Here is a 57,671-nt window from a genome sequence, read left to right as displayed (position 1 = left end):
GACTTGAATCGGGCCAGACCGTTGAAGTTGTCACTTCAAAATCTGATAAAGCGGGTCCGTCGCGAGACTGGTTGGCCTTTGTTGCATCGCCACGAGCACGCTCAAAAATCAAGGGCTGGTTCTCGCGTGAGCGTAAGGAAGAGGCCGTCGAGGCGGGCAAGGAACACATTGCGCGTGCTATGCGTAAGCAGAACTTGCCTCTGCAACGTTTGATGAGTCATGACTCATTGCTCTCTGTTGCTACGTCTTTGGGATATCCCGATATTTCTGGACTCTATGCAGCGGTTGGCGACGGCCATATTTCCGCACAAAGCGTCGTCACGAAGCTCGTTGAAAACCTTGGTGGGGGAGACGGAACAGAGGAGACTCTCTCCGAGGCAATCACCCCCGGAAGCCATCGTTCGACAATTGGCGAGTACAGCGCGAAGGGACAGGGCGTCTCGGTCGCGGGCATGAATGCCAACGACGTTTGGGTCAAGCTTGCGAGGTGTTGCACGCCAGTACCGGGCGACGAGATTATCGGCTTCATCACCCGCGGCCAGGGCGTGTCAGTTCATCAGAGTTCATGCCCCAATGCGATCCGTCTCCAGGGGCTGCATCCGGAGCGCTTCGTGGAAGTGTCATGGAGCGGTGAACACTCACAAGCCCAGTATCTCGTTCAGATTCAGACGAAAGCCTTGGATAGGCCAGGACTCCTGGCTGATATGACGAAGGTCATGACCGATTATCGCGTGAACATTCTTTCGGCATCGACGGTGTCTACGCGAGATCAAGTTGCAACGGCGCGTTTCAGCTTTGAATTGGCAGAGATCAGTCACCTCAATGCCGTGCTATCTGCTTTGCGTCGGGTTGACGGGGTTTTCGAAGCGGTGCGAGTATCGACCTCGGCGGCACAGTAACTGCGTATCGCTTCGTGGAATCCTAGTGAAACGTCACACCTTTTTTTATGAGTTTGGCGGCTATTTCATTTAGGATGGATGCGTACCGTTGAAGGTATGCCTGTGTGGAGCCCCCACGCACCGCGTCGGATGGGAAACTGTCCCAACCTCTAAGGAATATCGTGACCACTTCGCCTGAACCGCAGGCCGTTGAGCCTGAAGTTGCCGCTGCACGTACTGTCGAACAACCAGGAGTCCCGGAAATGTCGACCGATTTTGGTCGGATTGACTCGCAGGGAAATGTGTGGGTTAAGGACGGCGAAGAAGAGCGCATGATTGGCTCTTTCCCCGAAGGCCTGCCTACAGATCCCTTTGCTCTGTATACGCGTCGTTATGCGGATCTTGAAGCTACGATCAAGCTTTTTGAAGATCGACTGGCTTCACTTGGTCCCAAGGAAATCGACCAGACTTTGGCGACCCTCAAGGAGGCTGTTGCCCTCCCTAACGCAATCGGTGATTTGCCTGCATTGCGCGCGCGCGTAAATGCTGTTGAAGAGCGCGCCCAGGCGCGTAAGGAAGAGGCGAAGGAAGAACGTCGCCTTGCAAAGGAACAGGCACTTGCCGAACGTACCTCGCTGGTCGAGCGCGCTGAAGCGATTTTGGCCAAGGAATCTTCGAAGATTCACTGGAAACAATCAGGTCAGCTGCTTCGTGATCTCCTCGAAGAATGGAAGCAGATGCAGCGCAGGGGTCCGCGCCTCGATAAGAGCACTGAGGACGAACTATGGAAGCGTTTCTCGGCAACCCGTACGCAGTTCGACCGCCGACGTCGTCAGTACTTCTCTGAACTTGATGAGCGTCAAGGTCAAGCCAAGCGCGTGAAGGAAGAGATTATTGCTCGTGCCGAGGCGCTAAAGGATTCCACCAACTGGGGTGAAACTTCTGCTGCCTTCCGTGATCTGATGGAACAGTGGAAGCGCGCTCCGCGAGCATCCCGCCGCGAGGACGATGCACTGTGGGCGCGATTCCGCTCCGCACAGCAGGCCTTCTTTGATGCTCGTCACCGTAATGACCTTGCGGTTGATTCCGAGTACCAGGCGAACTTGAGTGCAAAGGAAGAGCTCCTCAAGGAAGCTGAGGCGCTGCTTCCCATCACGAACCACGAGGAAGCCAAGTCCACGCTTCGTTCGATTCAGGATCGTTGGGCAGAGATCGGTCGTGTTCCTTCTGAGTACTTCCGAAAGATCGAGTCTCGACTGCGCGCCGTTGAAGATGCTTTGCGCCAGGCGGAAGAAGCTGAGTGGCGTCGAACGAACCCCGAAACTCGTGCGCGTGCAACGGGAATGCTTGGACAGCTTGAAGAACAACTTGAGCAGTTGCGTGAAGAACTCGAGGCCGCAAAGGCTGAAGGCGACGATGCTCGCGTTCGTGAGTTGACGCAGGCCTTGGAAACCAAGAAGGCATGGTTCGATCAGATTTCCTCGACGCTCTCGTGAGCCAGGGAATTCGGATCCATGTGATCCCGACGCCCTTCTATGGTGCGAATTGCTATGTCATTTCGCCCAGAAGCGAAGGTAACGAACCGGTTCAATCTCTTGTTGTCGACCCTTCTTTTGGTGCTCGCGAAAATATTCGAGAGGCGCTGGAAGAAGATAACGCCTACGTGGGTGCAGTACTGGCGACACACGGTCATGCTGACCATGTCTGGGATTGCGCAGAGATCGCCTCGTGGGCACCAGATGGTCCCGCTCCGGTGTGGATCCCGGGTCCTGACGTGTACCGTTTGGATGATCCGGCCTCGCATGTGAGCCTTCCGCTTCCTGAGGAAGTGAATGCGCCGTGGGTGAAGCCCGCGCTCGTTAAGGAATGTCCAGTCGATACTTTCGAGTACGTTCGCGGTGTTTACTTGCGTATGCTTCCCGCCCCTGGGCACACCGAAGGTTCGGCGCTCTTCTTGAGCGCATCGGAACTCACTGTGTTCTGGAACAGCACTCGTGCGCTCGATACCGAGGTTGTTGTTCCTTGGGCGCTCAGTGGTGACGTTATTTTCGCGGGCTCTGTTGGCAGAACCGATATGCCCGGCGGTGATGAGACCCAGATGCGTCACTCCTTGCGTACGCTCGCCAATGTGATCGATCCGCAGACAATCCTCTTCCCAGGGCACTCGGTTGCAACGACCATGGGAGATGAGCTGGAGACGAATACCTACATTAGGCGCGCTCGAAGCATCGGTTAGTTACTTGCGCCGACATGTGAGCCGGCGCGTGAAAGAATAGGACTCATGGCACGTACTTCACTTTCAGGTTTCCCGGAGTGGCTCCCGCAGGGGCGGATCGTTGAACAAGCGATTTTGGACCATATTCGCTCGGTTTTTGAGCTTCACGGATTTGCGGGAATCGAAACTCGCGCCGTTGAGACTCTTGAGCAGCTTCAATCCAAGGGTGAAACCTCGAAAGAAATCTACGTCCTGGACCGTCTTCAAGCGCTGAAAGAAGAAGGCGGACGTTCCTCAAAGGAACGCCAGATGGGCCTTCACTTTGACCTGACTGTTCCTTTCGCGCGTTACGTGATCGAGAACGCCAACGAGCTCGATTTTCCGTTTAAGCGGTATCAGATCCAAAAGGTCTGGCGCGGTGAACGCCCACAGGACGGTCGCTTCCGAGAGTTCACTCAGGCAGATATTGATGTTGTCGGCCTGGGGGAGCTGCCCTTCCACTATGAGGTGGATCTGCCCTTAGTGATGGCTGAGGCTTTGATGTCTTTGCCGATCCCTCCCGTTCATGTCTTGGTCAATAACCGCAAGGTTGTCCAGGGGATTTGTGAGGGGCTTGGCGTCGATGATGTTGAGTCTGCACTACGCGGCCTCGATAAACTTGACAAAATTGGGCCTGAAGGCGTGGCTGAAGAGCTTGCCGAGGCCGGGCTTGAACAGCCGCAAATCGACGTGCTCTTGCGCATGGCAAAGATCCGTACCGAGGATTCAAAGCATCTTCGCTCGGAGGTAGACGCACTTGGTGTATTGAGTGAAACACTGACCCAGGGCTTGGATGAACTGTGCGCATTGGTTGAGCAAGCCGGGGAGGCTATGCCCGGTGTTGTTCTGGCTGACCTGAAGATCGCTCGTGGACTGGATTACTACACGGGTTCCGTTTACGAAAGTGAAATCGTTGGTCACGAGGACTTGGGGTCGATCTGTTCGGGCGGACGTTACGATTCTCTTGCCAAGGACGGAAAACGAAGCTATCCCGGTGTTGGCCTCTCTATTGGTGTTTCTCGCCTGGTGTCACGGATCCTTTCACAGGACATAGTGACAGCTTCTCGTAAGGTGCCTACCTGCGTTGTTATTGCAGTCGCAGATGAGGAACAGCGCCAACACTGCAACGCTCTTGCGACGATCTTGCGTAAGCGCGGGATTCCCACCGATGTTGCCCCCAGCGCGGCGAAGTTTGGCAAACAGATTAAGTTTGCTGACAAGCGCGGGATTCCCTTCGTATGGTTCCCAGGAAGCGAAGGCGAAGCGGATACCGTCAAAGACATTCGTTCAGGTGAACAGGTGCAAGCTGATATCTACAGTTGGCAGCCTCCGGTAGAGGATCTTCATCCCTCGGTCGTTCCTACGCACGACTCGAACGACTAAGCTTCAGGTGCCTTCGGTGTGCGATCTCACCGAAGGCACTACTGTTTCTAGAGCATTGACCTGATAGCCTTGCTAGGCAACGAGGCGCTACCCAATGGTGGTCGGGCATAGCCTCGGCGGTGAAAACGGTGTGGGGTCGCGCTTCATCCGTGAAGTCGACTCTGAGCGACGCTTACTTGAAGGAAACTTGTGTCCACTGCACCCGAAAACCCCACTGAAACGACCTTTGCTGATCTCGGTCTTCCCGATGATCTTCTCGCAGCCATTACCCAGATGGGGTACGAAGTTCCCACTCCGATCCAAGCCGAGGCAATTCCTGCACTTCTTGAGCTTCACGATGTCGTTGGAATCGCTCAGACCGGGACCGGAAAGACGGCCGCATTCGGCTTACCTCTACTTGCCCTGATCGATTCGGATGAACGCCATGTGCAAGCACTTGTTCTCGCTCCCACGCGTGAACTGGCGATGCAATCCGCACAGGCAATCTCGGACTTTGCTTCTCGAAGCCGCGATATTGATGTTGTCCCGGTCTACGGTGGTTCCGCCTACGGACCGCAGATCGGCGCGCTCAAGCGCGGAGCCCAGGTTGTTGTGGGCACACCGGGGCGCGTCATTGATCTGATCGAAAAGGGCGCCTTAGATCTGAGCCACGTCTCAATGCTGGTCCTTGATGAAGCTGATGAAATGCTTCGTATGGGATTTGCGGAAGACGTTGAAACCATTACGTCTTCGGTTCCTTCCGATCGCCTCACAGCGCTTTTTTCTGCGACTATGCCTGCCGCAATCGAAAAGATCGCCCAGACGCATCTGAAAAATCCCCTCAAGATCGCAGTATCTGAAGAGTCATCGACTGTTGATACTATCCACCAGACCTATGCGGTGGTTCCCTACAAGCACAAGATCGGTGCTTTGTCACGCGTCTTGGCGACGCGTGCGCAGCACCAGAGCACAGAAGAATCCGATGCTGCGATCGTTTTTGTTCGCACGCGCCTCGATGTCGAAGAAATTTCACTCGAATTGAATTCTCGAGGCTTTAAAGCGGCGGGTATTTCCGGCGATGTTGCGCAAACCGAGCGCGAGCGGATGGTCGAGCGCTTGAAGAACGGTTCTTTGGACGTTTTGGTTGCGACCGACGTTGCTGCACGTGGCCTCGATGTTGAACGAATTGGTTTGGTCGTGAACTTCGATGTGCCTCGCGAAGCCGAAGCTTACGTTCATCGCATTGGACGAACGGGACGCGCGGGACGCCAAGGTCGATCGCTCACCTTCTTTACGCCTCGGGAACATGGCCGACTTCGCAAGATCGAGAAGCTTACCGGTACCCCCATGGAAGAAGTCGAGATCCCTTCTCCCGCTGCGGTTTCCCAGTTCCGAGCCAGCCGGATTCTCGATTCGATTGGCGAGCGAATCGAAAAGGGCCGTCTGGATTTATACCGCACGCTTCTTGACGAAATTCACGATACAACCTCGCTTGAGATTGAAGATATCGCCGCCGCACTCTTGGCTAATGCTGTTGGTGATGAGGGGCCGAATGCACGAATTGCTGACGACCGGCGAGGAAACGGCAAAATTCGCCGCGAAGAAGAACTCGATGAGTCCGGTGAATTTGCCAGGGCGAGCTTTGAGGGCGGCCGTGATCGTGAGCGTCCGCTTAAGGGGCGTAAGACTTCGACAACGCCTCGTCACGCGGTGGGAACCGGCACTCGCTACCGCATTGAGGTTGGTAAGAAGGACCGCGTCAAGCCTGGTGCCATCGTTGGTGCAATCACCGGTGAAGGCGGCATCTCGGGCGCAGATATCGGCCACATTGATATCTACCCGACTTTCTCTTTGGTTGAGATCCATACAGATCTCACTGCAGATTCTATGACGCGTATTTCCAAGGCTCATGTTTCTGGACGTGCCTTGCGAATCCGTGTCGATGAGGGGCCCGACGGTAAAGCACACGCGCCTAAGAAGAGTCCAATTGCACGTAAGGAATCCCGTGAGGGGAGCCACCGCCTCGACCGGGGACGCGGGCGTCATCTTCCTCACTCCGAAGAGCGTCGTTTTGATGATCGCCGAGGCGAGCGTCGCTTTGGAGATCGCGAGCGTTCGACGCGCGGTGGTCGCTTTGCGCAGCCGCAGCGTAAGTCGGCCTCGAAGAAGGTAGCTAAGCGTCGCTTCGGTCGCTGAGTCGCACGAGCAACTTACACGGACGCGCGGGGGAGGAGATCTTCCTCGCGCGTTCGCACTGCTGCGAAGACTCCCACGACAGCGATCGAAAGTGCGATGAAGGTTGCGGGGAGATAAGCAATGGGGCCCGTGAATCCGAGAGCACTCCAGAGAGCCAGCGCAAGAGAGACGAAGGCAAGCTCGACGGCTGCGCCGGCTGAATCGGCAACCTGAAGCCACGAGGATGCTCGTCCATGCATTGAGGGATCGGTTGAACCCAAGGTGAAGTCAGAGATGGTTGAGTGCGTGAAACCAACTCCGATACCGGACAACAGCCAGGCAATGAAGACAGGCCATTTCGGGAGGGACGGGTTGAGGAGCATTGACAGCGGAGCAAGACCGATCACGATCATGCAGGAACCAATTTTGGGAAGTAGAAGGCGCACGCGTCGATTCTTGAACTGCGACTGAATGAAAGCGCCGCTCGCCCACGAAAGCGTTGCGATAGTGACGGCAAGTGAAGCTCTATTCGCACTCCACCCGTGGATGCGCTGGAGTAGAAGAGGCATGACGACTTCCGCACCAGTCACTGCTCCCATCATGAGCAGACGCGTCATGACAAGAGCGGGGATTCCGCGCTTGAGTTTAAAGGTTCCCTTCGGAAGCAAGTGAGGCAGGGTGAAGATTGAGAGCACGAAGCCGAGGGCTCCAACCGCTGACATTGCCCACACCGAGTGAAAAGTTCCCGAGATCTGCAAGAGGAAGACACCCAAACCTGAACCCAATGCCAAGCGAAGGAAACGCGCAGAGGGCAGATGCCCGTGAGGCGTACTGACCAGTCCCTTGAGAACAGAGTGTAAGGGGATAGCTCCAAAAATTGCGAGGAAGGGTGCGACGCCGAAAACAATTCGCCATCCCCAATAAGTTGCGACGAATCCGGCAAGAGCGGGCCCGACGAGGGCAGGGAACACCCACGAGAGTGAGAATGCTGCAAAATAACGCGGACGGTGCAGGGGAGTGGCTATCGCACCGACAAGGACGTAAAGGGGGACGATGATAAATCCTCCTCCGAGGCCCTGGACGAGACGGCCAAGAACGAAGACCGCGATATGCGGCGCGAAGGCGCTGATGAGTAATCCGACGCAGAAAAGTATGAGTCCCCATGCAAACACTCTTTTGACGCCGATTGCGTCGGAGAGTCCACCGGCAAGAACGTTGGCGATGAGGTTCGTAATGAGTGCGGTTCCCGAAGCAACTGAAAACCAAGAGTCTGCATGGAAAGACGCAACGACGTTCGGCATGATCGTCGTTGTTGCAAGCGATTCAAAAGCGGAAAGCGTAATCAAAATGACTGCGGAGAGCATGAGCCCTTTTTCGGCACTCGACCACGCCTGAGAATCGGAGCGTGAACCCATAGCAACACACGTTACACACTTTCGAGAGTCACTTCTACAATGCTTGCCTGATCAACTACGTGTGGACGCAGGTATTTTCCCGGCTCAACGGCGTGAAAGGAGTATGATGTCCGTGCCGCCGCTCGTCTCGCGGATGGTACCAACGAAAGGAAAAACAGTGCTTCGCACTCACAATATTGGAACGCTTGGCCTTGACCTTGTCGGCCAAACCGTCACCCTGACCGGATGGGTCGATCGACGTCGTGACCACGGCGGTGTTGCATTCATCGATCTCCGTGATGCTTCGGGAATTGCGCAGGTGGTCGTTCGCGATGAACGCGTTGCCCACGAATTGCGCAGCGAGTTCGTTTTGAAAGTGACCGGAGAGGTCTGCGCTCGCCCCGAAGGCAATGAAAACCCGAATCTTGCAACGGGTGCTATTGAAGTCATGGGCGACGATATTGAGATTCTCAATACCTCGGCACCTCTTCCTTTCCAGGTTTCTTCCAACGCTGAAGATTCAGGCAACGTTGGTGAAGAAACTCGTCTGAAGTACCGCTACCTTGACCTCCGCCGCGAACCGGAACAATACGCGCTACGTTTGCGCTCGAAGGTTTCACGTGCGGCCCGCGATACTCTCTACGCTCACGATTTCGTCGAAATCGAAACGCCGACGTTGACACGTTCCACCCCTGAAGGTGCACGTGACTTCATTGTTCCTGCACGTCTCGCGCCCGGTTCGTGGTACGCACTTCCCCAGTCTCCTCAGCTTTTCAAGCAAATGCTGATGGTCGCTGGAATGGAGCGCTACTTCCAGATCGCGCGTTGCTACCGCGATGAGGACTTCCGTGCTGATCGCCAGCCAGAGTTCACTCAGCTCGACATCGAAATGAGCTTCGTTGACCAGGACGATGTCATCGCAGTTGCCGAAGAAATCATGAAGAACGTCTGGGCCCTGATCGGCTATGACCTTCAGACTCCGATTCCTCGCATGACCTTCAAGGACGCGATGGAGAAATATGGTTCGGATAAGCCGGACCTGCGTTTCGGCCTGCAGCTGGTCGAACTGACCGACTACTTCAAAGACACGACTTTCCGTGTTTTCCAGGCCCCCTACGTCGGTGCGGTTGTTATGCCCGGTGGTGGCTCGCAGCCTCGCCGTACCTTCGACAAGTGGCAGGAATGGGCCAAGGCGCGCGGCGCAAAGGGCCTGGCCTATGTCACGATCGACGATGAAGGAAACCTGGGCGGTCCCGTTGCAAAGAACATTACCGACGCCGAACGCGCTGGCCTCGCCGAGGCAACTGGCGCCAAGCCCGGTGACTGCATCTTCTTTGCTGCCGGTAAGCCTACCGCCTCGCGCGAGCTGCTTGGCGCCGCTCGTTTGGAAATCGGTAAGCGGTGCAACCTCATTGATCCCGATGCGTGGGCCTTCACCTGGGTTGTTGACGCGCCTCTGTTCAAGCCGACCGGAGATGCCGAGGCCGAAGGCGATGTTGCGCTTGGACACAGTGCGTGGACGGCAGTCCACCACGCCTTCACTTCGCCAAAGCCCGAATGGCTCGACACCTTTGACCAGGATCCTGGAAACGCACTGGCTTACGCTTACGACATTGTCTGCAACGGCAACGAGATTGGTGGCGGCTCGATCCGTATTCACCGTCGCGATATCCAAAACCGCGTCTTTAAGGTCATGGGAATTGGAGAGGAAGAAGCACAAACACAGTTTGGGTTCCTCCTCGATGCCTTCAAGTTTGGTGCTCCGCCGCACGGCGGCATCGCCTTTGGGTGGGACCGCATCGTGTCCCTGCTGACTAAATCCGAATCGATTCGTGACGTGATTGCCTTCCCGAAGTCGGGAGGCGGCTACGATCCGCTGACCGATGCTCCTGCGCCCATTACTCCTGCACAGCGCAAGGAAGCTGGCGTTGATGCTAAGCCAAAGAAACGAGGCGAAGAAGATACTCAGGCGTCCAGCGAAAAGTAGGACGTCTCAGGGATTTTTCTCTGTATGATTTTGGGGTGGATGATGCGCATCATCCACCCCAAAACTTAGATGAATGCGAATAGGCACAAGGGCTTAGAAGGGATTAGGCTAGTCCTTCAGCAGGACCCGATGCCGATTCCCAGGAGTGATACGAGATGGCTATTCTTCCCCCGCATCTTTTGCCTTCCGCTGTAGTAGCACCACCTTCTCAACAGGTGGTGAGCGGGACGTGCTGGAGAATTCAGGTCCTCTCAGACACAGTGATTCGCCTTGAATGGGATCCGCAGGGAAACTTTGTCGATGGGCCGACACAAATGATGGCTCAGCGAGAGTGCGTTACTCCGAAAGTACTGCGAATCGACCGTGACCCCTGCGGCTCGATCAGTATTGAAACTGCGCATATGCACTTTCACTATGACGGCGAGGCCCCCAGCTCTAATGGACTCTGGGCACAGGTACGCGAAGAAGACAGCTGGGGGGGAACCTGGCGATGGGGGACAGACCGGGAGTTTCCCTGGCTTCAAGGCCGGAACTTGCGAGGGACTTGCCGCACTCTTGACACGGTTGACGGCAGATGCGAACTCGACCGCGGGGTGGTCGATGGCCGCGGAATCGTCTCACTTATGGATGACACCTGCCCGGTAGGTGAAGACGGTAACTTCTTGCCTTCGCGGCCCGAACATACAGATATTTATATCTTTGCCGCAGGCGAAGACTTCCCTGAGGCGGTTCGTTCCTTCTATCGCCTGAGCGGGCCTCAAGCGATTCTTCCCCGCTTTGCCTTGGGTAATTGGTGGAGTCGCTATCACCGATACACCGAGGAAGAATATCTGCGGGTCATGGACGATTTTGCTTCCCGCGCGGTCCCTGTATCTGTCGCGGTGATCGACATGGATTGGCATATCACTGAGCCTCCGGAAGGAGCAGGATCTGGGTGGACTGGATACACCTGGGATCCGCAGCTCTTCCCAAATCCCGAGCGTTTCCTCTCCTCTCTTCATGCGCGTGGCCTTCACACTTCGCTCAACCTGCATCCAGCGGATGGAATCCGCTATTTCGAAGAAGGATACAAGCGTCTTGCGACTCGCATGGGAATTGATCCCGAGTCTGGTCAGACGGTGCTTTTTGATCCTGCAGACCCAGAGTTTATGCTCGCCTATTTTGAAGAGATCTTGCATCCTCTTGAGGATCAGGGAGTTGATTTTTGGTGGGTCGATTGGCAGCAGGGAGAACACAGTTCAACGCCTGGCCTCGATCCGTTGTGGGTACTGAACCACTACCACTATCTCGATAGCGCGCACCGCCGTGGACGAGGACTCACCCTTTCGCGCTACTGCGGTCCGGGTTCTCAGCGCTACCCGCTGGGCTTCTCCGGCGATACCTACATTACGTGGGACTCCTTGAACTTCCAGCCGGAGTTTACTGCGACCGCTTCGAATATTGGATACGGCTGGTGGAGCCACGATATTGGCGGCCATATGCTTGGGCGTCGTGATCCCGAATTGGAGACGCGTTGGGTGGAGAGCGGCGTCTTTAGCCCGATCATGAGGCTTCACTCATCGAATAATCCCTTCACTCGCAAAGAACCCTGGGTCTTCGATGAGCCGCACTGCGATATCCAAGAGGAATACCTGCGCTTGCGACACCGCTTGGTCGGGTACTTGCATTCCGAGCAGCTTAACGGACGTGAAGAACTGCTCCCGCTGATCCGCCCGATGTATTGGGAACATGATGGCCATGAGCAGTCATGGGAAGTTCCCAATTGCTTCCGTTTCGGTAGCCAGATGATTGTCGCCCCGGCGACGTCCCCCTCTTACGAGGCCACCGGTAAGAGCGTAAGCAACGCTTGGTTACCAGAGGGAACCTGGGTTGATTTGATGGCGAATCTCGCCTATGCGGGAGATCGAAAGATCGCGTGTTGGTCCGATCTGGGGCGCACTCCGCTTTTTGCTCGGGCGGGAAGTGTTATTCCCCTGTGCGGTCGCGCAGCGAAGCCTGAATCGGACGGCGTTCTTGGAGCCTTGGGACGCCAAGCATATGTCGGCGTTGAGAATCCTGATGCTCTTGAGATCTTGGTTGTAACAGGTGCCGATGGCGATTATGAATTGCTCGAGGACCGTGACAGTGATGAGAGCCTCGTTCGAACAAAGATTCACTGGAATGATGATGAGGGAATCTTGCGAGTCGAGGCAGCTGTGGGAGATTTGGGTTCTCTTCCCCAACAGCGAGAACTGTCGCTTCGTCTTCTTGGCCCGAACGTCCGCGCCGAACTCATAGAGTTGGGGACTTTCCTTCCGACGCAGGGCGCTCAATTCCTGGTGACCCGTGAGGCTATGAGCGAAAAAGACAAGCGTACGCGCGAAATCCATCGGATTTTGACACACGCCCGCTGTGAGGTTGAACTTTTGACCCGCTTGGACTCATGCTGGAACCAAGGGCTTGGCAGTTTCCTTGCAGCTCTTAATCATGAGGATATTCCGCACGATCTGCGCGATGCTTTGACTCAGATTGCCATTGCGTCAGACCTCGAGTGAATGAAGGAACATCATGTCTTTTGTTGAAATTCATCCCGAGAATCCGCAGACTCGCCTTGTTGATCGCGTCGTCGATGTGCTCAACTCCGGTGGGCTAGTTGCTATACCGACAGATTCGGGTTACGCGCTCGCGTGTGTACTGGGAAATAAATCTGGAATTGATCGTATCCGCGTCATTCGTCGCCTTGACGAGAAGCACAATTACTCACTTCTTTGTGATACTTTTGCGCGCCTTGGTGACTTGGTCATTATGGACAACTCGCAGTTTCGTGCGATGAAGGCCTCGACTCCGGGGCCTTATACCTTCATTCTCCCTGGAACTAAGGAAGTTCCCCGAATGACGCTTAACAAGAAGAAGCACACTATCGGTGTGCGTATTCCAGACCACCGCGTTGTTCAAGCAATTCTGTCTGCCCTCGGTCAGCCCTTGGTTGCCTCATCGCTGATTCTTCCGGGGCACAGCGAGGTCATGAGCGATGGCTTTGATGTTGATGACAAGATTGGCTCTCAAGTTGACCTAGTCGTTGTGGCACCGGTCGGCGGTGACGAGGCGACATCGGTTATTGATTACACCGATGGCAGCGCGCGTATCGCTCGGCGCGGAGCCGGAGACTTGAGTTTGTGGGAGTAAAAGCACATCTCTTCTGAGCGCATTATTGCCGGAATCGACAGTGAAAACAGATAGCATGAGGGGGTTATGAAAAAGCTATCCCTCAAACTGTCGGTCCTCTTAGGATTCGCGGTTGTTGCCCTTATCGCTCTTGGCGTGTCTGGGTGGTTCTACTCAGCACACGCACTTCCGCGTACGTCCATAGCGGGGCAATCGATCTCTTCTTTGTCTAAACAGCAGGTTGAAGATCAACTGCGTCAGAAGGTTGATTCTGCAAAAGTGACCTTGACTGTTGCAGAGCAGACGCGTGAAGCTTCTCTGTCAGACTTGGGAATCGCAGTCGATATTCCCGCAACGGTAGATGCTGCGTTTTCTGAGAACCGAAATCTGTTTTCGCGTTTTCGAGGAATCTTTCGATCGCGTTCGATTACTCCTGTCGTGAACTTTGATCAATCAAAGCTCAATGCTTTCGGTACTGCTTTGACCTCACAGGTGGGAACGCCAATGAGCGACGCTCATCTCAAGGTCAGCGATGACGGTACTACCTTCGAAGTCGTTCCCGCGCAAGAGGGAATTACCATCGAGAGCTCCGAACTGACGAAAGTTCAGCAAGAAGTTGCCACCGATCTTGGGGCACAAGGACGTTCGATTCCAGTTGAGGTTCGCAAACCTCAAGTGACGACTGAAAGGGCTGAGGAAGCAAAGTCACAGGCGATGGCTTTGATATCTCCCAGCGTGACGATCACGGATGGCATCGATGACTTCACTGCTTCGCAACAGGACAAGATGAAGTGGGTCAAGGTCAGTGTCGAAGGAGACAAAGCGGCGGTGCTGGATTCACAAGCTCTTTCAGCTTGGGTGAATGAGCTTGCGAAATCAACGAACGTTGAATCCGAAAAGGGAATCCAGGGCGTCAATAGCCGTGGGGATGTCGTGGGCGTACTCAAGGCGGGTACCGTCGGTTACCGAGCAAATAACACTGAATCGGTAATTTCCGGAATCGAAGATGCGCTGAAGAACGGAAAATCCTACTCGGGCGACTTTGACTATGACAAGGTCGAGCCCGAATATGATCGCCAGGATATTCCTGACGGCTACGGTGACGATGTGTACCAAGCTGCTGCTGGTGAAAAGTGGATCGACATTGATCTATCGAAGAACACTGTTTCCGCTTATGAAGGTCGCACCATCGTTCACGGTCCAACTCCGATGGTTCCCGGTGCTCCTAATACTCCAACCGTTACGGGCAAGTTCCACGTTTATCTCCAGTATCAATCTCAAACGATGGAGGGAGAGAACGCTGACGGCACTCCCTACAAAACCGAAGGCGTTCCGTGGGTGACTTATTTCTACGGGGGATATGCGATGCACGGAGCACCGTGGCGTTCCTCTTTCGGTTGGTCGGGCTACGGAGGCTCCCACGGTTGTGTCAACATGCCCGTTGACGGTGCCCATTGGATTTACGAGTGGGCAGATAACGGAACCGTTGTTATCAGTCACTACTAAACAGGGTGGGCAAAGATGGACCTCTTTGATTCACAGGGAATCGAAGAATTCGGGACTCCTGTGGTTGATGAGCACGCTCCACTGGCAGTTCGGATGCGTCCCCAAAGTGTTGACGAGATCGTTGGTCAGCAGCATCTGCTCAAACCTGGATCCCCTCTGCGCAGACTCCTCACCCCGAGCAGTGACTCTCCCGCAGGCTTGAGTTCCGTGATTCTTTGGGGGCCTCCTGGAACGGGAAAGACTACTCTTGCCTACCTTATTGCACGTGCATCAGGACGTAGATTCTGTGAGGTTTCCGCAGTCACCTCCGGAGTGAAAGACCTTCGTGACGTGATTTCGCAAGCGCGCCGAGGACTGACTTCAACGGGAGAAGAGACCATCCTCTTCGTTGACGAAGTCCATCGCTTTTCCAAATCGCAGCAAGATGCCCTTCTTCCGGCGGTCGAGAATCGCTGGGTCACTTTGGTTGCTGCGACAACCGAGAATCCTTCCTTCTCGGTGATTTCGCCTCTGCTTTCGCGCTCGCTTTTACTGACTTTGTATGCGCTCACCAGCGAAGATCTTTCTCTTTTGCTTGATCGTGCTCTTGCCAGTGATACGGGCTTGAAAGCGCTCTTTGACCTGTCTGATGACGCTCGTGCTGGCCTTTTGCGCTTGGCTGGGGCAGATGCACGCAAGGCATTGACCCTCCTCGAGGCGGCCGCGGCCTCGCGGGCGGAAAAGAACGAAGAATCCGAGGGAAGCGCGCAGGGGCCTTGGATGATCGACGCCGAGGACGTCGCAAATGCTGCAAATCAGGCTTTGGTTCGTTGGGATCAAGATCAGCACTACGATGTTGCCAGCGCTTTTATTAAGTCCATGCGCGGTTCAGACGTCAATGCCGCGTTGCACTATCTCGCGCGAATGCTTGAAGCGGGGGAGGACCCGCGGTTCATTGCCAGACGTGTCATGATCTGTGCCGCTGAAGATGTCGGTATGGCTGCTCCCGAGGTGCTGACAACTGCCGTTTCTGCAGCACAAGCGGTTCAAATGATTGGTATGCCTGAAGCGCGGATCATTCTCAGCGAAGCGGTAATTGCCGTGACAGTTGCGCCGAAATCAAATCGCGCTTATCTCGCAATTGATGCTGCGCTGGCCGATATTCGGCAAGGCAAGGGAGGGGCGGTCCCTCCGCATCTGCGCGATGCTCACTACAGCGGAGCTTCACGATTAGGGCATGGCGTTGACTATATCTACTCTCACGATGCCCCTCACCATGTTGCGGCGCAGCAATACCTTCCTGACGACCTTGTTGGTACTTCATACTACGAGCCGACGACGAACGGCAATGAGGCTATCCTCACTAAACGGCTTGCAGTGCTTCGTGAACTATTAAAAGTACGCTAGACTGATCCGGTTGCCCGTAGTGGCGACAGCTACCTGGGGTCTTAGCCGACGGCATTATGCCTGGAGTTGACCCCGCATCCGCACCGCGGGTGCGACATCAGAGACAGGAAAGGTCATTTAATGGCTCACAATCGTTCACGCAAGCAGGTGCGCGAATCCCGCGCCCTTGGCTTCGCACTCACCCCGAAGGCAGTTCGCTACTTCGAGAAGCGTCCTTACGGCCCCGGTGAACACGGCCGTAGCCGTCGCCGTCAAGAATCTGACTACGCGGTTCGTCTGAAGGAAAAGCAGCGTCTTCGTGCACAGTACGGCATCCGTGAAGCGCAGATGCGTCACGTCTTCGAAGAAGCACGCCGCAGCGCAGGTCTGACCGGTGAAAACCTGGTTGAGCTCCTGGAAATGCGTCTTGATGCCCTGGTTCTGCGCGCAGGATTTGCTCGCACCATCCAGCAGGCTCGTCAGTTCGTCGTTCACCGTCACATCATGGTTGATGGCAAGATCGTCGATCGTCCTTCCTTCCGCGTGAAGCCCGGACAGACCATTCAGGTCAAGCCCAAGTCTCAGACCACCGTCCCCTTCGAGATTGCAGCCGAGGGCATCCACCGCGATGCGCTTCCTGCAACCCCCGATTACCTGGACGTTGAGATCTCTCGCTTGAAGGCAACGCTCGTGCGTCGCCCGAAGCGTGCAGAGGTTCCCGTCACCTGCGATGTGCAGATGGTCGTCGAACACTACTCGCGCTGATTGCGTTTAAGTAAAGCCCCGAGGCGCTGCCTCGGGGCTTTACTTTATTTGGTACGCGCGAATGACCAATACACGATTCTGATTGTTGTCCACTACTATGGGGTACTATGCGCACTTCTGAAATTCGTCAACGTTGGCTTGACTACTTTGCATCCCAAGGCCATGAGATTCGCCCGTCGGTGTCTCTTGTTTCTCCTGAGCCATCGATTCTCTTCACGATCGCGGGAATGGTTCCTTTTATTCCCTATATCATCGGTGTTGAACCCGCACCCTGGCCCCGGGCAGCATCTGTTCAAAAGTGCATTCGTACCAATGACATCGATAACGTTGGACGAACCACTCGCCACGGTACCTTCTTCCAGATGAACGGTAACTTCTCCTTCGGTGATTACTTCAAGGAAGGCGCGATCAGTTTCGCATGGGATCTGCTCACGGGTGATCAGTCTGAAGGCAAGTATGGCCTCGATGGTGAACGCATGTGGGTGACCATCTGGGAAAAGGACGAGGAAGCTTTCAACGTCCTGACGAAGCAGATCGGTATGGATCCTCGCCATATTGTTCGTCTTCCTCGCGAAGAGAACTTCTGGGATACCGGTCAGCCCGGTCCCGCCGGCCCGTGCTGCGAATGGCACTACGATCGTGGTCCTTCCTATGGCCCCGAGGCCGTGGGTGGCAACGTTGATCCGGGTGGAGACCGCTACCTTGAGTTGTGGAACTTGGTCTTCGACCAGTACATGCGCGGCGAAGGCGCTGGCAAGGATTACCCGCTGCTCGGTGAACTTGATCAGAAAGCTATCGATACCGGTGCAGGTTTGGAACGTCTTGCATTCGTCATGCAGGACAAGCCGAATATGTACGAGATCGACGAAGTTTACCCGGTAATTGCGGCCGCTGAAGAAATGAGCGGTAAACGCTATGGACTCGGTGCAGCTGGGCCCGAAGCAGGAGCGGCATACGACGATGACGTGCGCCTGCGCGTGGTCGCCGACCATGTTCGTTCCTCTCTCATGCTCATTGGTGACGGTGTGCGCCCCGGTAATGATGGTCGCGGATATGTTCTACGTCGCCTGATCCGTCGCGCTGTGCGTTCCATGCGCCTGCTGGGTGTTGATACGGCAACTATGCCGATTTTGCTCACAGCATCCAAGGATGCAATGAAGGCCTCGTACCCCGAATTGGAAACAAACTGGAGCACGATTTCCGAGGTAGCCTACGCCGAAGAAGAAGCATTCCGTCGCACTCTGAGTGCTGGAACGACCATTTTGGACGTGGCTGTTGAAGAAGCGAAGTCCGCTCCTGGTACGCCGATGATCTCGGGTGCGTCCGCATTCTCGCTTCACGATACCTACGGTTTCCCCATCGATCTGACCCTTGAAATGGCAGCTGAGCAGGGAGTCCAGGTCGACGAGGCGGCCTTCCGTGCGCTGATGGAAGAGCAGAAGGAACGTGCTCGTGCCGATGCGCGCGCAAAGAAGACCGGCCACACTGACGTTCGTATCTTCCACGACATCGAAAAGGAGCTCGGTGGCGGCTCGACCTTCGTTGGTTACACGGAAAATGCAATTGATGCCCAGGTCGTCGGCCTGCTCGTCGATGGCGTTCCGACTCCTGCAGCGAGCGCTCCGGCAGAGGTAGAGATCATCCTTGACCGCACGCCTTTCTATGCCGAAATGGGCGGTCAGCTTGCCGACCACGGCACCATTCGCCTCGCTGATGGCGGTGTGATTGAGGTCCATGACGTGCAGGCACCGATTCGTGGGCTGTCAGTTCACCGCGGAACTCTTACCGAAGGCAAAGCGACCTTGGGGGAGAAGGCATACGCGGAAATCGATACTGAGCGCAGGCTCGCAATCGCGCGCGCTCACACGGCAACCCACATGGTCTACGCAGGCTTGCGTCGCATTGTGAACAAGGACGCCGAGCAGGCAGGTAGCGAAAATTCGCCTTCGCGTCTGCGCTTCGACTTCACGAACTCGACTGCCTTGGGCGAAGGACAACTTAACGAGATCGAAAGCCTTGTCAACGAGAAGCTTGCGCAGGATCTCGCAGTGACCACAGAGATCATGTCGCTCGATGATGCCAAGCGCTCAGGTGCGATCGCACTCTTTGGCGAAAAGTACGGCTCCGAAGTTCGCGTTGTCAGCATCGGCGATAACTTTGATCGCGAACTGTGCGGTGGAACCCACGTTCCTTCGACCGGACATCTGGGCCGCGTGACTGTGTTGAGTGAAGGCTCAATCGGTTCGGGTGTGCGCCGTATCGACGCTCTTGTTGGAGATGGCGCCTACGCCTTCCAAGCAAAAGAACACGCTCTTGTGTCGCAGCTGAGCTCGATGCTTGGCGGGCGTCCCGACGAACTGGCTTCACGCGTTGAATCCATGATGGGCCGTCTGCGTGAGGCAGAAAAGGAGCTTCAAAAGATCCGTGAGCAGCAAGCACTCGCAGAAGCAGCACTGCTAGCTCAAAATGCTCGCAAGATTGGCAAATTTACCAGCGTCATCGCACCCGTGGGCGCTTTGGGATCGGCTGATGACCTTCGTGCAATGGCGACCGATATTCGTGAGCGCCTTGGTAATGACGGTCCCGTGCTTGTCGCACTTGCCGGCATCATTAACGGTAAGCCTATGGTCACTGTCGCGACGAATGATCTTGCTCGCCAGCACAGCGCACGTGCAGGACAATTCGTTCGTCGTGCCGCAAAGATTCTCGGCGGTGGCGGTGGCGGACGCGACGATCTTGCTCAGGGCGGCGGATCCAATCCGGAAGCTATTGAAGACGCTCTGAATGATGTGAATTCGCAGATCCAAGAGCTGTAATGCGCCCAGGAGTTCGTCTGGCAGTTGATGTTGGCACGGTCAGGGTTGGTCTCGCACGAAGTGATGCGGGAGCAGTCCTGGCCTTGCCTCTCCAAACGCTGACTCGTCAAGACGATGCCTCGGAGCTTGAAGAGATTACGCGGATTGCTGATGAGCTCAGCGCGATAGAAATCGTTGTTGGGCTCCCACGCCACATGCAAGGCGGTGAAGGCATTTCAGCGAAAGGCGCACGTAGGTACGCGAGGAAGATTAAAATGGCGTTACCTACGTGTCGCGTGTGCTTGGTCGATGAACGCTTGAGTTCACACGAAGGACACGAACGTTTGCTGCAAGCCGGTGTCGGACGACGCGAACACCGACAGATGATTGATCAAGTGGCGGCCTCGATTATTCTGGAGACAGCCCTGGAGATGGAACGAATGAGCGGACAAGCTCCCGGAAGGGAAATTGTCCTCGAGGAAGGACAGTGATGAGCGAGAGCACTCCCGAATATCCTTTCCCGAAGCGCGCGAGTATTCACCAACGCCGCTCGCAAGAAAACACTCCCGAGGAGGCACCCGAATCGCCTCAGGTACGTCGACCGGTCCTGCGTTCCTCGGCAAGTGCCCCAGGGGATTCTCTCCACTCATCTCCAGCGGGCGCACAGCCTCGTGAAGCAGAAGCCACTACGCGTGAAGCACAGCCTCTTCCCGAACACTTGCCTACGCGTCGCTCAAGGCGCGCTGCTCAGGAAGACACGGCAGTTGAGACGACGGGAATGCGCTCGCGTCGCCTCGAACAAGAACGGCGTTTGGTGCGTAAACGCAAGCGCCGCAGGGCAGTTCGAACGTTTTTTGTACTGCTGCTGACACTTGCCCTGATCGCGGGTGGTGCGTACTTTGCGTACACCCAATTGCGTGGCTCCTCATCGTCTTCAACAACCGCCGATGACTACCCGGGTCCTGGCAGCGGACAGGTTGTGGTGACGGTGTATGACGGTGAGTCTGGTCAGCAGATCGGTCAGCGCCTAGTAGACGCGGGCGTCGTCAAATCGCTCACTGCCTTCATTCGCGCATTTGATGCGAATAAAGCAGCCGTGAGTATTCGGCCCGGAAGTTACACACTCAAGAAAGAAATGAGTGCCTCAGGGGCAATCGCTGCGCTTTTGGATGATGCGAACCGCAGTGATAATACGGTGACGGTGACTCCCGGACAGACTAAGGACCAAGTCGCCGAGCAGATTTCGATGGTTGCCGATATTCCTCTCGACCAAGTGAAGTCCGCAATGTCAGATACGGCAGCTTTAGGCTTGCCAGCTGAGGCCAATGGAAACGTTGAGGGATGGCTTGCTCCGGGTTCCTATGAACTCGCAGAAGGTGCGACGGCAACCTCGCTGATATCTCAGATGATTACTCGGACGACACAGAGGCTTGACGGGCTGGGCGTTGCCGCCGCAGATCGCGAAAAGATCTTAACCAAGGCCTCAATTCTCGAGCGAGAAGTTCGTAATACGGAGTATCTTCCGATGGTTTCCCGCGTAATCGACAACCGTTTGGCAGATACAAATGGTGAAACCCACGGTTTGCTTCAGATGGATTCAACCGTCTTGTACGGCGTTGGTAAGACCGGCGGAATCCCGACTGCAGATGACCTTGCTGCTGAGAACCCCTACAACACCTACCGTAATCCGGGTCTTCCTCCTTCGCCGATTTCACAGCCATCAACCGAGGCAATTGAAGCTGCTTTGCATCCCGCTGAAGGCAATTGGCTGTACTTCGTCACAGTGAATTTGGATACCGGTGAGACGCTGTTCGCGGCTACTCATGACGAGCAAACGCAAAACACTAAGCGTTTGGAAGAATACTGTTCGACACATCAAGGAAAGTGCTGATGCCTTGGGCGGCAGTCATCGGCTCGCCGATTGAGCATTCCCTCTCACCTCTCATTCATCAAGAACTTTGGCGTAGCGCTGGAATTGCCGGATGGGAGTATCGAAAATGCGAGGTGGACGCCCAACGCCTACCTCAGTGGATCGCATCAATAGACCGCGAATGCATCGGGGTGTCAATCACCATGCCGTGTAAGAAGGCAGTGATTCCGCTCCTTGACGTTGTTGAACCACAGGCAGCTGCACTGAATTCTGTTAATACCCTTATTCCATCGGGTGGGGTTTTTTCCGGTTTTAACACCGATGTTTTCGGAATGAGTCGTGCGATTGAACTGAGTCGGCGCAACGCCGGCATGGATCTGGGCGGGCGAGCCGTCATTATTGGTTCGGGCGCTACTGCGGTTTCTGCCCTCGCCGCTGTCGTTTCCTTGGGATTTCGTCAGGTTGACGTTGTTGCTCGTGCTTTTAACGGAGGTAAACTTCCTGCCGATTTCAATCGCAGCGCGATGAACTTGGGAGTGACCTACAGCGGTCATGACCTCACTACGGCAGGTACTTTGTCTCGGTGTTGCCAGCAAGCGGATCTTGTCGTGTCGACTTTACCTTCGGGCGCGCTTGACTCCTACGTTGGCGAGCTCTCAACAATGCCATTGCGCTCGAGCTATCTTGATGTGACCTATGCGCCGCGTGAAACTGCTGCAATTTCTTGTTGCCTCGAGCGTGGTATCCCCGTGGCCTTCGGTGTAGAGATGCTGGTCTATCAAGCGGTTCTCCAGTTTAAGTTAATGACAGGCATTGAAGCTGATAGTCACGCGATCTCTTCGGTCTTTAAGTTGTTGGAGGCGAAGTAAATGATGGAACTCGTCCCCATATCGGCTGGTGGGTACTATTTCGCCCACGATTATGCCTTGGGAATGGGCGAGTGGAACCTGATTCTTTCTGTCATCGTCTGGCTCGCTTTTGCACTCTGGCTTTCCCGTTCGGGATGGGCAATCCAAAGGCGCTACTTTATCGAGGCCTCGCTAACCCCTCTTAAGAGAAACGGCGTCGTCTGGTCGGCTGTATTGGTAGGCGCGATCAGCCTTGTTGCTTCTCAGACGAGGCCTGCAGCGCCCGCGGTTGTCGCGCTGACCATGATGGGAACTCTTTTGGCGTATGTTGACGCTAAGACTCATCGTCTGCCTACTCCCTATGTCATTGCGCTTGCCTGCGGTGTCTTGTGCGGAGCGGGGGTGAGCGTCTATTTTCATCCCAACTCGATTCGCGTTCTTGTCGAGGCCGGGGTTGGTGCGTTGATTTGGACACTACCGCTGTGGCTGGGGTCTTTGCCGCGACGAGGCTTTGGCCGCGGTGATGTTCGTTTGGCTCCGATCCTTGGAGCAATGCTGGGTATTCTTGGTTGGCACGCGGCATTGTTTGGATTTGTTGTTGCCTTGGCATCCGCGGCGCTTGCGGCTTTGTGGATGGTCGTTAGTGGCCAGGCTGGCACACGATCGCGTATTGCGTTTGGCCCATGGATGATCGGTTCATCCTTGCTGACCTACCTCCTGTGGGGTGTCGCTATTCCAACCTCCCTGCATTTTTTCGGTGCCATGATCTAGCCTGCGAGCTGGCTGATTAACGCCTTTTGCCCGTGGGAGACTAGCATTTGAGATAGGTTCTCACGAGGAGGTGAAGGTGGCGGGACTCGACGCGATCATTGCTCACACGCAGCGGATGCGCGCTTTGCGCGAAGAGCGCGTGAGCCTTGATGAGCTCAAACGCGCGTGTGAGAGTGTTCCCGATCCCGTAAGACGTCCGGATGAGTATCTACGTTCGGATGGCGCTACCTCTGTGATTGCCGAGATTAAACGTGCTTCCCCATGGGGTGTTTACTCAGATATTGGGGATCCGACTCCTCTTGCTCAAGCTTTTGAGCTCGGGGGAGCGGCGATGCTTTCGGTCGTGACCGAGAGTTCGTTATTTAACGGTAGTTACGAGGACCTTTCGCGGGTGAGAGCTGCAACAGAGCTTCCACTTGTTTGTAAAGACATCATTCTCTCCGCCTATCAACTCTTTGAAGCCCGCAGAGCCGGGGCAGATGCGGTCTTGCTCATCGCGCAATTTCTCACGCAGCCAGCTCTGGAAGGATTGCTCGAGCGGGCACAATCGATGGGAATGTCAGTGGTCGTCGAAACTCACTCGCGCCTAGATGCTCTTCGAGCTTTAGAAGCCGGTGCTGTAATGATCGGCGTCAACGCCCGAAGTCTCAGTACGGGTATTGTTGACCGCCATGTGATCGATGAGGTCATTGATGTCATTCCGACGAATGTTCTTGCCATAGCTGAGTCCGGGGTGCGGGGACCCCGTGATGTGTTTGAATATGCGCGCGCTGGTGCGGATGCTGTGCTTGTTGGGGAATCTCTCATGCGCAGCGAGCAGCCGGCAGAGTTAGTCGCTGAAATGGTCAGTGCTGGTCACCATCCGTCTTTGCTTGCTGACCGGCGGATGCGTGTGCGCGCGGCACATAAGCGTGCAGATGGATCTTGGAACGATACTCGTCGCGAATAATCGATTAGAGTAGTACAGCAACCATCTTGATCCGCAAGGAATATTATTCATGCGCTTTTTAGCACTGCCGTCACCAAGTCAAGGGGTCTGGTACCTCGGGCCGATTCCGATCCGTGCCTATGGGCTGATAATCGCCTGTGCAATTCTGATTGCTGTTTATTGGGCCGCTAGGCGCTATGAGGTTCGGGGTGGTGACCGCGAGCTCTTCTATGACATCGCGCTTTGGGCTGTTCCAGGTGGAATCGTCGGCGCGAGAATCTACCACGTGATCACCTCGCCAGATGCCTATTTCGGTAAGAATGGCAACCCGATCATGGCCCTGGCAATCTGGAACGGCGGTTTAGGAATTTGGGGCGCGGTTGCTGGGGGAGCGCTCGCAGCTTGGCTTGTCGTGCGCCATCGCGGGCAGCGGCTCGGCCCTGTTGCAGATTCTCTCGCCATCCCGCTCCTTGCCGCTCAAGCGATTGGACGCTGGGGAAATTGGTTTAATCAAGAACTCTTCGGGGCTCCTACAACCTTGCCGTGGGGCCTGCGCATCGACGGCGCACACATGCCACTTGGATACGCCAGTGGAACCTTGTTCCATCCTACTTTCCTCTATGAATCGCTGTGGAACCTTGTGGGCGTCGCTGTTTTGCTCTTCATCGATAAACGGCGGTCTATGAAGTCCGGACAGCTTTTCTCCTGCTACATCATGGTTTATACCCTGGGACGTGTCTGGATCGAGATGCTCCGTATTGATGATGCACATCATTTCTTGGGTCTTCGTATCAACGTCTGGACTTCAATCCTTGTATTTATTCTGGGGGTCGTCTGCTATCTCTATGCAGGAAAGCGTGCAGCATCGACGACTCTCGCTGAGGCCGAAATCATGCGCGAGAGCGGCCTTGACGAAGAGGATGACGCGCAAACTCTGGAAACTGCCGAGGCCAGCGAAAACACCGTTGAGGACGGAGCCGACGGCAATGTAGATGGGGCCGATAGTCCCAAGGCCTCGGTAAGTCGTCCGGTCGAAGACCTCGAGGCGCGATAGGATAGAAACATGCGTCGAGCAAAGATTGTATGCACTATTGGACCCGCGACAGCCTCAGCTGAACAGATCCAGGCTCTTGTTGATGCCGGCATGGATGTCGCCCGAATTAATCGTTCTCACGGCACCGCTCAGGAACATGAAGAAGTTATCGAACGTGTTCGCCGAGCCTCTCAAAATTCGGGCCGTGGGGTAGCTGTTCTCGTTGACCTTCAAGGTCCGAAGATTCGTCTCGAAACTTTCGAAGAGGGCCCGCAATACCTCGAAATCGGTGATACTTTCACCATCACGACTCGTGACGTTCCCGGTACTAAAGAGCTGGTCGGAACAACTTTCAAGGGCCTTCCCGGTGACTGTGCTCCCGGTGATCGTTTGCTCATTGATGACGGCAACGTTGCGGTGCGCGTCGTTGAGGTAAGCGCAACCGATGTTGTGACCCGCGTTGAAGTTCCCGGCTATGTTTCGGACCACAAGGGATTGAACCTTCCCGGTGTTGCCGTTTCTGTTCCGGCAATGAGCGAAAAGGACGAGGAAGACCTGCGATGGGGTCTTCAAGTTGATGCAGACTTCATTGCTCTGTCCTTCGTTCGTTCCGCAGCTGACATTGACTCTGTCCACGCGATTATGGATGAGTACGGCAAACGTCTGCCGGTTATCGCGAAGATTGAAAAGCCTCAGGCCGTCGAAGCACTTGCAGAAATTGTTGACGCATTTGATGGAATCATGGTTGCTCGAGGTGACTTGGGCGTTGAAATGCCTCTTGAAGATGTCCCTCTGGTGCAGAAGCGCGCGATCGAACTCGCTCGTCGCGCTGCCAAGCCGGTCATCGTCGCCACCCAGGTCATGGATTCGATGATTAAGAATCCCCGCCCGACCCGAGCAGAAGCTTCCGACTGTGCAAACGCAATTCTCGACGGTGCAGACGCAGTTATGCTCTCGGGGGAAACCTCTGTGGGCGCTTTCCCCATTGAAGCGGTTCGTACTATGGCTCGAATTGTTGAGAGCACTGAGGAAAATGGTGGCGAACGTATTGCTGCGCTTGGACCCATTGAGCTGGATCGAGCCTCCGCTATCTGCGGCGCGGCTGCAGTTATTGCTGAAAAGCTTGATGCGCGCTTCTTGGTAACTTTCACTCAGTCGGGAACATCGGCACGTATGCTCTCGCGCTTGCGTACTCCAATTCCGATGCTTGCTTTCACTCCGCTTGAATCAACGCGTCGCCAGCTCGCACTGTCATGGGGCATCCAGGCTTATCGGGTTCCCGAGGTCACCCACACTGACGATATGGTCTGGCAGCTTGATCAGGTTGCGCAGAGCGCACGTCTCGCGGAAGTCGGGGACGAGATGGTCATCGTCGCAGGTATGCCGCCGGGAACTCCTGGTTCGTCGAACCTGTTGCGCGTCCACCGTCTAGGAGACGAGGTCGACTACGTGATCGGCGGATCGCGTGGAGATGCTTAAGTTTGAGTAAATGAAGGGGGTGGCAGGCCGTATGGTCTTCCACCCCCTCACATTTTGAGGAGTTTGACGTACCTTGACGACGTTGCCACGGTCAGCGAAAGAGGAAGAAGGGGCGAATTCTCAAAGCGCAGCCGGAGCAAAGCCCGCGTACTTAAGCGGGGTTAATGGCCTACGCGCGCTGGGAATTATCGCCATCGTTTTGTACCACGTACGCCCGACTTCTCCTGCGCAGGGTGGTTTTATCGGCGTCACTCTCTTTTTTGTGATTTCCGGTTTTCTTGTTTCGCGCTCGCTTCTTCGTGAGCTTGAGGGGGAGCGGGATATTGCGGTTGGAGTGTATATCCTCAGGCGTTTTGTTCGCCTGTGGCCAACGATGCTTCTCGTCACGGCTTTCTCGGCGATCGCTTCCTTCTTCTATGCGCCGCCGCTGCTGCTCAAGATGCACGAGGATGCGATTCCCGCTCTTGCTTTCTTTTCAAACTGGTTCTACATCTTCCGCGATGTTCCATATTTCGCACAGGCGGGTCTCCCTTCACCACTGACCCATTTCTGGTTCGTCGCCGTCATTATGCAGTTCTATGTGCTGGCGCCGGTTATCGTCCTCTTATTGCGTGAATTTTTCCGATCTCGAGGAAAGGCAGCTCTTGTTCTCCTGTTCTTCGCTGGCTGTTTTGCCTGCGAGATGGCTCTATTGTTCGAGCCTGGATCTGACTCATCACGGGTGTACTACGGCTTAGACACGCGACTCGCAGAAATTCTTGTTGGTGTTGCCCTTGCGTATGGAGAGGGCTGCATTGAGCGCCTCAATACTCTGCAAACAAGGCTGCTTCAGTGTGCATCCTGCGGCGGACTTGCTTACTTGGTTGCTGTGAGTATCTATGCACGCGGATACATGACCTGGCTGTACCGAGGAGGTTTCTTCGCCTCGGCGCTAGTATGTGCAATCGTCGTGAGCGGCGCGATTGTTCCGGGCGCGATGTCGCGCGTGTTATCGACGCGTCCGCTCCAGGTGCTCGCCTCGCGCTCGATGAGCGCCTACATGTGGCACTATCCCTTGATCCTGCTGATGAACCCTGCCAGGCGCACTTCTGCGCTTCCGTGGTGGGCTTGGGTGGTGGAAGCTGGCATTTTCCTCCTGATTACCGAGGCCAGCTATCGTTTTGTTGAGAAGGCACCCTCCTTTGCACATCAGAAGACTTGGCGTGCCTTACGAGGCGGCGCGAAGAATACTCGCCGAGTTCGGCTGTGCACATCGGTGCTGAGCTTTGCTTTGATTGTGAGCATTGTGATCGCCAGCATTCCTGGAGTCTTCCTTGAATCAGCATCGAAGAAAACCAACGAGATCTTTGCTTCGGCCGCTTCTAGTCCTTCCGCATCTGCTGCTTCTCCAAGTGATTCGCCTTCGCAAGAAATGACGACGACAAGCCCAGCGCCTCCCAGCTATCACGATGTGAAGGGGAAGGCGGTATACCCGAAGGCTGCAATTATTCCGAACAACTACGACACCTCTCAATGGTCATGCTCTCCAGAGGAAGGAACATGCACTGTTCCCTTGGTCTTGATCGGTGATTCCGTGTCTGAAGGAGCAAGCTACTACTGGATCCCAACCCTCTTCCCGCAGTCTTTTACGGATACGGAAGTTGGTCGTTCCTTCGAAAAGGGAGTCGCGGTATACGGTGAAGATTTAGCCCAGGGACATGACGGATCTCCGGTGATTGTTGCTTTGGGGGGCAATGGGCCGATTACATCGATGGATTCAGTGCAGCCCTTGATTGAAGCAGCGGGGGAGAGGCCTGTATTCTTCGTGACGATCCGTGCCCCTTACCCCTTCCAAGATGAGAACAACGCATTGATGCGCCAGCTTGCGCAGCGTTATCCGCAAGTGGGTATTCTCGATTGGTATAAAGCCAGTGAAGGTCACGATGAGTACTTTTACGACGACGGTCAGCACCTGACGGAAGAAGGTCGTGAAGCCTACGCGCGAATGATTATGACGGGACTCATGGGAGAAAATAACTAGACACATCGCAGTAGTGTGTGGAATAATTACCTGTTCATCCATGTTGGATGACTCGTAAGGGCTTGCCCTTACCGGCGTCTACAGTCTGGTTGCCTGCGCACCTTGAGCGCATACCGGTAGATGCAGAAGAAGGAAGAGGAGAAAGAAATGAATCAAATGAATACACAGATTTCGGTTCGTGCAGCGCAGGGTCGCTACCAGGCGCTCAATGTTCCGGTTTCGCAGCTGAGTGAGGCTGTCCGTCCTTGGTATCAGGATTGGACCGATCAGAAGATTCAAGAGGCGCTCAATGACTTGGAACGCCCTGAAATGCGTGATCGAGCTGCGGAATTCTTGGGCTTGGAGCTGATCCCCGCAGCCTGAGATGTGATTTGTCTCTCTAGTGTCAACTCCGTCAACTTTACTGGTTGGCGGAGTTGTCGTTTATTTGATGGATTTACGCTGCTGATGCGCATCGCTATTTCCGTGTCATCGCGCGAAAAAGTGGCTTTGAGATCACTGTGATCTCAAAGCCACTGACGAAAATGTGAAACATATTCGTACCCCGAGTGGGATTCGAACCCACAACAAGCCGGGTTTGAGCCGACCGCCTCTGCCAATTGGGCTATCGGGGCGACAGCGCAAGCGCGCTAATAAGGATAAGATATAACAGGTGCTAGTGACAAACTATCGTACAAGGAAGACGACATGAGTGAAGAAGTTGCACAGCCGCGCCGCGTTCTTGTTGCGGAAGATGAAGGCTTGATTCGCCTCGATATCGTGGAGACGCTCACCGGTGCCGGTTTTGAGGTTGTCGGGGAAGCTTCCAACGGTGAAGAGGCCGTCCAGCTTGCTCTTGAGCTTGAGCCGGACCTGTGTGTCATGGATGTCAAGATGCCGAAGATGGATGGCATCACCGCAGCAGAGAAGATTCTTGCTGAACTCTCATGTGCAGTCGTCATGCTCACTGCCTTTAGCCAGACAGAACTCGTCGAACGTGCTCGTGATGCTGGAGCAATGGCCTACGTTGTGAAGCCCTTCAGCCCCGCAGATCTTATCCCTGCAGTTGAGATTGCTCTTTCCCGCCATCAGGAAATCGAATCCCTTGAAGAAGAGGTTGCAGACCTCACTGATCGTTTTGAAACTCGCAAACGTGTTGATCGCGCGAAAGGTCTCCTCATGAAGAATATGGGGATGAGCGAGCCTGATGCCTTCCGCTGGATTCAGAAGACTTCTATGGATCGCAGGCTTTCGATGCGTGAGGTCGCCGATGCCGTGATTAACCAGGTCGAAGGCTAAGGACCACACTGAACTTCTCTAAGGGCGCGAGCATTGGCTCGCGCCCTTAGTTATGCAACACGCGATTCGATACGCGTGCCACAGCAAGGGTTTGATCGTGTTCATCTGTGATAGTCACAGTGTGAACAGTCGAGCTCTTACCCAAGTGGACTGCCGTAGCGCACGCGCGAACCCAGTCGCCTCGACCGGGGGAAACGTGTGAAATGCTCAGCTCAACGCCCACGGCGATGGCGGCCTCGCCATAAAGAGAATGTGCGTGAAGTTGAGCGGCATGGGAAGCTACTGTTTCTGCAAGTGCGGCGCTCGCTCCGCCATGCAGATAACCCTGAGGCTGAGTATTGCCAGCAATAGGCATTTCGGCAAGTACGTTTTGAGGGGAAGCCGAAATGAGACGAATGCCCAGACGCGACATAAGGGTGTTTGCCCAGCTATCCATCCGATGATTTTCTGCATTCAAGGTGTGCATCGTGCCCTCTCGCCGTAGTGTGTCTTCTATGAAGGAGACAATGCTTGTCATCGATGGCCATTCAATGGCCTTTCGTGCATTTTATGCCCTGCCTGCAGATAAGTTCGTGACAGCCCAGGGGCAGCACACGAATGCGGTCTATGGTTTTGCATCAATGCTCATCAAATTGTTGGAGAGCTATCAGCCCAGCCATATTGCAGTTGCTTTCGATGTCTCGCGTCATTCCTTCCGTACCGATGAGTACCCCGAATACAAGGGGACACGAGACGCAACGCCCGAAGAATTTAAGGGACAAATTGAGCTGATTCGAGACCTGCTGAGTGCGATGGGTATTCGCTCCCTCTCGCAGGAAGGCTTCGAGGCGGACGATATTCTTGCCACCCTTGCTAAGCGCGCGTCAGATGCGGATATGCGCGTCTATGTCGCTTCGGGGGATCGCGATAGTTTCCAAACTGTCACCGATAGCGTGACCGTTCTCTATCCGGGAATGAGCCCGGGTGACTTGCGTGAGATGACGCCGCAAAGCGTTGAAGATAAGTATGGGGTTCCTCCTTACCGATACCCGGAAATCGCTGCGCTCGTCGGAGAAACTTCCGACAACCTCCCGGGCGTTCCCGGTGTTGGTCCGAAGACTGCAGCACAGTGGATCAACCGTTTCGATGGCCTCGACAATCTCCTGGAGAACGCGGACAAAATCACGGGCAAGCGGGGAGAAGCGTTGCGCGAGCACCTCGAGGACGTGCGACGCAACCGCCGATTGAATCATCTGCTGACGGACATGGATCTTGAGTGCGACATTACGGACTTGCGCCGCGAGGTGACCGACCGTCAGGCGCTCAGTCAGCTGTGTGATGCTCTTGAGTTTCGTTCTCTGCGCTCTCGGGTCCTGTCGGTGGCGAAGATTGGTTTGGGGAGCGTCAGTGACAATGACGAGGCCGAAGCCCCGATCGCCGCTATTCAACCGCAGGTGTCGTGGACGATTGCTGATGGATCAACGTCTGTTGATCAGTGGCGCATTGAACATCCGGGACAGCTTGCACTCATGGTAGATGGCACGCTCAGCGTGAACGCTCCGGAAGCCAGTGTTGTTGCACTTGCGACGGCGACTGATGCGTTGATTATTGACACCGCATTGATTTCAGCACAGCAAGATCAAGCGCTTGCCAAACTTCTCAATGAAGACGGCCTGATCCTGCACGATCTGAAGGGTTGCATTCATGCTTTAGGCGCGCGTGGTTGGACGCTCGGAAGCGCGCGCACTGATCTTCTTCTTGCTGCCTATTTGGTGAATTCGGAACATCGCGGGTATCAACTCGACCAGCTTTTTGCTCGGTATTTGGGGGTCGATCCGCAAGAAAAGAAGGATAGTACGACTCTCTTTGAGGTTGGAATCAGTGATGAGCGCGCTCGAAAGCTTGCCGAAGACGCCGCGCGGATGCATTCTCTCGACGTCATCCTTGCTGACAAACTGAAGGAAAGCGACCAGTCGCATCTGCTGGATGATTTGGAAATGCCAGTTGCGGTCTTGCTCGCACAAATGGAGAAATGCGGAATCGGTGTTGATGAAGATTTCTTGACAGCCCTTTCTCATGAACTTGCTTCGGATGTTGACACGGCGCAGCGTGGGGCATGGGACGTGCTGGGGCACGAAGTTAATCTCTCATCTCCTAAACAGCTCCAAACCGTCCTCTTCGAGGAACTTGCTCTGCCCAAGACAAAGAAGACGAAGACCGGATACACGACTAACGCCGAGGCCTTGACGGAGCTTTTCGAAAAAACTGGAAATGACTTCCTCCGTCACTTGCTAGTCCATCGTGACCGCATCAAGCTCAAGCAGATGGTTGATGGCTTGATTTCGAGCGTCGGTGTTGACCAGCGCATCCACACGACTTTTTCGCAAACCGCTGCGGCGACGGGGCGTTTGGCCTCGTCTGAGCCAAATTTGCAGAATATTCCTGCACGTAGCGCTGATGGCCTGCGGATTCGTGGCGGGTTTGTTGCGCAAGAGCCGTATACGAATCTCATGAGCGCGGATTACTCTCAAATCGAAATGCGAATCATGGCGCATATGTCGCAAGACCCAGGGCTGATCGATGCCTTTTCTTCGGGGGAGGACCTCCACCGCACTATGGCAGCGATGGTGTTTGGAGTTGAGCCGGAAGATGTGACGGCTGAAGAGCGCTCGCGAATTAAGGCAACCTCCTATGGACTAGCTTATGGTTTGTCCGCCTACGGTCTTTCTGCGCAACTTCAGATTCCCGTTCACGAGGCCGCGGCCCTGCGTGACCGCTATTTCGAACGCTTCGGTGGCGTCCATGATTACCTCGAAGGTCTTGTTGACGAAGCTCGCCGATGGGGCTGGACTCAAACAATTCGGGGACGGAGGCGCTATCTTCCGGATTTGCATTCGGCGAATCGAACGCGACGGGAGATGGCTGAACGAGCCGCGCTGAACGCTCCGATTCAAGGAAGCGCCGCTGATATTGTCAAAATGGCGATGCTGGATGTGCACAAGCAGCTCAAAGACTCAGGTCTTAAATCGAGGATGCTGGTCCAGATCCATGACGAGTTGCTCTTTGATGTCGCGCCGGGTGAAGAGGAGAAACTGCGTCAACTTGTGCGCGAAGGGATGGAAGGCGTGATGTCTCTGCGAGTTCCTTTGGAAGTGGCAATTGGCTTCGGGCCGACGTGGAAAGACGCTGCGCACTAAGGTGGGTGGACTTTCGGCCCCAGTCTGTTAGAATGCTCAAGGTACTGCTGTGTGCGATAGCCATTTGCACCCTGCAGCCGCAATTGTCCATATCTAGTAATACGTCCGTTTCGGAGAACACAACTACATGACCAGCACCAACTCGCAGCCGGCAGTTTCAACGCCCCAGGTTGCAGTGAACGACATTGGGTCCCGCGAGGACCTGCTCGCCGCTATTGACGAGACCATCAAGTACTTCAACGATGGCGACATCGTCGAGGGCACTGTCGTCAAGGTTGACCACGATGAGGTCCTTCTTGACATTGGCTACAAGACCGAGGGTGTGATCCTCTCTCGCGAGCTTTCCATCAAGCACGATGTCAACCCGGACGATGTGGTTGCCGTTGGTGATCAGATCGAGGCCCTGGTTCTCCAGAAGGAGGACAAGGAAGGTCGCCTGCTCCTGTCGAAGAAGCGTGCACAGTACGAGCGCGCCTGGGGACAGATCGAGAAGGTCAAGGAAGAAGACGGCGTTGTTACCGGTACCGTCATCGAGGTTGTCAAGGGCGGCCTGATCCTAGACATCGGCCTGCGTGGCTTCCTTCCTGCATCCCTCGTTGAAATGCGTCGCGTTCGCGATCTCGCACCCTACATCGGTCGTGAGATCGAAGCCAAGATCATTGAACTGGACAAGAACCGCAACAACGTTGTTCTGTCACGCCGCGCATGGCTTGAGCAGACCCAGTCTGAGGTTCGCACCAACTTCCTGCACACCCTTCAGAAGGGCCAGGTCCGCAGTGGTGTCGTGTCCTCCATCGTGAACTTCGGTGCATTCGTTGATCTCGGCGGCGTTGACGGTCTGGTTCACGTCTCCGAGCTTTCGTGGAAGCACATTGATCACCCCTCAGAGGTCGTCGAGGTTGGCCAGGAAGTCACCGTCGAGGTCTTGGACGTCGACATGGACCGCGAGCGCGTGTCGCTCTCGCTCAAGGCCACCCAGGAAGATCCGTGGCAGACCTTCGCGCGCACCCACGCCATCGGCCAGGTTGTGCCCGGCAAGGTCACCAAGCTCGTTCCCTTCGGCGCATTCGTGCGTGTTGAAGACGGAATTGAAGGTCTGGTTCACATCTCCGAGCTCGCTCAGCGTCACGTTGAGCTGCCCGAGCAGGTCGTCAAGGTTGGCGACGAGGTCTTCGTCAAGGTCATCGATATCGACCTCGAACGTCGTCGTATCTCGCTGTCCCTGAAGCAGGCCAACGAGCGCGTCGATCCCAACTCTGAAGAGTTTGATCCTTCGCTCTACGGCATGGCCGCTGAGTACGACGAAGAGGGCAACTACAAGTACCCCGAAGGCTTCGATCCCGAAACCCAGGAATGGATGGAAGGCTACGAGGCACAGCGTGAGGCTTGGGAAGCTCAGTACGCACAGGCTCAGGCTCGTTGGGAAGCCCACAAGGCTCAGGTTGCAAAGGCTCTTGAAGAGGACGCCGAAGCAGCTCCCGCAGTTGAAGAGCAGGCCTCGTACTCGACCCCGGTCGACTCCGAAGGCACCCTCGCTTCTGACGAGGCACTTGCAGCACTTCGTGAGAAGCTGACCAACAACTGAATCGCAGCGCCTAAGCGCTCATAGTCAGTTCTGGGGCCCCGGTGAAAACCGGGGCCCCAGGTTTTTTGTTGGCATTGTGCGGCGATACCGCTGTCACTGTTCGGCCGGTGAATGGGAGAAACTGTTAGTGACGAGAGCGCATTACTTGATCCAGATTCTTCATTGAAGCGCAGGACGAAGCGTCCGCTAAGCTCTCTATACCAAAGAGTGTGGCCCGTCTCTTTCGAGACGGGCCACTTCAGTACCAGCGCGCGATAATTATTCCTGAGTGCGCTTGGATAAGACGATATCGGCGAGCAGACCAAGGAGAGCTGCGCCCAATGAGGGAAGAACCCAACCAAGCTGAAGATCCTGCCCGGGACTCCACGCAAGCACAGGAGAAGCGAAGGTCAAGATTCCCAGCGAGATCGCAGTGGTTAGAAGTGACCATAGGCTGGCAACCCAGACTCCCAGGCGGAATGTCCAATGAATGCGCATCGAGTAGCGCAGCGGATGCGTGACGATCGTAACGAAGATGATTGAAATTGCGATTGGGTAGAGGAAGGTAATAATCGGCACCGCAACGTTGAGCACTGCCTTGAGTCCGGCTGATGCCAAGACGAAGGAAATGATCGTGAACCCAACGAGCCAGGTTTTGTAGGGGATCCGCGGAATAAGTCGCTCGAAGAACTCCGAGGTTGCGGCAAGAAGGCCAACCGCAGTTGTCATGCACGCGGTGAGAACGATCAATCCGAAGACGACCTGTCCGGCAGTTCCCATGGTGATGCGTGAAGCGTCGGCCAAGAGTGCAGCCCCGTCGGAGTAGCTTTGACCGCTGGGAATGACGTGACCGATCAGGCCGAGTCCAACGTAGACTAGGCCAAGTAAAATGCCAGCGATTACACCGGCAGAGCTGGTCTTGCGAACGAGCTTGATCCCGCTGAGTCCGCCTTCTCCCTGATCGAAAGATGCAACAACGATAATTCCAAATGCAAGAGCTGCGATGGAATCCATCGTCATGTAGCCATCAAGGAGACCTGCGGTTAGGGGAGCGCTTGCGTATTGCCCAACCGGAGCAGCCTCTGAAGGCGGTAGCTTCGCCAAAGACAAAAAGACCAAGAGCACGAGTAAAACAAGCAGGACAGGGGTCAGGATTTTACCGAGGTGATGGATGATCTGTCTCGGGTTCCATGACAAGAACAACGCGATGCCGAAAAAGCATGCGTTGAAGACTAACGATGAAACGAAAGCGGTTGAATGAATGAGCGGTGCGACGGCCGTCGAGAAGGAAACAGCACCGGTTCGTGGCAGAGCATAGAAGGCGCCGATCGACAGATAAACCATGCATGAGAAAGCAATTCCAAAATACTTGCCTCCGCGGCCAGACAGATCACGCAGGTCACTTCCCGATAATGCGATTGCAATGATCGCAATGACGGGAAGCGCGACGCCACCAATGAGGAAGCCAATCATGGCTAAGTTAAAGTGCGTACCTGAGTTCGCTCCCATAATTGGAGGGAAAATCAGGTTTCCCGCACCAAAGAACATCGAAAACAGCGTGAGCGATGTTGCGATCAGCAAGCCCGTTCCCTGCGAGCGCCTGCTGTGTGTAGTCGTCGTCGATTCAGTCACAATAATGCTTCAAACCCTCTAGAAGTGATAAGTACTCCTGAGATTCTGTCATTTCATACCTCTTTAGCCAAGTGCTGTTCATTGTTCTACGCTTCAGATGTGAACACTCTCATTTGCTCAGGTTCATCGAGCGCTATTCTCTTACGAGCGATTCCCGAGGCGCATCCCTTGGGACCATCCCACGTGCTTGCTCTCAGCGGGGGAATCGGCGCCGGTAAGTCCACGCTCGCGCGCGCTTTACGAGGCCTCGGCGCGCACATTGTCGACGCGGACGAACTTGCGCGCGAGGTACTTTCCCCCGATCATCCCGTCTACGAGGCGGTGCTTGTGAATTTTGGGAGTGACCTTGTCGGAGCAGGCGGGGTACTTGACCGACAGCTCTTAGCCCAACGCGCTTTTTCTTCAGCCGAAGGTACAGCTCTGCTTAATTCACTTACTCATCCAGCAATCGCTGCTTTGGCGCAGGAACGTCTTGCGCAAGCTGGAGACGGGAAGCTCGCTGTCTATGATGTGCCACTACTGACAAGGCACGAAGATGCGGATGCATTCGATGGGGTCATCATGGTGAGTGCTCCGTTGGATGTGCGTCTTGACCGTTTGGAAAAACGCGGGATGAGTAGGCAAGAAGCGGCAGTGCGCATCAGCAGGCAAGTGAGTGACGAGCAGCGTCGGGGCATTGCCTCGATATGGGTCGACAACTCAGGCAGTGAAGAAGATCTGACAAATCTGACCCGTACCTTCGTTGCGCGTTGGCTGAGCCCCTCGGGGATTTAACCGAATATAGGCTTCAGTATTCGCCCAGTTTTCCCATTATTTCAATGGGAAATCTTCAACTATTAATCCGGAAATCACTCAGGAAAAACCAGGTTTACCTGCAACTATAGATTTGAACATGTAAGTAAACCGGTATCGGCCTGAGCGCCGGGAATCAGAGATTGCGCTGGTCCATTGATTTGGCAGCTTCTCGTACGTGATACGGGATGACCTCTGGTTTCGTAGTCGACATTTGCCGCAGAGTGAGGATAAATGGCACACGTAAAGACGAATCGTTTTTCGGGGAATAGAGCTGTGCGTACGCTTGGAACATTGGCGCTCGGTGCAGCGATGACGGTGGGAGGACTGTCTTTTGCAAGCGCAGGCGATGTTCAGCCGACTCCCAATGAAGTTCAAGCCCTGGGATACAACACTCTGATCTTTCAGGATGAATTCACCGGAAATGAACTTGACACTTCGAAGTGGGGATACGAATACTCCTGCTTTGACCCGAAAACGCGCTCACAGGCCCAGTACACCGATTCGAAGGAGAATGCGTCCGTCTCGGGTGGAAATCTCCATTTGACCGCGAAGTATGAGCCAACGCGTCAAAAGTATGACAGTCGCTCGCGTTCAATGATCACGGTCGACCGTGAATGCACTCGAACGGTCAATGGGCGCTCCGAAACCTACAAAGCTCCTTTCACATCAGCAATGGTTCAGACGCGCGACAACAAAGGCATAAAGTACGCCGCCTATGGCGACTTCTATGCTGAGGCACGTATCAAACTCCCTAGTGCCGTTGCATCGTGGCCAGCATTTTGGATGACCGGTATTGCCCCGGCATCTTTCCCGGCTCACGGTGAGATTGACGTCGTCGAAGCTAAAGGATGGGATCCGAACTTCCTACAAGCGAATGTTCATACACCTCGGGTCGGGAATCCTCAAAAGACTGAGCAGCACATGGGACAGCTCGGAGGCGATGGTACTTCGCAGACTCAGTTCCATACCTATGGTGTGGAAAAGAACGGGAACTCAATCACCTTCTATTTGGATGGGAAGCGGGGACACACCGTCACTTACGATCAAGTTAAAGGAGATAACCCCTTTATCAATGATGCCAATGGCATGGTGCTTCGTCTCAACCACATGGTTGGGGGTTCTTTCCTAGCCTCTGAGCGTGGTGATACGACGTACACCGATGCGATTAAGTTCAAGGAAGCCTATCAAGGTGCTGGTTCCGACATGCTCGTTGACTACGTCCGTGTGTGGAAGAAGAACAGCAATGCCACGAGCGAGCCAGCCCCGCTTCCCTCAACGGCTACCGCCGATCCAGAACCTAGTACTCAACCGACTGTGACGACGGCGCCTGCTCCCATGCCGACTACTGCGGCCCCTCAGCCTTCGAGTGAAGTAACAGTGCAACCGAGCGTGCCTGCTCAGCCCACAAGCGCAGCCCCCTCCACTCAGCCCACGGCCTCGGTCGCACCCATGCCGGTACCGACTGTTTCAGCGCCCACGCCTTCCGAAGATCCAAAGGCTACGCCGCGACCAACCACTGTAGCGCCCTCTACTCAGCCCACGGCCTCGGAACCGGTGGCGTCTGCAACTACGCAGCGTCCCCCGCGAGCTCGTCGAAGCAGCGATGCTACAGCGCCGGCTCAGCCTACGGAAGCAGCAAGCTCAACCCTACCTACGCGCCCAGAGGCGACGGCATCGGCGCCATCTGAAGCACCTGCGAATCCTTCGACTGAAGGAGCAGGAGACACATCGGTGAACCAGCCTGATGCCTCACCGTCCAATGAGCAACCTGCGCTTTCGCAGCTTCTTCCGCAACCCTCGCACGAACGTGAGATTGGTGCCGGTCAAAGCGCAATCACGTCCACCAATGAGGCGGACACGCAAAACGCCGTTGTCGCGCGAAACGCAGAAGCTGCCTCTGCTCAGAATCCAAATTCTGCACGCACACTCGCCGCAACAGGAAGTAACTCCATTGGGTTTGTGTTCGCTGGACTCTTGGCAGTAGTGGGAGTGCTGATGCTCGCTTGGCCGACGCCTGCAACTGCTCAACACATGAGCCCTCGGCGTAAATGAGGCATAGCTTCCTAACAACGTACGAAGCAGTGCACAAGGGGTCGGTGCAGGCAATCTTCATCTCGAAGAACGCCTGCACCGACCTTATGCGTCGTAAGTGAGGCCGACCATCACGATCCTCGAATCCTAAGTTCGCTATCTTTGCGGCGGTGAGCGCGCAGAACCTCCGAGAATTCCTTAGCCTAAGACTATGAGCGATACCCCCATCCTTCGTCAGGAATACCCCTTTGAAGTGATTTCTGAATACACCCCGTCGGGTGACCAGCCGAAGGCTATTCACGAGCTTGCCGAGAGACTTCGCGCGGGTGAACAAGACATTGTTCTGCTGGGGGCTACGGGAACCGGTAAGAGCGCGACAACGGCGTGGCTGATCGAGGAAATTCAGCGTCCAGCTTTGGTTTTGGAACCCAACAAGACCTTGGCTGCGCAGCTAGCTGCAGAGTTTCGCCAGCTGTTGCCCAAGAATGCGGTCGAGTACTTCGTCTCGTACTACGACTACTATCAGCCGGAAGCTTACGTTCCTCAGACCGATACTTTTATCGAAAAAGACTCGTCGATCAACGAAGAAGTCGAACGGCTACGTCACAGTGCGACAAATTCTTTGCTGACTCGCCGTGATACCGTCGTTGTTTCTTCCGTTTCATGTATTTACGGCCTTGGTACGCCGGAAGAATATGTCGCACGAATGATTGAGCTGAGTCGAGGAATGACGATTGACCGCGATGACCTCCTGCGGGCGTTCATTTCCATGCAGTATGCGCGAAACGACCTTGGATTCACGCGCGGGACCTTCAGAGTGCGCGGGGATACCGTCGAGATCATTCCCGTCTATGAAGAACTGGCAATCAGGATTGAAATGTTTGGCGATGAGATTGATTCTCTTGCTGTACTCCATCCTGTAACGGGCAATGTCATTAAAGAAGTCGATCATGTTTATCTCTTTCCTGCCTCGCACTATGTTGCGGGCGAAGAACGAATGAAACGTGCAATTGCTTCGATTGAGGCGGAGCTTGAAGAGCGTCTTGAATGGTTCGAATCACAGGGGAAATTGCTCGAGGCGCAGCGTCTGCGAATGCGCACAACCTATGACTTGGAGATGCTCAAAGAAATCGGGACATGTGCGGGTGTCGAAAACTACTCACGCCATATTGATGGGCGCGAGGCAGGTACTCCGCCTCATACTCTTCTCGATTACTTCCCTGATGACTTTGTACTCGTTATTGATGAATCGCATGTGACAGTTCCCCAAATCGGAGCAATGTTTGAAGGGGATATGTCGCGCAAACGTACATTGATCGAGCATGGCTTCCGCTTGCCTTCGGCAATGGACAACCGGCCGCTGAAATGGGATGAATTTACCGAGCGCATTGGTCAGACCGTGTACCTTTCAGCCACGCCAGGATCCTATGAACTCGATAGGTCCGATGGGGTAGTGGAACAGATCATTCGCCCCACGGGTCTTGTCGATCCGAAGGTTGTGGTTAAGCCGACTCAAGGCCAAGTTGATGACCTTCTCGAGCAGATTCGTGAGCGTGTCGAGCGTGACGAACGCGTTCTTGTGACAACGCTGACAAAGAAGATGGCTGAGGACCTGACGACGTACCTTGCCGAGCGCGGAGTGAAGGTTGAATACCTGCACTCAGATGTCGATACCCTGAGACGAGTTGAGCTTTTGCGTGAGTTGCGTTTGGGAACTTTCGACGTTCTTGTGGGAATTAACCTTTTGAGGGAAGGTTTGGACCTTCCGGAAGTTTCTCTCGTTTCAATCTTGGACGCAGACAAGGAGGGCTTCCTGCGTTCGACTCGTTCTCTCATTCAGACGATTGGGCGCGCCGCGCGTAATGTCTCTGGCGAAGTTCACATGTACGCCGATGACATCACCGATTCGATGCGTGCTGCAATCGACGAAACCGAACGGCGCCGTGAAATTCAGATCGCGTACAACACCGAACACGGTATTGATCCCAAGCCTCTGCGTAAAAAGATTGCAGATGTCACGGACATGCTCGCTCGTGAAGAAGTCGACACAGCAGAGTTGCTCGAGGGCGGATATAGGCGCGAACGCGTAGCCAGCGATATTCGCGCCGATGAGATGGCTTCGTTTGCGGGGCGTGAAGGCTTAACGCGCACACGCGAAGAACTTGCTCAGATGGCCGAAAGTGATTTGGAAGCACTGATCCGTCAGCTTTCTGATCGAATGATGGAGGCAGCTCAGGATCTTCAATTTGAGCTTGCGGCAAGGCTTCGTGATGAACTCAGTGAACTGAAGAAAGAACTTCGCGCGATGAAAGCCGCTCACTAACGACTTGTGGAAAGTGGTAGGTATTGCTCAGAGAAACGCTTAAGATAGGTACGTTCTTGTTCGCGACTTTGGGAGTCGATTGTGTCTACGACGGCGCACACGCAAACGCGTCCCGTTCCTTTTCATAAGCGTGCTATGGCATGGGGTGCTCACGCCTTCACTCTGACCGGTGTTCTCTGGGCAACACTTGCAACGATTGCTCTCTTCGAAGGGCATATCCGCCATATGTGGTTGTGGCTGGGAATCGCACTTCTCGTTGACGCCGTCGACGGCTCAATCGCGCGGGCAGTTCGCGTCAGTGAATACGCGCCTGGCTTCGATGGGGCAACTCTGGACAATATCGTTGACTATCTGACGTGGACTTTCATCCCTGCTCTGTTCATGGCCTTCCACCTTCCTTTTGGATCGCGGGCACTTGGTATCGGCATGGCCCTGTTGGTCTGCATCTCATCGATGTTCTGCTACTGCAATGTGTCGCTGAAAACCCCTGACCACTACTTCATGGGATTCCCGGCTGCTTGGAATGTCGTAGCTGCAATTATGTGGATTTTCCAGACTGGCGCGGTTTTCAACGTTGTTGCCACGGTTATTTTGGCGGTACTGACGGTCGCTCCGATTGCCTTCGTTCATCCATTCAGAGTCGGGCGTTTGCGTGCACTTAACATTGTGGCGGCACTGGTGTGGGTTGCTGCGACGGCAGCGCTCGTTGCCTACGCCCCTGTACGCCCAATCATCCTCACAGGAATTTGGTGGGTTGCCGGGATTTGGATCCTCGTTGTGAGCGCAATCCGTTCCATCCAGGGGATTCCTCAGGAGTTGCGTGACGCGGAGTAGCGTTTCACCAGTCGCGAGTTTTGGACCGAGCGCCACACTTCAGTTGCGATTGACGCGAGGATCATCAGAGCGACAATGACAACCACCGATCCTGGGTATCCGCGTCCGTGGATCCAAAAGTAAACGTATGGCGAGATAAAGGTCACCAGCGCGACGATCGCACCGGCGTAGCGCTCCAGTGGCCTCGAGGCGGTGATCATTGCGAGGATTCCCCAGGTGTAGGGAACTGCGGTCAGGACGTCGATCGACCACAAGACGAGGACTGATCCATGGAATTGTGGGACGAAGATCACCGGTAGGGCGCGCAATGAGGAGTACACAAAAACCACGAGGTAGACCCATACACGCGGATCTTTGAGGATTCGGGTGATCAGCGAACGCTTGTAGACCGTGACCCCGCTGGCTTCGATTTGGTGTACGAGGCCGTGTGGAGTTCGCGTTGCATTCATCCCCTGGAGAGCCTCACGAAAGCCTGGATCAGGGAGCAACTCGTGAACGAGCTTGCTGACTCTCAAGGCAAAGACTGTGCGCTCTTTGGAGTGCTCGGCCCCAACGTTAACAAAAAGATGGAACAAAGGACCGGCAAGGCGCTTAAGTTCCTCGCGATTGATGGGGCCGATGAGCCAGATAATTCCGCGGTGTTCCAGTGCGTTGCGTACTTCGGTAAAAAAGAGATCAGTGTTTGCAAGGACAGAAGGATCAAGTTCACGTACCTCACGTCTACCCAATTCAGCGAGACGTGAGACTCCGGCGGCGTGAGCGAGGCGAGTAGTATCAAATGCGCACGAGCGTACAACCGGGAGCTCAAAAGGGGCCTGGGTTGACCCGAAAAGGGTCTCCTTCAGGCGACGCAGTCGGGAAATCTGGGCTGCAGGGTCTTTAACGCTCACCCCATCGAGTTTAGAGCACTGCGGTGTGAAGCTCTTAACGACTTGGCATTCTTATGTAGGAGTGTGAGCAGAATCGTTGTTACTCTATGAGTGAGGGGAGTACTCCCACGAAGCGCACCATCGTCAACGCGGTATCGCCTCGGTACCCGGTGTTGCCGCCCAATAATGGGTGGGAAGAGACCTCAAGCCTCACTCCCTGAAAGGTCACTTGTGGACGTACACATCCTTGGCTGGATCGGCCTAGCCATCGTTGTTATTGCGCTGATTACGACCGATATTGTTGGACACGTACGTAAACCTCATGCACCATCGATGAAAGAAGCGACAGCGTGGACTTTGGGCTACGTTGCTCTTGCGGTTGCTTTCGGTGTTGCTATCTGGGCTATCTATGGTCCAAGCTTTGCCATCCAGTTCTACAGCGGCTACATGATGGAATGGTCGCTCTCGCTGGATAATCTCTTTGTTTTCGTCATCATCATGTCCTCCTTTAGGGTTCCTCGTGAATTTCAGCAGAAGGCATTATTGGCGGGCATCATTTTGGCGCTGATCTTCCGCGCTTTCTTCATCGTTGTCGGTGTCACGCTAGTCAATCGCTTTACGTGGATGTTCTTCTTCTTTGGTGCGTGGCTCTTGTGGACCGCTTATTCCCAGGCACGGGAGGGCGCCTCGGAAGAACAAGAAGAGGAAGAAGTTGAAGAGAATCGCTTTGTTCGTTTTGTCCGCCGTATCTTCCCGGTGACCGATGGCTATATCGGTGATCGCTTCTTTTACCGGCACAGCGGGCGCACTTCCGTTACTCCGCTCTTCCTTGTCGTTCTTGCATTGGGGTCGGCAGACCTCATGTTCGCACTCGATTCAATTCCTGCGATTCTTGGGCTCACCACGGAGTCCTATTTGGTCTTTGCCTGCAATGCCTTCGCTCTTCTTGGCCTTCGTCAGCTCTTCTTCCTCATCGACGGTCTTTTGGAGAAGCTTGTCTTCCTGAACTACGGCCTTGCTGTGATTCTTGGATTCATTGGCATCAAGCTTGTTCTTCATGCCATGCACGAGAACTCCGTGCCCTTCATTAACGGCGGCCAGCCGATCCACTCCGTACCGGAGATTGGTATTCCCATTTCTTTGGGCGTTATTGCCGGTACCTTGATCATTACCGTTATTACTTCGCTTATTCATTCTCGCCGCCAGAAGACCAGGAGCTAGCCCAAGTGACAACGAACACGCCAGAAACTACAATCACCGGCTTAACGAGGCAAGAAGTTGAAGCCCGACGCCAGGCCGGGCAGCTCAATGTCACGAAGTTGCCCTCTTCTCGCTCATTGGCCTCGATCATCCGAGCAAATGTCTTGACTCTGTTTAACGCGATCCTCAGCGTTGCGATGGTCATTGTGATTGTTTTCGGATCCTGGCAAGACGCAGTTTTTGGCGGAATCATGATCATTAATGCGATCATCGGAATTTTTTCCGAAGTGCGCGCGAAGCGGACCCTAGACAACCTCGCAATAGTCGATGCTCCGCGGGCACAAGTACGTCGAGATGGCCTCACTGAACAGATCGATGTCGACGATATCGTTCTTGACGATATCGTCGAGCTCCGTTTGGGTGACCAAATTGCGGCTGATGGCGAAATCCTCGAGGTATCCGGCCTCGAAATTGACGAATCGATGCTGACCGGCGAATCGCGCCCAGTCCTGAAACAACTTGGCGATCAGGTTCTTGCAGGCACATCGGTTGTCGCTGGTTCCGGATTGATGCATGTCCAAGCGGTGGGAGCTGACCTGTATGCGCAGGGAATCGCTCGCCACGCACGGACTTTCTCTTTGGCAACTTCTGAAATCCAGCAGGGGATCAATAAGATTCTTCGCGTTATTTCGGTCGCCCTGCCGCCGATTATTCTGCTGACCTTATGGTCACAGACTCGCATTGCCGGTGACGGAGTTCCTCATGCGTGGCAGCACGCTTTAGTCTTGGCTGTTGCGAGCGTCGTCGGAATGATCCCTCAAGGTTTGGTTCTCCTGACCTCGATGAATTTCGCAATTGGATCTGCAACTTTGGCCCGTCGAGGCGCGCTTGTTCAAGAACTTCCGGCTGTTGAGGTTCTGGCCCGCGTGGATGCTCTGTGCTTGGACAAGACAGGGACACTGACCACCGGTGGCATTCGTTTGCGTTCGCTCGAAGTTCTTGACACGCACGATTTCGATAAGGAACTGTTTACTGCTCTTCGCGTTCTTAATGATGATGAGACCAACGCGACTGCCCATGCGGTAAAGGAATACCTGGACTCAGATTCTTCCTTACCCTTAGAGCAATGCGCGGATTCCTGGACGATTCCCTTCTCTTCTGCACGAAAATGGGCAGCGTGGGGGAGTGCGGAGTCCTCGATCGTGATGGGTGCTCCTGAGATGCTCATCGATGGGATCGAGGAACTTGAAGGTCTTCGTCAGAAAGTCCGCCTGTACGCCGAGGAAGGATTGCGTGTCCTCGTCGTTGTTCGCTACGGCCAAAAAGTTCATGACCAGACACTTCCTGCGCATCCCTTGCCTCTTGCGTTGCTTGTCCTTGAGGAAGACCTTCGAGACGATGCTCGTGAGACCTTGGCCTATTTCCGCAGGCAAGGAGTGCGCGTTCGGATTATTTCTGGAGATAGCCCGACAACCGTTGCCGCACTGGCAGCTCAAGTTGGTTTGCAATCACCAGATGGCAATGCGCCTCAAGCATTCGATGCACGCCAGCTTCCGAGCGATCCGACCTCACCCGAATTCTTGGCGATCGTTGAGTCTACTGATGTCTTTGGGCGCGTGACTCCCGAACAGAAACGTGCATTGGTTAAAGCTCTTCAGACTCAAAAACACTGCGTCGCGATGACAGGTGATGGCGTCAATGACGCCCTTGCTCTCAAAGATGCGGATCTTGGCATTGCAATGGGTAACGGCGCCGCAGCGACAAAAGCGGTTTCGCAGCTTGTTTTGGTCGATCAGAAGTTCTCTGTATTACCGAGCGTTCTGGGTGAGGGCCGACGCATCATGGCGAATATGGAGCGCGTCTCTTCTCTGTTCCTCGCCAAGACAACCTACGCCACACTCTTTGTGATTCTGAGCGCGATTTTTGCATGGCGCTATCCTTTCCTCCCACGCCACTTCACCTATGTCGACACTCTGACCATTGGTATCCCCGCGTTCTTTATTGCGCTTGGGCCAAACAATAGGCGTTATGTTCCAGGCTTCCTCGTTCGAACCCTCTCTTTGGCTATCCCGAGCGGCATTGTCCTTGGCGTGAGCGCTCTTGCCGTCTATTCCTCGGTTGGAAATGGAACCACGCTCGGATCCACTGCGGCAGCTCTTACTGTGTTGATCGCGGGGCTGTGGTTGCTGTCAATTACTGCGCGTCCTCTTGTACCTTGGCGCATTGCACTCATTTGTACGATGGCCGCCGGGGGAGTACTCGGTGTCTTCATTCCCGTTGCCCGTCAATTCTTTGCTTTCGACTGGCCTTCAGCTTCCTTGTGGCCTGTTATCGTGTGTGCTGGCCTGTGTGCCGGTGCTGTGATTGAGGCGTTCTCACGTGTCCTCTATTTGGGTCGGCTTCGTGAAGCTGAAGAAGAAGGTCGCGCACGCGATTAAGAACACATGTTCGAGAAAAAGAACGTGTCAACACGTAAACTGATTGGGTGCATGATCAGTTAATTGTCCGCGGTGCGCGCGAGCACAATCTCAAGGGTGTCGATCTTGACCTCCCTCGCGATTCGATGATTGTCTTTACAGGATTGTCAGGCTCGGGCAAGTCCTCTCTCGCTTTCGATACAATTTTCGCTGAAGGACAACGACGCTACGTCGAATCTCTGTCCTCATACGCGCGGCAATTCCTCGGCCAGATGGATAAGCCCGACGTTGATTTCATCGAAGGACTGTCCCCGGCGGTTTCGATCGACCAAAAGTCGACATCGCGTAATCCTCGCTCAACGGTGGGCACAATTACCGAGATCCACGATTACCTGCGTCTGTTGTATGCGCGCGCTGGTATCGCCCACTGCCCAACATGTGGTGCGCGTATCCAAGCTCAGACTCCACAGCAGATTGTCGACCGCGTTCGCTCAATGCCGGAGGGCACGCGCTTCCAGGTACTAGCTCCTGTAGTTCGTGGGCGCAAGGGTGAATATCAAGATCTTCTTGAAGAGCTCAAAGCTTCCGGATATGTACGTGCGATTATCGACGGACAATTGATGCGTTTGGAAGAGGTTCCACCTCTCGAGAAGAAGCTCAAGCACACGATTGAAGTTGTCGTTGATCGCCTTGTCGTCCGCGAAGGTATGCGTCAGCGTTTGACCGATTCTGTTGAAACATCGCTGCGTTTATCCGATGGTCTTGTCGTGATTGATTGCATTGATCTCGATGAGGATGATCCCGAGCGTCGCCGCAAGTATTCAGAGAAACGTTCGTGCCCCAATGACCACCCACTCGCTTTGGACGAGATTGAACCACGAACCTTCTCATTCAACGCTCCCTATGGCGCGTGTCCGGAGTGCTCAGGGCTTGGGTCGAAGCTCGAAGTCGATCCTGAACTTGTTGTTCCAGATGAGGAGCTTTCCCTCGCACAGGGCGCTGTCATAGTCTGGAATTCGAATTTTAAGTACCACAAGCACCTGTTGTCGGCGCTTTCTCAAGAACTCGGATTTTCCATGGACACTCCGTGGAAAGATCTCCCCGCTCAAGTTCGTGATGCCATCCTCAACGGTCGCAATTATGAGGTGAAGGTTAAATTCCGAAACCGCTGGGGACGTGAACGTTCCTACACGACTGGGTTTGAAGGTGCGCTGACTTACATTCAGCGCAAAAAAGAAGAAACCGAATCACAGCTCGTGGTTGACCGGATGGACTCCTACATGCGCGAGGTACCCTGTAGCGCGTGTCATGGAGCTCGGCTTCGTCCGGAAGTTCTTGCAGTCACTGTTGGCGATCTATCAATTGCTCAGCTTTCGGATCTGTCGATTAGTCAGGCGAAGAACCATCTGGATCATGTTGAGTTCGAGGAACGCTCCTCGGTCATTGCCGCACCGATCTTGACTGAAATTCGTGCGCGCTTGAACTTCCTCGTGGATGTGGGTTTGTCGTATTTGACCCTTTCACGAGGCGCTGCCACCCTCTCCGGCGGGGAGGCGCAGCGTATCCGCCTGGCAACACAGATCGGTTCAGGTCTTGTCGGTGTGCTCTATGTTCTCGACGAACCCTCGATTGGTCTTCACCAACGCGATAACCGCAAGCTTATTGCGACCTTGGAAAGACTTCGTGATCTTGGAAATACTCTGATTGTTGTCGAGCACGATGAAGAGACGATTGAAGCAGCTGACTGGATTGTTGACGTTGGTCCTGGCGCGGGTGAGAACGGCGGCTGGATTGTCCACAGCGGAACGCTTGACGAACTTCGCCGAAATAAGCGCTCTCTGACCGGTCAATATTTAAGTGGCAAGCGTTCAATCGCCATTCCCGCCACTCGGCGTCCGCACGATCCTCAGCGACAAATTACGGTGAAGGGCGCTTACGAGAACAATTTGCAAAACGTGACGGTTTCCTTCCCGCTCTCAACATTTATCGCCGTAACAGGTGTATCAGGTTCAGGAAAGTCGACTCTGGTCAACCAGATTCTCTACCGTTCACTGGCGACGCGCCTCAACGGTGCACGCCTAGTTCCAGGACGGCATCGCTCGGTTACTGGAACCGATGAGCTCGATAAAGTCGTGCATGTTGATCAGTCGCCGATCGGCCGTACGCCTCGCTCGAACCCCGCTACCTATACAGGTGTGTGGGATCAGATCCGCAAACTCTTTGCTGAGGTCCCTGAAGCGAAGCTGCGCGGTTACGGTCCGGGGCGCTTTTCTTTCAACGTCAAGGGAGGTCGCTGCGAATCCTGCAAGGGAGACGGTACTCTCAAGATTGAGATGAACTTCCTTCCGGATGTCTACGTTCCCTGCGAAGTCTGCCACGGCGCTCGCTACAACCGCGAAACGCTGGAGATTTTGTACAAGGGAAAGAGCGTCGCTGACGTCCTCAATATGCCCATTGCCGAGGCCGCAGAATTCTTCGCGCCTATCTCGCGTATCGCGCGCCACCTGAACACTTTGGTGGAAGTTGGATTGGGCTATGTGCGCCTCGGCCAGGCTGCGACCACGCTGTCGGGCGGTGAAGCACAACGAGTGAAACTTGCCTCAGAACTCCAACGACGCTCAACTGGCCGCACTGTCTACGTTCTCGATGAACCGACAACGGGTCTGCATACGGAAGATATCCGCAAGTTGCTGCTCGTCTTGCAAAGCCTCGTCGATAAGGGCAATACGGTCATCGTTATTGAGCATAACTTGGACGTTATTAAGAGTGCTGACTGGGTGATCGACATGGGACCCGAAGGAGGCAGCGGAGGTGGCACTGTTGTTGCCGAAGGTACTCCTGAGGAAGTCGCGCAGGTCGAGGAATCCTTTACCGGCCAATTCTTGGCAGAAATCTTCAACGGGAAGTAAGCACTTCTCAGATGTGTGAACAAGTTGTGTGGGGCGGCTAGATCTTTTCTAGCCGCCCCACACAACTTCACTGAGCTTCGGGAGTAGTCCCGGATTCGTAGAGAGCCTCTACCTCATCGGCGAAGTCCGCCAGAACGCGACGTCGCTTGAGCTTCAACGATGGGGTCATGTAGCCGTTCTCCACCGTGAATGCGGCATTAACAATCCGATAGCGTCGAATTGACTCCGCGCGTGAGACTTTCTTATTTGCTCTGGCAATGGCGCGCTCCAAAGACTCGCGAACTGCAGGGAGTTCGGCTGCTTGGGCCGCGTCCACGATGGGCAGTCCATGCGAGCGTAGCCATTCGGGGAGCATCTCGGTATCTAATGAGATGAGCGCGCCGATATAGGGGCGGTTATCACCGACGACGATGATGTTTGCGATAAGGGGGTGCGTGGAAAGAGCATCTTCCAAAATTTCTGGAGAAACATTCTTGCCACCCGCAGTGACGATCAGTTCCTTCTTTCGGCCAGTAATCCTCACGTGGCCTCGGTCGTCAATTGAAGCAAGATCTCCCGTCTTGAACCAGCCGTCAACGAAGGCCTCAGCTGTGGCCTCGGGAAGATTATGGTACCCGCGCGAAACGGAGATCCCGCGGACAAGGAGCTCACCATCGGAAGCCAACTTTGCTTGGTTACCCGGCCACACGAAACCAACACTGTCCGGCGGGAAATCCTCAGGGGTCTCGACGGTGATCGGGCCAGTCGTTTCGGAAAGTCCATAGCCCTGCAAGAGCGTAATACCCAAACCACGGTAGAAATTCGCGAGATCGAGAGCTAGGGGAGCGCCACCCGAAATAATCGTGTGCAGATTGGGGCCGAGAATCGCCTTGACCTTCGAGAGGACCAAAGCGTCGGCGACTCGCCCGCGAATCTTAAGCAATGTCGAAGGGCCAGGTGAGGGGATTTCCGAGGCGTCAGGGACCGGCGTCGTGTCGGGGAGCGGACCTGCAACCAGGGATTCGGGTCTGGGGGTGTTCGCGTATGCGGTAGCTTGAGATAATGCTCGTGCTTGCTGAGCGGCCCACGAGAACATACGTCCCTTAAAGCCGCCGCCAGCTTTGGCCGACGCAGCATTGAAAACCTTCTCCAAAACACGCGGAACGACAAGGAGCATACTCGGCTTGAAGGTGGCGATGTCATCAACCAGATTGCGCGTATCAGGGGAAAAAGCAACGACCCCTTGTCCTGCCAGCAAACAGTACATGACGAAACGTGCGAGGACGTGTGCAACTGGTAAGAACAGAAGCGAACGAGAACGCGGGTCGTTGATGAGGAGAGGTAAGAAGTCATAAGCCTGAAGCATTGGGCTAATGAAATTACCGTGAGTGAGCACGACGCCCTTGGGAACACCGGTGGTTCCGGAGGTGTAGATGATTGTCGCTTCGTCCTCGAGTGTTACTGCGTCAGTGCGCTCTCGAACTTTCTCGATCGGTACTGCAATTCCGGCCTGAGCCAAGACCCTTTGAGCACCCTTGTCGATCGATAAGATCTGTCGGACACCTTCGGTGCGAACAGACTGGACAAGTTCGGCTTGTTGAGATGTCGCAGTGATGACAATGCGAACATCGGCGTCTTTGAGGATATGGGCAATCTGGACGGCCGAGTCTGTTTCGTAGATCGGTACGGTGATCGCTCCACACGATAGAGCGGCAAGATCAACGAGTGCCCACTCGTAGGATGTGGGTGCAAGGATTGCCAGATGCTCTCCCGGTTCAAGTCCAAGTGCGATCAATCCACGAGCAAGCGAGTCCGCATCAGCAAGGAATTGATCGATGGTAACCGGCCGCCACGCCCCGACCGGAGAGCGGCGTTCGATCGCTACCTGTGAGGGGTAGTTTTCAGCACGCAAGCGAAGCATCTTCGGAATATTCATTTCGGGAGTTGCCTGTCGCGTAGCCGGAGACTCCCACGAACCGTCTGCAAGCCTGCGTACTGTCATCTGTTTTCCCTTTCGGTAATTGTTGCGATGAGGCCGAAGACGTCAGCGCTCGCGTCGTCGGAAGAAGAACCTGCGGCGCGGCTTTTCAGTGGCTTCAACTGGTCCACCGTAAAGTTCATCAATCTCGTGCGCGTAGTCCGAAATGACTTTGCGGCGACGAAGCTTCATCGAAGGGGTAACGTATCCGTTTTCTACGGTGAAGCTGGCGTCAATAATGCGGAACTTACGGATAGATTCCGCGCGAGAGACAGCCTTATTTGCGCGCTCGATTGCGCGCTCAAGCGAGGCCTGAACTTCAGGAAGTTGTGCGGCCTCGGCAGGGGAGCAGCGGGGCAGCCCGTGCTTGCGAAGCCAATCGGGGAGCATTTCGGCATCCAAGGTAATCAGAGCGCCGATGAAGGGACGTTGATCGCCGACGACAATGACGTTCGCGATGAGGGGGTGCGTTGCGAGCGCATCTTCAAGGACCTCGGGAGAAACATTCTTTCCACCAGCCGTCACAATAAGCTCTTTCTTGCGGCCAGTGATGGAGAGCTGACCGTTGCGCGAAATAGAACCGATATCGCCTGTGTGGAACCACCGTCCGTCGGGCATGACTGCCTGAGTTTCTTCGGGAAGGTGATAGTAGCCGGGCATCACTGCTTGACCTCGGACAAGGATCTCGCCATCCTTGGCAATTTTGATGAAATTACCGGGAAGAGGAAGCCCGACGGTCCCAATCGGGTTTGCTCCCAGATGCTGAACAGCGATCGGACCGGTCGTTTCTGATAGACCGTAGCCCTGGATAAGAGTGATTCCCATGCCAGCGTAGAACTGAGCGAGATCGGTAGCCAGTGGCGCGCCACCGGAAACGATGTAGCGCAAGTTTGGCCCGAGAACGGAACGAATTTTCTTAAGGACGAGTGCATCTGCGAGGCCGTGGCGGAGTTTCTTCGTTAGTGAAGGGCCGAAAGTGCGCTGCTGAGCGACAGAGTAGCTGCGCGCCTGCTTTGCACTCCACGCGAACATTCGTCCTTTAAGACCGCCACCGGCCTTTGAGGAAGCAGCGTTGTAGACCTTCTCAAGAACGCGAGGAACGACAAGCAAGATTGAAGGCTTGAACGCCTGGATATCAGGAAGCAAATTCTTGATATTCGGCGAGAAACCCAAAACGCCAGCACCAGAGAGCACGACGTGCATCACCAGACGTGCCAACACGTGCGCGACGGGGAGGAAGAGCAAGAGACGAGTATCAGGCGAGTCGATGACTGCGCCCAGCACCTGGCGTGTACCTGCAATTGTTGCGAGGAAATTCGCGTGGGTGAGCACGACTCCCTTCGGGACGCCCGTCGTGCCCGATGTATAGATGATCGTTGCGATCGATGAGGAGCTTAAAGATGAGCGACGCTCATTGATGTCATCGATTGAGACGCCGCGCGCGGCCCGCGCAATAGTGCGCAAGGCGCCTTGGTCGAAGCTTTCAATGGCTCGCGTGAAAGCGGGTGCAACCGTACGAACGAGTTCAGACTGTTGAGTTGTTGCGGTAAAGACGCGAACAACGTGTGCGTCTTCAAGGATGTGCTGAATCTGAGACGCTGAGTCAGATTCGTAGATGGGGACGGTAACTGCGCCAATGGAGAGCAAGGCAAGGTCCAGAAGCATCCACTCAAAGGATGTCGAAGCGAGGATTGCAACAGAGTCTCCAGAGTTAACACCCAGCCCGATAAGGCCACAGGCTGTGTATTCGACTTGACGCTGGAGCTCTGCAGCGGTCATTGAACGAACTGCACCAACTGAGCTTCGTGTTTCAACGACAACCTGATCTGGATGCGCTTCTGCTCGCCGCATGAAGAGATCCGGAAGTAGCTCGTCGCTGTGAATCGTGAACGTGGGCTTGATGGTGTATGAGCCATCGCGCAAGCGTTTCATTGCGTCTCCGTTTCGGACCTACTTTTCAGGTTGACACTAGGCATAGTAGCGCCAAAGTAGTGCCATCTAGCTCACAGATCGTAGTACAGCTGGAATTCGTAGGGGTGAGGATATGCGCGCATGGGGGCAATCTCCACCGTTTCTTTATAGTTAATCCAGGTTTCGATCAGGTCTTCTGTGAAGACATCACCTTCGGTGAGGAACTCATAATCGTTGCGAAGCGCTTCGAGCGCGCCCTCCAAGCTTGAAGGAATCTTTGCAATTGAGTCGTAGTCCGCGCTCGGTAGCTCGTAGAGGTCCTTGTCGATCGGTGCAGCCGGCTCAATGCGGCGCTTAATTCCATCAATTCCCGCCATGAGGCATGCAGCGAAGGAAAGATAAGGGTTCGCACTGGGATCGGGAACTCGGTATTCGACGCGCTTTGCGGCCGGGGATGTTCCTGTCACAGGGATGCGAATGCATGCGCTGCGATTGCGTGCTGAATAGACAAGGTTAATCGGAGCTTCGAAGCCAGGAACAAGGCGTCGGAAAGAATTAACCGACGGATTGGTAAACGCCAAAAGCGCAGGAGCATGCTCGAGCAGCCCGCCAATGAACCAGCGCGCGGTGTCAGAAAGCGAACCGTAGCCTCGTTCGTCGTAGAAAAGCGGCTCGCCGTTCTTCCACAACGACAGGTGTGTGTGCATCCCCGAGCCGTTGTCTCCGAAGATAGGCTTGGGCATGAAGGTGGCGGACAATCCGGCGGCGCGAGCAGCGTTCTTGATGACGTACTTGAACTTCATCATGTCATCAGCCGCGGCCATGAGGGTATTGAAGCGGTAGTTGATTTCCTGCTGGCCACCGGAACCAACCTCGTGGTGGGCGCGTTCCAGGGTAAGTCCAACCTCGGTCAGGAGGTTTGCCATTTCATCACGCAGGTCGGTGAAGTCGTCAGCAGGGGAGACAGGGAAGTACCCACCCTTGAGGGGAACCTTGTACCCGAGGTTTCCGCCGGCTTCGCTGCGTCCGGTATTCCAGTAGGCCTCGTCAGAATCAAGAGCGTAGAAGGTGTGTTGGGGAGTCACTTGGTAGCGAACGTCATTGAAGACGAAGAACTCAGCTTCTGCTCCGATGTAGCAGGTATCGGCAATACCAGTTGAACGCAGGTAAGCTTCGGCCTTGGCTGCGACTTGGCGGGGATCGCGCGAGAAAGGCTCATCGGTAAATGGGTCGACGATCGAGAAGATGATGACCAGTGTCTTGTTGGCGCGGAAGGGATCAATAAACGCAGAGGACAGGTCGGGAATCAGTTTCATGTCCGACTCGTGGATTTGCGTGAAACCCCGGACTGAAGAGCCGTCGAACATGAGGCCATCCTTAAGGACTGATGCCTCGAGCTCGCTAGCGGGAATTGTGAAATGTTGCTGAACGCCGGGAAGATCACAGAAGCGCACATCGATGTACGCGATCTCTTCTTGTGCAATGAAGTCAATAACTTCTTGGGCCTGGGTAAACATGACGAACCTTTCCGCACCGGTAACTTCAAGAAATGATAAACCCAGTACCAAGAGTTTTTCCATAGACCTGCTGGGTGCGCAGAAAGTTCCTGGCGCCGCTAGGCTAAAAGAGTGGCTGATCCATCAACCTATCGTCCGAAAACCGGGGAAATCCCAACCGATCCCGGGGTGTACCGTTTTCGCGATGAACAGGGGCAAGTGATCTATGTTGGGAAAGCCAAAAATCTTCGTGCACGTTTGACGAACTATTTTCAAGACCTGGCTAATCTGCACCCTCGCACCCAGAAAATGGTCACGACTGCGGCCTCGGTTCAGTGGACAGTGGTACGCAGCGAAATTGAAGCGCTCACTTTGGAATTCACGTGGATTAAAGAATTTAATCCGCGCTTCAACGTGATGTTTAAGGACGACAAGTCCTATCCCTACCTGGCAGTCAGTATTGGGGAGAAATACCCGCGAGTTCAGGTTACGCGCGAGGCACGTCGGAAGGACAGCCGATACTTTGGCCCCTACACAAAAGTCTGGGCGATTCGAGAGACTATCGATTTGCTCTTGCGAGTGTTTCCGCTGCGAACCTGTTCAGCCGGGGTCTTTCGTCGTGCACAGGCACAGGGGCGCCCCTGTTTATTGGGATATATCGAGAAGTGCTCAGCCCCTTGTGTAGGGCGCATCTCTCAAGAAGAACATCGAGCCCTTGCCCAAGCAATGTGCGAGTTCATGGAAGGCCGAGCAACTCCCGTATTGCGCCAGATCGAGGCCGAGATGCGCGAAGCAAGCGCTCAGCTTGATTTCGAAACCGCGGCTGAAAAACGCGACGATTTACAGGCGCTGCGAACGGTTCTCGAAAAGAACACCATGGTTCTGGGCGATGGAACTGATGCGGATATTTTTGCCCTCGTGAGCGATGAATTGGATGCAGCTGTTCATGTCTTCCATGTTCGTGGAGGACGAATCCGCGGTACACGTGGCTGGGTGATTTCACGTGATGATGATGCCAGCGAATCAGAGCTCATGTCTCGGCTATTCGAACAGATTTACTCTGAAGTACCGGAGGACTCGGGCGCGTGGCCACGTTCCCTTGAGCAAGCCCAAGCAGTCTCCGTCGATGATGTCGCCCACACCCCGACGCGTGCGGTTCCGCGTGAAATTCTTGTGAGCGTTATGCCAGATGATCGAGAAACACTCGCTCAATGGCTTGGCGGCAAACGCCGCGGCATCGTCGATATTCATGTTCCCCAAAGAGGCAACAAAGCGCAGCTTATGGAGACGGTGAAGGAGAATGCGAAACAGGCTCTGGTGCTTCACAAGACTCGCCGTTCGGGCGATCTTGCTCAACGGGGCCAGGCAATGGATGAATTGGCGCAATACCTTGACCTTCCCGCCGCACCTCTTCGAATTGAGTGCTACGACATTTCGCATACTCAGGGCCAACAGCAGGTTGGATCGATGGTCGTCTTTGAAGATGGCGTGCCGCGTAAGGATGCCTATCGGCACTTCAACATCCATGGTGATGACGGACATGGGACTCCGGACGACACCTCGGCAATGGATGAAGTGTTGCGTAGACGTTTCCGCCGTCTCTTGGCCGAGGAAAACGGTGAAGATGGCGAAGATGATGAGGGTATTGCTTTCGAGTCCGGTCCGGTCGATGCCAGTGGTAGGCCGCGGCGTTTCTCTTATCGGCCAGACCTTGTGGTGGTCGACGGTGGTCTTCCTCAGGTGAACGCTGCCCGGAGTGCGCTTGACGCAATGGGAATTGATATTCCACTGATTGGCTTGGCCAAGCGATTGGAAGAGGTGTGGATTCCAGGAGAAGAATTTCCGGTTATTTTCCCCAGGACCTCGGCTGCTTTGTACATGCTCCAATACGTGCGCGATGAATCCCATCGTTTCGCAATCACTGCTCATAGGAAACGCCGCGCAAAAACCCAGCAGCGTTCGGTTCTTGATGAGATCCCGGGCGTTGGCCCCTCTCGACAGAAGGCACTCCTGCGTCGCTTTGGCTCGGTTAAGAAGATCCGCGAGGCCACTGTCGAGGCCATTGCCGAAGTGCCGGGGATTGGAGATACCCTCGCGCAGAGTATTTGGGATGCGTTGAACTCTGTGCAGAAAACCGAGTAATGCGGCGAAACCTCGGTAATAATCGTCAACAAATGGCACCATAGGACTATGAGCGATATCCCGATGCCCCCCGTTCCCAATGAGGACACAGTTCCCGGAGGGATTCCGTTGCTTGATTCGATTGCCCCCGAAGTTCCTGATCCGGGTTCAAATGAAGTCGTGATCATCACCGGCTGTTCGGGTGCAGGACGAACCGGGGCTGCTCGCGCTCTTGAAGATCTTGACTGGTACGTTGTCGATAACCTTCCACCGGCTATGCTTCCTGCCCTCGTGGGAATGATGTCCCCAGACGGCGGGGGAGTGCACCGTCTTGCAGTCGTTGTCGATGTGCGTTCTCGAGAGTTTTTTGCTGACTTCGCCCGTTCTCTCGAACAGTTGCGCGAGCTTGGAGTCACCTATCGAGTCTTCTTCCTCGAAGCATCAACGGAGACACTGGTTCGGCGTTATGAATCGAATCGACGTCCCCATCCGCTTCAAGGAGACGGCACTCTTTTGGAAGGAATTCACGCCGAGGCCCGCGCACTTGCTCCAGTTCGGCGCTCAGCAGATGTCGTGATCGATAC

40 protein-coding genes and 1 tRNA gene (2 of these 41 only partly in view) are annotated in these 57,671 nt (G+C 54.9%); 33 read left to right on the top strand and 8 right to left on the bottom strand.

Annotated features, from left to right (window positions below):
- From BQ8011_RS06710 to BQ8011_RS06690, 5 genes are all read left to right on the top strand, one after another.
- Positions 1–899 carry the final stretch of a RelA/SpoT family protein gene (locus BQ8011_RS06710; RefSeq protein ID WP_072455853.1) on the top strand. 1,411 nt of this gene lie to the left of the window's left edge, so only the last 899 of its 2,310 coding nucleotides appear in the window; its start codon lies beyond the left edge, outside the window; it ends in the stop codon at positions 897–899.
- A 161-nt stretch (positions 900–1,060) separates the two neighbouring features.
- Positions 1,061–2,374, top strand: a complete 1,314-nt coding sequence (locus BQ8011_RS06705) for a DUF349 domain-containing protein (protein ID WP_072455851.1) — start codon at positions 1,061–1,063, stop codon at positions 2,372–2,374.
- A gap of 8 nt (positions 2,375–2,382) precedes the next feature.
- Complete coding sequence (locus BQ8011_RS06700) at positions 2,383–3,114, top strand: MBL fold metallo-hydrolase (RefSeq protein WP_173656071.1); 732 nt, start codon at positions 2,383–2,385, stop codon at positions 3,112–3,114.
- 45 nt (positions 3,115–3,159) lie between these two features.
- Entirely contained in the window at positions 3,160–4,515 is a 1,356-nt protein-coding gene (hisS, locus tag BQ8011_RS06695; protein WP_072455849.1) for a histidine--tRNA ligase, read from the top strand.
- A gap of 189 nt (positions 4,516–4,704) precedes the next feature.
- The gene (locus tag BQ8011_RS06690) at positions 4,705–6,690 is read left to right on the top strand and encodes a DEAD/DEAH box helicase (RefSeq protein ID WP_072455847.1); all 1,986 of its coding nucleotides are present in this window, start codon (positions 4,705–4,707) and stop codon (positions 6,688–6,690) included.
- 14 nt (positions 6,691–6,704) lie between these two features.
- Here BQ8011_RS06690 and BQ8011_RS06685 read toward each other — a convergent pair whose 3' ends face one another.
- The gene (locus tag BQ8011_RS06685; RefSeq protein WP_072455845.1) at positions 6,705–8,084 is read right to left on the bottom strand and encodes an MFS transporter; all 1,380 of its coding nucleotides are present in this window, start codon (positions 8,082–8,084) and stop codon (positions 6,705–6,707) included.
- A 157-nt stretch (positions 8,085–8,241) separates the two neighbouring features.
- Between BQ8011_RS06685 and aspS the strand changes: the two genes are divergently transcribed.
- From aspS to BQ8011_RS06605, 16 genes are all read left to right on the top strand, one after another.
- A complete protein-coding gene (aspS, locus tag BQ8011_RS06680; RefSeq protein ID WP_173656061.1) occupies positions 8,242–10,050 on the top strand; it encodes an aspartate--tRNA ligase in 1,809 nt (602 codons plus the stop codon).
- Between the two features lie 401 nt (positions 10,051–10,451).
- Complete coding sequence (locus BQ8011_RS06675; protein WP_231945290.1) at positions 10,452–12,584, top strand: glycoside hydrolase family 31 protein; 2,133 nt, start codon at positions 10,452–10,454, stop codon at positions 12,582–12,584.
- Positions 12,585–12,597: 13 nt separating this feature from the next.
- Complete coding sequence (locus BQ8011_RS06670; protein WP_072455841.1) at positions 12,598–13,215, top strand: L-threonylcarbamoyladenylate synthase; 618 nt, start codon at positions 12,598–12,600, stop codon at positions 13,213–13,215.
- A 66-nt stretch (positions 13,216–13,281) separates the two neighbouring features.
- Entirely contained in the window at positions 13,282–14,700 is a 1,419-nt protein-coding gene (locus BQ8011_RS06665; protein WP_072455839.1) for a L,D-transpeptidase family protein, read from the top strand.
- Between the two features lie 15 nt (positions 14,701–14,715).
- Positions 14,716–16,086 (top strand): replication-associated recombination protein A, encoded by a 1,371-nt coding sequence (locus tag BQ8011_RS06660; protein ID WP_072455837.1) that lies wholly within the window; start codon positions 14,716–14,718, stop codon positions 16,084–16,086.
- A gap of 120 nt (positions 16,087–16,206) precedes the next feature.
- Positions 16,207–16,830: a 30S ribosomal protein S4 gene (gene rpsD, locus BQ8011_RS06655; RefSeq protein WP_072455835.1), complete on the top strand. Its 624-nt coding sequence runs from the start codon at positions 16,207–16,209 to the stop codon at positions 16,828–16,830.
- 107 nt (positions 16,831–16,937) lie between these two features.
- Positions 16,938–19,646, top strand: coding sequence for an alanine--tRNA ligase (gene alaS, locus BQ8011_RS06650; RefSeq protein ID WP_072455833.1), 2,709 nt, complete (start codon positions 16,938–16,940; stop codon positions 19,644–19,646).
- Positions 19,646–20,116 (top strand): Holliday junction resolvase RuvX, encoded by a 471-nt coding sequence (ruvX, locus tag BQ8011_RS06645; protein ID WP_072455831.1) that lies wholly within the window; start codon positions 19,646–19,648, stop codon positions 20,114–20,116. Before alaS ends, ruvX begins: the two co-directional genes overlap by 1 nt.
- Positions 20,116–21,516 (top strand): endolytic transglycosylase MltG, encoded by a 1,401-nt coding sequence (gene mltG / locus BQ8011_RS06640; protein ID WP_083429948.1) that lies wholly within the window; start codon positions 20,116–20,118, stop codon positions 21,514–21,516. The genes ruvX and mltG overlap by 1 nt, the downstream gene beginning before the upstream one ends.
- Entirely contained in the window at positions 21,516–22,364 is an 849-nt protein-coding gene (locus BQ8011_RS06635; RefSeq protein WP_072455828.1) for a shikimate dehydrogenase family protein, read from the top strand. Before mltG ends, BQ8011_RS06635 begins: the two co-directional genes overlap by 1 nt.
- Positions 22,365–23,114, top strand: a complete 750-nt coding sequence (locus tag BQ8011_RS06630) for a prepilin peptidase (RefSeq protein ID WP_231945289.1) — start codon at positions 22,365–22,367, stop codon at positions 23,112–23,114. It abuts the gene before it with no gap.
- A 76-nt stretch (positions 23,115–23,190) separates the two neighbouring features.
- Complete coding sequence (locus BQ8011_RS06625) at positions 23,191–24,063, top strand: indole-3-glycerol phosphate synthase TrpC (RefSeq protein ID WP_072455826.1); 873 nt, start codon at positions 23,191–23,193, stop codon at positions 24,061–24,063.
- 49 nt (positions 24,064–24,112) lie between these two features.
- Positions 24,113–25,096 (top strand): prolipoprotein diacylglyceryl transferase, encoded by a 984-nt coding sequence (gene lgt, locus BQ8011_RS06620; protein ID WP_072455824.1) that lies wholly within the window; start codon positions 24,113–24,115, stop codon positions 25,094–25,096.
- A 9-nt stretch (positions 25,097–25,105) separates the two neighbouring features.
- Positions 25,106–26,554, top strand: a complete 1,449-nt coding sequence (gene pyk, locus BQ8011_RS06615; protein WP_072455823.1) for a pyruvate kinase — start codon at positions 25,106–25,108, stop codon at positions 26,552–26,554.
- A 73-nt stretch (positions 26,555–26,627) separates the two neighbouring features.
- Positions 26,628–28,574 carry an acyltransferase family protein gene (locus tag BQ8011_RS06610; RefSeq protein WP_072455822.1) on the top strand — a complete coding sequence of 649 codons (1,947 nt, stop codon included), beginning with the start codon at positions 26,628–26,630 and terminating at the stop codon, positions 28,572–28,574.
- 147 nt (positions 28,575–28,721) lie between these two features.
- Positions 28,722–28,937: a hypothetical protein gene (locus BQ8011_RS06605; protein WP_173656060.1), complete on the top strand. Its 216-nt coding sequence runs from the start codon at positions 28,722–28,724 to the stop codon at positions 28,935–28,937.
- A 177-nt stretch (positions 28,938–29,114) separates the two neighbouring features.
- On the opposite strand, the gene BQ8011_RS06600 is transcribed toward BQ8011_RS06605, so the two are convergent.
- A tRNA-Leu gene (locus tag BQ8011_RS06600) sits at positions 29,115–29,188 on the bottom strand.
- A gap of 73 nt (positions 29,189–29,261) precedes the next feature.
- Between BQ8011_RS06600 and BQ8011_RS06595 the strand changes: the two genes are divergently transcribed.
- Positions 29,262–29,852 (top strand): ANTAR domain-containing response regulator, encoded by a 591-nt coding sequence (locus BQ8011_RS06595; RefSeq protein ID WP_072455820.1) that lies wholly within the window; start codon positions 29,262–29,264, stop codon positions 29,850–29,852.
- A 46-nt stretch (positions 29,853–29,898) separates the two neighbouring features.
- Here BQ8011_RS06595 and BQ8011_RS06590 read toward each other — a convergent pair whose 3' ends face one another.
- A complete protein-coding gene (locus BQ8011_RS06590) occupies positions 29,899–30,288 on the bottom strand; it encodes a PaaI family thioesterase (protein WP_407639764.1) in 390 nt (129 codons plus the stop codon).
- 58 nt (positions 30,289–30,346) lie between these two features.
- On the opposite strand from BQ8011_RS06590, the gene polA reads away from it, so the two are divergent.
- Together polA and rpsA are read left to right on the top strand one after the other, a co-directional pair.
- Positions 30,347–33,028 carry a DNA polymerase I gene (gene polA, locus BQ8011_RS06585; RefSeq protein WP_072455816.1) on the top strand — a complete coding sequence of 894 codons (2,682 nt, stop codon included), beginning with the start codon at positions 30,347–30,349 and terminating at the stop codon, positions 33,026–33,028.
- A 127-nt stretch (positions 33,029–33,155) separates the two neighbouring features.
- Positions 33,156–34,613, top strand: a complete 1,458-nt coding sequence (gene rpsA / locus BQ8011_RS06580; protein ID WP_009409460.1) for a 30S ribosomal protein S1 — start codon at positions 33,156–33,158, stop codon at positions 34,611–34,613.
- A 258-nt stretch (positions 34,614–34,871) separates the two neighbouring features.
- Here rpsA and brnQ read toward each other — a convergent pair whose 3' ends face one another.
- Entirely contained in the window at positions 34,872–36,224 is a 1,353-nt protein-coding gene (gene brnQ, locus BQ8011_RS06575; protein WP_072455814.1) for a branched-chain amino acid transport system II carrier protein, read from the bottom strand.
- Between the two features lie 99 nt (positions 36,225–36,323).
- Here brnQ and coaE point away from each other — a divergent pair, with 99 nt between their 5' ends.
- From coaE to BQ8011_RS06555, 4 genes are all read left to right on the top strand, one after another.
- Positions 36,324–36,998, top strand: coding sequence for a dephospho-CoA kinase (gene coaE / locus BQ8011_RS06570; RefSeq protein ID WP_072457719.1), 675 nt, complete (start codon positions 36,324–36,326; stop codon positions 36,996–36,998).
- Positions 36,999–37,250: 252 nt separating this feature from the next.
- Positions 37,251–39,071: a glycoside hydrolase family 16 protein gene (locus BQ8011_RS06565; protein ID WP_072455812.1), complete on the top strand. Its 1,821-nt coding sequence runs from the start codon at positions 37,251–37,253 to the stop codon at positions 39,069–39,071.
- 190 nt (positions 39,072–39,261) lie between these two features.
- Positions 39,262–41,373: an excinuclease ABC subunit UvrB gene (uvrB, locus tag BQ8011_RS06560; protein WP_072455810.1), complete on the top strand. Its 2,112-nt coding sequence runs from the start codon at positions 39,262–39,264 to the stop codon at positions 41,371–41,373.
- A gap of 81 nt (positions 41,374–41,454) precedes the next feature.
- Positions 41,455–42,207, top strand: a complete 753-nt coding sequence (locus BQ8011_RS06555; protein WP_231945288.1) for a CDP-alcohol phosphatidyltransferase family protein — start codon at positions 41,455–41,457, stop codon at positions 42,205–42,207.
- Here the strand turns inward: BQ8011_RS06555 and BQ8011_RS06550 are convergent.
- Positions 42,183–43,097 carry a hypothetical protein gene (locus BQ8011_RS06550; protein WP_072455806.1) on the bottom strand — a complete coding sequence of 305 codons (915 nt, stop codon included), beginning with the start codon at positions 43,095–43,097 and terminating at the stop codon, positions 42,183–42,185. The genes BQ8011_RS06555 and BQ8011_RS06550 overlap by 25 nt on opposite strands.
- Positions 43,098–43,307: 210 nt before the next feature.
- Between BQ8011_RS06550 and BQ8011_RS06545 the strand changes: the two genes are divergently transcribed.
- From BQ8011_RS06545 to uvrA, 3 genes are read left to right on the top strand one after another with little or no spacing between them, the layout of a single operon-like run.
- The gene (locus tag BQ8011_RS06545; RefSeq protein ID WP_072455804.1) at positions 43,308–44,297 is read left to right on the top strand and encodes a TerC family protein; all 990 of its coding nucleotides are present in this window, start codon (positions 43,308–43,310) and stop codon (positions 44,295–44,297) included.
- A 5-nt stretch (positions 44,298–44,302) separates the two neighbouring features.
- Complete coding sequence (locus BQ8011_RS06540) at positions 44,303–46,714, top strand: HAD-IC family P-type ATPase (RefSeq protein WP_072455802.1); 2,412 nt, start codon at positions 44,303–44,305, stop codon at positions 46,712–46,714.
- Positions 46,715–46,761: 47 nt separating this feature from the next.
- Positions 46,762–49,602: an excinuclease ABC subunit UvrA gene (gene uvrA, locus BQ8011_RS06535; RefSeq protein ID WP_072455800.1), complete on the top strand. Its 2,841-nt coding sequence runs from the start codon at positions 46,762–46,764 to the stop codon at positions 49,600–49,602.
- A gap of 67 nt (positions 49,603–49,669) precedes the next feature.
- Here uvrA and BQ8011_RS06530 read toward each other — a convergent pair whose 3' ends face one another.
- The 3 genes from BQ8011_RS06530 to glnA all read right to left on the bottom strand — a co-directional run bounded on the left by BQ8011_RS06530 (position 49,670) and on the right by glnA (position 54,987).
- Entirely contained in the window at positions 49,670–51,583 is a 1,914-nt protein-coding gene (locus BQ8011_RS06530; protein ID WP_072455798.1) for an AMP-dependent synthetase/ligase, read from the bottom strand.
- Between the two features lie 42 nt (positions 51,584–51,625).
- Entirely contained in the window at positions 51,626–53,491 is a 1,866-nt protein-coding gene (locus BQ8011_RS06525; RefSeq protein WP_072455796.1) for an AMP-dependent synthetase/ligase, read from the bottom strand.
- Between the two features lie 71 nt (positions 53,492–53,562).
- Positions 53,563–54,987, bottom strand: coding sequence for a type I glutamate--ammonia ligase (gene glnA / locus BQ8011_RS06520; RefSeq protein WP_072457717.1), 1,425 nt, complete (start codon positions 54,985–54,987; stop codon positions 53,563–53,565).
- 111 nt (positions 54,988–55,098) lie between these two features.
- On the opposite strand from glnA, the gene uvrC reads away from it, so the two are divergent.
- Together uvrC and rapZ are read left to right on the top strand one after the other, a co-directional pair.
- Complete coding sequence (gene uvrC, locus BQ8011_RS06515; protein ID WP_072455794.1) at positions 55,099–57,108, top strand: excinuclease ABC subunit UvrC; 2,010 nt, start codon at positions 55,099–55,101, stop codon at positions 57,106–57,108.
- A gap of 48 nt (positions 57,109–57,156) precedes the next feature.
- A protein-coding gene (gene rapZ, locus BQ8011_RS06510; protein ID WP_072455792.1) for an RNase adapter RapZ crosses the window boundary here: on the top strand, positions 57,157–57,671 show its 5' portion. The gene runs 442 nt beyond the window's last position; the window shows 515 of its 957 coding nt (coding positions 1–515); the start codon lies at positions 57,157–57,159; its stop codon lies off the right edge, out of view.

This window comes from Actinomyces marseillensis (genome assembly GCF_900155605.1).
Lineage (GTDB): Bacteria > Actinomycetota > Actinomycetes > Actinomycetales > Actinomycetaceae > Pauljensenia > Pauljensenia marseillensis.
Note: the sequence above shows the minus strand (reverse complement) of the source record. Positions and strands in the feature narration are given on the sequence as shown.

Bases quoted from the DNA above. Each gene is read 5' to 3' on its own strand.
- hisS (WP_072455849.1), top strand. From the start codon at position 3,160: ATGGCACGTACTTCACTTTCAGGTTTCCCGGAGTGGCTCCCGCAGGGG.
- BQ8011_RS06685 (WP_072455845.1), bottom strand. From the start codon at position 8,084: ATGGGTTCACGCTCCGATTCTCAGGCGTGGTCGAGTGCCGAAAAAGGG.
- BQ8011_RS06675 (WP_231945290.1), top strand. From the start codon at position 10,452: ATGCACTTTCACTATGACGGCGAGGCCCCCAGCTCTAATGGACTCTGG.
- BQ8011_RS06670 (WP_072455841.1), top strand. From the start codon at position 12,598: ATGTCTTTTGTTGAAATTCATCCCGAGAATCCGCAGACTCGCCTTGTT.
- BQ8011_RS06665 (WP_072455839.1), top strand. From the start codon at position 13,282: ATGAAAAAGCTATCCCTCAAACTGTCGGTCCTCTTAGGATTCGCGGTT.
- BQ8011_RS06660 (WP_072455837.1), top strand. From the start codon at position 14,716: ATGGACCTCTTTGATTCACAGGGAATCGAAGAATTCGGGACTCCTGTG.
- rpsD (WP_072455835.1), top strand. From the start codon at position 16,207: ATGGCTCACAATCGTTCACGCAAGCAGGTGCGCGAATCCCGCGCCCTT.
- alaS (WP_072455833.1), top strand. From the start codon at position 16,938: ATGCGCACTTCTGAAATTCGTCAACGTTGGCTTGACTACTTTGCATCC.
- ruvX (WP_072455831.1), top strand. From the start codon at position 19,646: ATGCGCCCAGGAGTTCGTCTGGCAGTTGATGTTGGCACGGTCAGGGTT.
- mltG (WP_083429948.1), top strand. From the start codon at position 20,116: ATGAGCGAGAGCACTCCCGAATATCCTTTCCCGAAGCGCGCGAGTATT.
- BQ8011_RS06635 (WP_072455828.1), top strand. From the start codon at position 21,516: ATGCCTTGGGCGGCAGTCATCGGCTCGCCGATTGAGCATTCCCTCTCA.
- BQ8011_RS06630 (WP_231945289.1), top strand. From the start codon at position 22,365: ATGATGGAACTCGTCCCCATATCGGCTGGTGGGTACTATTTCGCCCAC.
- lgt (WP_072455824.1), top strand. From the start codon at position 24,113: ATGCGCTTTTTAGCACTGCCGTCACCAAGTCAAGGGGTCTGGTACCTC.
- pyk (WP_072455823.1), top strand. From the start codon at position 25,106: ATGCGTCGAGCAAAGATTGTATGCACTATTGGACCCGCGACAGCCTCA.
- BQ8011_RS06605 (WP_173656060.1), top strand. From the start codon at position 28,722: ATGAATCAAATGAATACACAGATTTCGGTTCGTGCAGCGCAGGGTCGC.
- BQ8011_RS06595 (WP_072455820.1), top strand. From the start codon at position 29,262: ATGAGTGAAGAAGTTGCACAGCCGCGCCGCGTTCTTGTTGCGGAAGAT.
- BQ8011_RS06590 (WP_407639764.1), bottom strand. From the start codon at position 30,288: ATGGATAGCTGGGCAAACACCCTTATGTCGCGTCTGGGCATTCGTCTC.
- polA (WP_072455816.1), top strand. From the start codon at position 30,347: ATGAAGGAGACAATGCTTGTCATCGATGGCCATTCAATGGCCTTTCGT.
- rpsA (WP_009409460.1), top strand. From the start codon at position 33,156: ATGACCAGCACCAACTCGCAGCCGGCAGTTTCAACGCCCCAGGTTGCA.
- BQ8011_RS06565 (WP_072455812.1), top strand. From the start codon at position 37,251: ATGGCACACGTAAAGACGAATCGTTTTTCGGGGAATAGAGCTGTGCGT.
- uvrB (WP_072455810.1), top strand. From the start codon at position 39,262: ATGAGCGATACCCCCATCCTTCGTCAGGAATACCCCTTTGAAGTGATT.
- BQ8011_RS06530 (WP_072455798.1), bottom strand. From the start codon at position 51,583: ATGACAGTACGCAGGCTTGCAGACGGTTCGTGGGAGTCTCCGGCTACG.
- BQ8011_RS06525 (WP_072455796.1), bottom strand. From the start codon at position 53,491: ATGAAACGCTTGCGCGATGGCTCATACACCATCAAGCCCACGTTCACG.
- glnA (WP_072457717.1), bottom strand. From the start codon at position 54,987: ATGTTTACCCAGGCCCAAGAAGTTATTGACTTCATTGCACAAGAAGAG.